This is a genomic window from Laspinema olomoucense D3b (assembly GCF_025370785.1).
In the GTDB taxonomy this organism is placed as follows: domain Bacteria; phylum Cyanobacteriota; class Cyanobacteriia; order Cyanobacteriales; family Laspinemataceae; genus Laspinema; species Laspinema olomoucense.
In genome coordinates, this window is sequence record NZ_JAMXFA010000034.1 from 27,712 (window position 1) to 81,797 (window position 54,086).

The 54,086-nt window shown below is 47.4% G+C and carries 43 protein-coding genes and 2 tRNA genes; 19 read left to right on the top strand and 26 right to left on the bottom strand.

The annotated features are described in order from the left end of the window. Positions 1 to 364, top strand: a 364-nt coding sequence (locus NG792_RS21315) for a hypothetical protein (RefSeq protein ID WP_261236719.1), incomplete at its 5' end; no start/stop codon positions are given. 351 nt (positions 365 to 715) lie between these two features. Here the strand turns inward: NG792_RS21315 and aroA are convergent. Further along, positions 716 to 2,068 carry a 3-phosphoshikimate 1-carboxyvinyltransferase gene (aroA, locus tag NG792_RS21320; RefSeq protein ID WP_261236720.1) on the bottom strand — a complete coding sequence of 451 codons (1,353 nt, stop codon included), beginning with the start codon at positions 2,066 to 2,068 and terminating at the stop codon, positions 716 to 718. A 139-nt stretch (positions 2,069 to 2,207) separates the two neighbouring features. Between aroA and NG792_RS21325 the strand changes: the two genes are divergently transcribed. Next, complete coding sequence (locus NG792_RS21325; RefSeq protein WP_261201347.1) at positions 2,208 to 2,699, top strand: hypothetical protein; 492 nt, start codon at positions 2,208 to 2,210, stop codon at positions 2,697 to 2,699. Positions 2,700 to 2,790: 91 nt separating this feature from the next. Here NG792_RS21325 and NG792_RS21330 read toward each other — a convergent pair whose 3' ends face one another. The 3 genes from NG792_RS21330 to NG792_RS21340 all read right to left on the bottom strand — a co-directional run bounded on the left by NG792_RS21330 (position 2,791) and on the right by NG792_RS21340 (position 5,969). Further along, positions 2,791 to 4,512 carry a serine/threonine protein kinase gene (locus NG792_RS21330; protein ID WP_353961711.1) on the bottom strand — a complete coding sequence of 574 codons (1,722 nt, stop codon included), beginning with the start codon at positions 4,510 to 4,512 and terminating at the stop codon, positions 2,791 to 2,793. After that, a complete protein-coding gene (locus NG792_RS21335; protein ID WP_261201349.1) occupies positions 4,454 to 4,933 on the bottom strand; it encodes a hypothetical protein in 480 nt (159 codons plus the stop codon). The genes NG792_RS21330 and NG792_RS21335 overlap by 59 nt, the downstream gene beginning before the upstream one ends. Positions 4,934 to 5,162: 229 nt before the next feature. Then, the gene (locus NG792_RS21340; protein WP_261236722.1) at positions 5,163 to 5,969 is read right to left on the bottom strand and encodes a M23 family metallopeptidase; all 807 of its coding nucleotides are present in this window, start codon (positions 5,967 to 5,969) and stop codon (positions 5,163 to 5,165) included. Positions 5,970 to 7,267: 1,298 nt separating this feature from the next. On the opposite strand from NG792_RS21340, the gene NG792_RS21345 reads away from it, so the two are divergent. Further along, positions 7,268 to 7,825, top strand: coding sequence for a hypothetical protein (locus tag NG792_RS21345; protein ID WP_261201351.1), 558 nt, complete (start codon positions 7,268 to 7,270; stop codon positions 7,823 to 7,825). Positions 7,826 to 7,971: 146 nt separating this feature from the next. Here NG792_RS21345 and ychF read toward each other — a convergent pair whose 3' ends face one another. The 3 genes from ychF to NG792_RS21360 form a co-directional block, all read right to left on the bottom strand. Beyond that, entirely contained in the window at positions 7,972 to 9,063 is a 1,092-nt protein-coding gene (ychF, locus tag NG792_RS21350; protein WP_261201352.1) for a redox-regulated ATPase YchF, read from the bottom strand. 282 nt (positions 9,064 to 9,345) lie between these two features. Then, positions 9,346 to 10,695 carry a pentapeptide repeat-containing protein gene (locus tag NG792_RS21355; RefSeq protein ID WP_261201353.1) on the bottom strand — a complete coding sequence of 450 codons (1,350 nt, stop codon included), beginning with the start codon at positions 10,693 to 10,695 and terminating at the stop codon, positions 9,346 to 9,348. A 91-nt stretch (positions 10,696 to 10,786) separates the two neighbouring features. Further along, complete coding sequence (locus tag NG792_RS21360; RefSeq protein WP_261236743.1) at positions 10,787 to 13,621, bottom strand: CBS domain-containing protein; 2,835 nt, start codon at positions 13,619 to 13,621, stop codon at positions 10,787 to 10,789. Positions 13,622 to 14,395: 774 nt separating this feature from the next. Between NG792_RS21360 and psbZ the strand changes: the two genes are divergently transcribed. From psbZ to NG792_RS21390, 5 genes are all read left to right on the top strand, one after another. Continuing rightward, positions 14,396 to 14,584: a photosystem II reaction center protein PsbZ gene (gene psbZ / locus NG792_RS21370; protein ID WP_015151721.1), complete on the top strand. Its 189-nt coding sequence runs from the start codon at positions 14,396 to 14,398 to the stop codon at positions 14,582 to 14,584. Positions 14,585 to 14,744: 160 nt separating this feature from the next. After that, positions 14,745 to 15,347, top strand: a complete 603-nt coding sequence (ribH, locus tag NG792_RS21375; protein ID WP_261201354.1) for a 6,7-dimethyl-8-ribityllumazine synthase — start codon at positions 14,745 to 14,747, stop codon at positions 15,345 to 15,347. Positions 15,348 to 15,454: 107 nt separating this feature from the next. Further along, a tRNA-Gly gene (locus NG792_RS21380) sits at positions 15,455 to 15,526 on the top strand. A gap of 346 nt (positions 15,527 to 15,872) precedes the next feature. After that, a complete protein-coding gene (locus NG792_RS21385) occupies positions 15,873 to 16,280 on the top strand; it encodes a hypothetical protein (protein WP_261201355.1) in 408 nt (135 codons plus the stop codon). A gap of 9 nt (positions 16,281 to 16,289) precedes the next feature. Then, positions 16,290 to 17,558 carry a glutamate-5-semialdehyde dehydrogenase gene (locus tag NG792_RS21390; RefSeq protein WP_261201356.1) on the top strand — a complete coding sequence of 423 codons (1,269 nt, stop codon included), beginning with the start codon at positions 16,290 to 16,292 and terminating at the stop codon, positions 17,556 to 17,558. Positions 17,559 to 17,863: 305 nt separating this feature from the next. Here NG792_RS21390 and NG792_RS21395 read toward each other — a convergent pair whose 3' ends face one another. Continuing rightward, positions 17,864 to 18,673, bottom strand: coding sequence for an acyl-CoA desaturase (locus tag NG792_RS21395; RefSeq protein ID WP_261201357.1), 810 nt, complete (start codon positions 18,671 to 18,673; stop codon positions 17,864 to 17,866). 73 nt (positions 18,674 to 18,746) lie between these two features. On the opposite strand from NG792_RS21395, the gene NG792_RS21400 reads away from it, so the two are divergent. Both NG792_RS21400 and NG792_RS21405 read left to right on the top strand, forming a co-directional pair. Then, positions 18,747 to 18,869, top strand: coding sequence for a hypothetical protein (locus NG792_RS21400; RefSeq protein ID WP_261201358.1), 123 nt, complete (start codon positions 18,747 to 18,749; stop codon positions 18,867 to 18,869). Positions 18,870 to 18,977: 108 nt separating this feature from the next. Continuing rightward, positions 18,978 to 20,207, top strand: coding sequence for a methionine gamma-lyase family protein (locus NG792_RS21405; protein WP_261236724.1), 1,230 nt, complete (start codon positions 18,978 to 18,980; stop codon positions 20,205 to 20,207). Positions 20,208 to 20,298: 91 nt separating this feature from the next. On the opposite strand, the gene NG792_RS21410 is transcribed toward NG792_RS21405, so the two are convergent. From NG792_RS21410 to NG792_RS21435, 6 genes are all read right to left on the bottom strand, one after another. After that, entirely contained in the window at positions 20,299 to 20,478 is a 180-nt protein-coding gene (locus NG792_RS21410; RefSeq protein ID WP_261236725.1) for a hypothetical protein, read from the bottom strand. Between the two features lie 262 nt (positions 20,479 to 20,740). Continuing rightward, positions 20,741 to 21,694, bottom strand: coding sequence for a succinylglutamate desuccinylase/aspartoacylase family protein (locus NG792_RS21415; RefSeq protein WP_261236726.1), 954 nt, complete (start codon positions 21,692 to 21,694; stop codon positions 20,741 to 20,743). Positions 21,695 to 21,836: 142 nt separating this feature from the next. Further along, on the bottom strand, positions 21,837 to 22,742 hold the full coding sequence (gene rimK / locus NG792_RS21420) for a 30S ribosomal protein S6--L-glutamate ligase (protein ID WP_261201361.1): 906 nt from the start codon (positions 22,740 to 22,742) through the stop codon (positions 21,837 to 21,839). Positions 22,743 to 23,574: 832 nt separating this feature from the next. After that, complete coding sequence (locus NG792_RS21425) at positions 23,575 to 24,069, bottom strand: ATP-dependent zinc protease family protein (RefSeq protein ID WP_261236727.1); 495 nt, start codon at positions 24,067 to 24,069, stop codon at positions 23,575 to 23,577. 12 nt (positions 24,070 to 24,081) lie between these two features. Further along, positions 24,082 to 24,936: a pentapeptide repeat-containing protein gene (locus NG792_RS21430; protein ID WP_261201363.1), complete on the bottom strand. Its 855-nt coding sequence runs from the start codon at positions 24,934 to 24,936 to the stop codon at positions 24,082 to 24,084. A gap of 688 nt (positions 24,937 to 25,624) precedes the next feature. Then, positions 25,625 to 26,830 (bottom strand): Coenzyme F420 hydrogenase/dehydrogenase, beta subunit C-terminal domain, encoded by a 1,206-nt coding sequence (locus NG792_RS21435; RefSeq protein ID WP_261201364.1) that lies wholly within the window; start codon positions 26,828 to 26,830, stop codon positions 25,625 to 25,627. A gap of 553 nt (positions 26,831 to 27,383) precedes the next feature. On the opposite strand from NG792_RS21435, the gene NG792_RS21440 reads away from it, so the two are divergent. From NG792_RS21440 to NG792_RS21450, 3 genes are all read left to right on the top strand, one after another. Then, complete coding sequence (locus NG792_RS21440) at positions 27,384 to 32,228, top strand: PAS domain S-box protein (RefSeq protein WP_261236728.1); 4,845 nt, start codon at positions 27,384 to 27,386, stop codon at positions 32,226 to 32,228. A gap of 149 nt (positions 32,229 to 32,377) precedes the next feature. Continuing rightward, positions 32,378 to 32,869, top strand: a complete 492-nt coding sequence (locus NG792_RS21445) for a PspA/IM30 family protein (protein WP_261236729.1) — start codon at positions 32,378 to 32,380, stop codon at positions 32,867 to 32,869. A gap of 190 nt (positions 32,870 to 33,059) precedes the next feature. After that, positions 33,060 to 34,421: a 16S rRNA (cytosine(967)-C(5))-methyltransferase gene (locus tag NG792_RS21450; RefSeq protein ID WP_261236730.1), complete on the top strand. Its 1,362-nt coding sequence runs from the start codon at positions 33,060 to 33,062 to the stop codon at positions 34,419 to 34,421. Between the two features lie 73 nt (positions 34,422 to 34,494). Here NG792_RS21450 and psb35 read toward each other — a convergent pair whose 3' ends face one another. The 7 genes from psb35 to petP form a co-directional block, all read right to left on the bottom strand. Next, positions 34,495 to 34,677: a photosystem II assembly protein Psb35 gene (psb35, locus tag NG792_RS21455; RefSeq protein WP_435387595.1), complete on the bottom strand. Its 183-nt coding sequence runs from the start codon at positions 34,675 to 34,677 to the stop codon at positions 34,495 to 34,497. A gap of 202 nt (positions 34,678 to 34,879) precedes the next feature. Further along, positions 34,880 to 35,392 (bottom strand): hypothetical protein, encoded by a 513-nt coding sequence (locus NG792_RS21460; RefSeq protein WP_261236731.1) that lies wholly within the window; start codon positions 35,390 to 35,392, stop codon positions 34,880 to 34,882. Then, positions 35,389 to 36,498 carry an AAA family ATPase gene (locus NG792_RS21465; RefSeq protein WP_261236732.1) on the bottom strand — a complete coding sequence of 370 codons (1,110 nt, stop codon included), beginning with the start codon at positions 36,496 to 36,498 and terminating at the stop codon, positions 35,389 to 35,391. The genes NG792_RS21460 and NG792_RS21465 overlap by 4 nt, the downstream gene beginning before the upstream one ends. 87 nt (positions 36,499 to 36,585) lie before the next feature. Further along, entirely contained in the window at positions 36,586 to 38,841 is a 2,256-nt protein-coding gene (locus tag NG792_RS21470) for a transglycosylase domain-containing protein (RefSeq protein WP_261236733.1), read from the bottom strand. A 155-nt stretch (positions 38,842 to 38,996) separates the two neighbouring features. Continuing rightward, complete coding sequence (gene chlG, locus NG792_RS21475) at positions 38,997 to 40,064, bottom strand: chlorophyll synthase ChlG (protein WP_261236734.1); 1,068 nt, start codon at positions 40,062 to 40,064, stop codon at positions 38,997 to 38,999. A 220-nt stretch (positions 40,065 to 40,284) separates the two neighbouring features. Next, the gene (locus NG792_RS21480; protein ID WP_261236735.1) at positions 40,285 to 41,382 is read right to left on the bottom strand and encodes a Get3/ArsA fold putative tail anchor-mediating ATPase NosAFP; all 1,098 of its coding nucleotides are present in this window, start codon (positions 41,380 to 41,382) and stop codon (positions 40,285 to 40,287) included. Positions 41,383 to 41,481: 99 nt separating this feature from the next. After that, the gene (gene petP / locus NG792_RS21485; protein WP_261201372.1) at positions 41,482 to 41,679 is read right to left on the bottom strand and encodes a cytochrome b6f subunit PetP; all 198 of its coding nucleotides are present in this window, start codon (positions 41,677 to 41,679) and stop codon (positions 41,482 to 41,484) included. A 154-nt stretch (positions 41,680 to 41,833) separates the two neighbouring features. On the opposite strand from petP, the gene hisF reads away from it, so the two are divergent. The 6 genes from hisF (at position 41,834) to NG792_RS21515 (ending at position 47,649) form a co-directional block, all read left to right on the top strand. Continuing rightward, on the top strand, positions 41,834 to 42,604 hold the full coding sequence (gene hisF, locus NG792_RS21490) for an imidazole glycerol phosphate synthase subunit HisF (protein WP_261201373.1): 771 nt from the start codon (positions 41,834 to 41,836) through the stop codon (positions 42,602 to 42,604). Positions 42,605 to 42,997: 393 nt separating this feature from the next. After that, the gene (locus NG792_RS29000; RefSeq protein ID WP_317619430.1) at positions 42,998 to 43,303 is read left to right on the top strand and encodes a hypothetical protein; all 306 of its coding nucleotides are present in this window, start codon (positions 42,998 to 43,000) and stop codon (positions 43,301 to 43,303) included. A 154-nt stretch (positions 43,304 to 43,457) separates the two neighbouring features. Then, positions 43,458 to 43,530 (top strand) — tRNA-Ala (locus NG792_RS21500). A 602-nt stretch (positions 43,531 to 44,132) separates the two neighbouring features. Further along, a complete protein-coding gene (locus NG792_RS21505) occupies positions 44,133 to 45,422 on the top strand; it encodes a Glu/Leu/Phe/Val family dehydrogenase (protein ID WP_261236736.1) in 1,290 nt (429 codons plus the stop codon). A 511-nt stretch (positions 45,423 to 45,933) separates the two neighbouring features. After that, positions 45,934 to 46,125, top strand: coding sequence for a ribbon-helix-helix domain-containing protein (locus tag NG792_RS21510; RefSeq protein ID WP_261236744.1), 192 nt, complete (start codon positions 45,934 to 45,936; stop codon positions 46,123 to 46,125). Between the two features lie 309 nt (positions 46,126 to 46,434). Further along, positions 46,435 to 47,649, top strand: a complete 1,215-nt coding sequence (locus tag NG792_RS21515; protein WP_261236737.1) for a DUF4338 domain-containing protein — start codon at positions 46,435 to 46,437, stop codon at positions 47,647 to 47,649. A gap of 85 nt (positions 47,650 to 47,734) precedes the next feature. Here the strand turns inward: NG792_RS21515 and NG792_RS21520 are convergent, their stop codons facing one another. From NG792_RS21520 to NG792_RS21540, 5 genes are all read right to left on the bottom strand, one after another. After that, positions 47,735 to 49,477: an ATP-binding protein gene (locus NG792_RS21520; protein WP_261236738.1), complete on the bottom strand. Its 1,743-nt coding sequence runs from the start codon at positions 49,475 to 49,477 to the stop codon at positions 47,735 to 47,737. A gap of 10 nt (positions 49,478 to 49,487) precedes the next feature. After that, on the bottom strand, positions 49,488 to 50,777 hold the full coding sequence (locus NG792_RS21525; protein ID WP_261236739.1) for a hypothetical protein: 1,290 nt from the start codon (positions 50,775 to 50,777) through the stop codon (positions 49,488 to 49,490). Further along, positions 50,777 to 51,457 carry a hypothetical protein gene (locus NG792_RS21530; RefSeq protein WP_261236740.1) on the bottom strand — a complete coding sequence of 227 codons (681 nt, stop codon included), beginning with the start codon at positions 51,455 to 51,457 and terminating at the stop codon, positions 50,777 to 50,779. The genes NG792_RS21525 and NG792_RS21530 overlap by 1 nt, the downstream gene beginning before the upstream one ends. Beyond that, positions 51,447 to 52,655 carry a hypothetical protein gene (locus tag NG792_RS21535; RefSeq protein WP_261236741.1) on the bottom strand — a complete coding sequence of 403 codons (1,209 nt, stop codon included), beginning with the start codon at positions 52,653 to 52,655 and terminating at the stop codon, positions 51,447 to 51,449. Before NG792_RS21535 ends, NG792_RS21530 begins: the two co-directional genes overlap by 11 nt. A 620-nt stretch (positions 52,656 to 53,275) precedes the next feature. Beyond that, entirely contained in the window at positions 53,276 to 53,704 is a 429-nt protein-coding gene (locus NG792_RS21540; protein ID WP_261236742.1) for a hypothetical protein, read from the bottom strand. Positions 53,705 to 54,086: the final 382 nt, after the last annotated feature.

Consider the following 54,086-nt stretch of genomic DNA (forward strand, 5'->3'; position numbering starts at 1 on the left):
CGTTTTCCCTTCCGTTGTAGGAGTTGCCGAGGGAGATGAAGTGGGGTTTGGGGACTTTGGAGGTTCCGTTGGGGTAGAGTCCGTTTTCCCTTCCGTTGTAGGAGTTGCCGAGGGAGATGAAGTGGGGTTTGGGGACTTTGGAGGTTCCGTTGGGGTAGTTTTCTCCGTTGTCGGACTGGAGAGAATCGGCGTCCCCGGTGAGGTAGAAGTTGCTTCTCCTGACCCTTCCCTGGTGGGTGCTTCTGTGGGGTTCAAGGCGGGGTTGGGGGAGAAAAGCGGGACTGCCAACCCACCCCAAGCTGTGGAATTGCCGAAGAAAGAGGTGGAATTCCCTTGGGGGGAGGTTGTGGGATTGCTGGACTGAGGGGAAACAGGGGGAACTTGTCCGGGATTGACTAAGGGATTCACGGGGGTTTGAGGAGTTTGACCCCTGGGGATAACCCCTTCAGAAGTGGGAGAAGTGGTTCCCGTTTCAAAAATATTTAAGCCTCTCTCCGTGCTGGGGAAGGATAAGATAAAAATTGTACCTAGGGTCGAAAATGCCACAAAAATTGCAATGATTTCATCAAACCCCAGAGGGCTTTTCGGTTTAGAACTCGGTTCCGACATGGGATTACTCCTGATTTGCTCGAATGAATTTTAGAAAAGGTTTTAAATTCCGATCGCCTAAAGTTCCTGTTCAGGAATGAAACCGACCTGAACGATCGCTTTTGAATTAGCATTCTTCGCAAACTTGTCGCAAAGTAGCCGTAAAATCCGGGTAAGAAATAGCGGCAGCTTCGGCATGATGAATCGTAGTGGTTCCCTTGGCATTTAAAGCAGCGATCGCTAAACTCATGGCAATCCGATGATCATCATAACTCTCCACATCAGTCCCCTGTAAGGGCGTCCCCCCAGTAATTTCTAAACCATCAGGCAACTCAGTGATTTTCGCCCCCATCTGATTGAGTACCGTCGCCGTCACGGCAAGGCGATCGCTCTCTTTCACCCGCAATTCTGCCGCCTCGGAAATCACCGTCTGACCCTGAGCAAAAATTGCCGCCACTGCCAGAATCGGAATCTCATCAATCAGTCTAGGAATAATATCCCCGCTAATGGTGCAACCCTTCAGTTGCGAATGACGCACCCGGATATCGGCTACGGGTTCCCCAGCAACCATCCGCTCATTTTCTAATTGAATATCTGCATCCATCATTTCCAGGGCTTCTAAAATCCCCGTCCTTGTCGGATTGATGCCGACATTTTCAATGGTCAAGTCTGAATCCGGCACGATCGCCGCTGCCACAATCCAGAATGCTGCAGAACTGATATCCCCAGGCACAATCACCGATTGACCCTGAAGTTGAGCCGGTCCTGTGATCATCACGCTTTTCGTATCGGGATCCGTGGTGATTTCGGCCCCAAATGCCTTGAGCATCCGTTCGCTGTGGTCCCGAGATACGGCGGGTTCCGTGATGGTAGTGGTTCCTTGAGCCATCAAAGCTGCAAGTAAGATACAAGACTTAACCTGAGCCGAGGCGATCGGTGAGTGATAATGAATGGGCCTCAAGGATTGACCTTGAACGGCTAGAGGGGCCAGCGAATTGCCATTGCGACCCCAGATTTGAGCACCCATTTGTTGTAAAGGCTTAACCACCCGAGACATGGGACGCGATCGCAGGGATTTATCCCCAGTTACGGTAAAAAATCGGTCGGGATGACTCGCGAGGATGCCCAGCATTAATCGCATCGTCGTCCCCGAATTTCCCGCATCTAATATATCCGCCGGTTCGATTAATTCTCCGACTCCGACACCACGCACCCGCACCCGTTGTTCATTCAGGGGGGAAATTTCTGCCCCCAATGCCTGAAAACATCGGGCGGTACTCCGAGGGTCTTCTCCCAATAGCAGCCCCTCAATCGTGGTTTCACCCTTGGCGATCGCCCCCAACATCAAAGCCCGGTGGGAAATTGACTTATCCCCCGGCACTCGAATCCGTCCTTGCACCGATAAACCCTTAGCAGGTCTATCAATGGTTAATTGTTGCTGAGATTCCGTAATTCTTACATTTACTATCGAACTGGGCATTGGGCTAAACTGTGATGGGATGGCTTAGGGCGATCCTACACCGTTCTTGACTCTGCTGCCATACTAAAATTGAGAGCAAGTCACCCCTAGTCTTGTTAATTGCTGGAAAACTCTTCACACGCTCTTCGTTACAACCCTCATGCTGACCCATCGCCGCAAACCTGTAAGCCTTTGCTTGATCTCGACTGATCTCCCCCTCTGGTCCGTGGTGGAAACCGCTGCTACCCTTTATCAAAAGGACCAAGAGCGCTTTCATTTACTCCTCACGGAACCGGCACTGTGGGATTTTCCAGAGTCCGCTGCCACGGAGGAAGTCAGTACCCTACCCACTGCGATTACTTCCCGACTCTTGTGGCTGGAAATTTCTCCCTACCGCGTGATTATGACCATGCAGGGGAATGGTCCATTTAGCTATCGTCACCAGTGGGAACGCGGAATGTATGGAACGAGCCGCTATTGGCTGCAAAATGAAACCGACGGCACCAATGGCCAGTTACGGATGCGAAATTATACTCGCAGCTTAACCCTTTCAGGCCGCCCAATTCCCGAACATTTGCGCCTAGAATACGAACTTTGGTCCCAAAATGTTCAGTTAGGTCACTATATTTTAAACCTAGAAATCCATCTTTAAATATCAATTAATCAAGCCAAAACTCGGGGAATTTTTACAAAAAAATTCTAGAAAATTGGCGGGATTTTTCTTTGGTTCTATTCTACTGCAACTATTTTTTACAGTAAGTATGAATTTGTCCGGCTACTCCATCGGCAGTTTTGGCGGCTTCTTCAGCTGCTCGACCGGCTTCTTCAGCTTTTTTGCGGGCGGCTTTCACCTGGTCTAAACCAGCTTTGGATAAGGGGGCTGCATCCACAATAGCGATCGCTTCTCCAATTTGCCGAAACGACAGACTCAATTGTTGATAACTTTTCCCCAACTGTGGGGGATAGGGTTGGACCTTAGTATCGGATATCTTCATCCCTAACAATTCTTTGGCAAGGCGATCAAGATGTTGGGCCATTTTGTTAGCGGCAGTGGCATCAGTTCCCTCAATTTGAGTCACTTGTTGTCCCCCCTCGTTGATCATTGCCAACAATCGTTGACACTGATAGGCGCTACTCGTGCGCGTGACTAAAAACCACGAACCCATTCCCCCCACTAATCCAATCAGCGCCCAGATTCCTAACACCCCAACCAGTCTCCACCCTTTGCGATCGCCTTTAAACTGGGCGACTGCATCAACGCTTTCCTCACCCCTCCCCGGGAGGAGTTGCGGAAAGCTAGGCAGTTCCAGGGCAGGCAACAGTAGACTCCCTGAAGGGGCAGCTTCTTGACCCTGGGATAGGGCGATCGCCTCCACTGACCCAGATCCCCATTCCATCTGCGCCACCTGGGGCTGCAATTCCCCTAATTGCTGTAAAATTTCTTCCGTGGTTTGGATTCTCTTACTCAGGGCCGGATCCATGAGGCGATCGATAAAATCCCCCACCCGTTCAGAAATTTGCGGTGCGCGATCGCGCCAAGAAAACCCTGAAGTCTCTGCATTGTAAAAGCTCAATGGGTCCCTAGCCGTGAGCAAATACACCATCGTTCGTCCCAAAGCAAAAAAATCCGATTGCGCTACCGCTTCATGTTTGAGTTGTTCCGGTGGGGTATATCCTCCCGAGTCAATACTCTTCAGACGAGGGGACAGTTCCACCGTGCGTAAATAACTCGCACTCACCTGTCTGGCTGTGCCAAAATCAATCAAGACTAATTGTCCAGAATCCGTCAAGATAATATTACTAGGCTTAATATTCAGGTGTAAATAAGGGGTTTGATGAATCGGCTGTAAAATTTCAGCAATTTGTTGGGTCCACTTGAGCGCTAAGTCTTGAGAAATCGGTTGATAGGCGCGATTTTTCATCCACTGCTCTAAATTTAAGCCCGCGATTTTTTCCATCAACATCCCATGCACAGCCGTGGAACTGTTCGTCGCGGCAAAGCTGAAATAACCGCCTTGTTGGAGTTGAGGAATCCCCAAATGTTGGATTTTCCCTAAGAGTAAGGCTTGTTGTTGAAACAGGGTCACGGCTACCGGGTCATCAAGCTGGAGAACCTTCAAAATTTTGGCCGTTCCAGCTTCAGTCACTTCAAAGGTTTTTTCATAGCTGTTGCTACCCAGCAGGTGAAGCGCTCGACAGCGTTCTGCTACTAATAAATCCGAGCCACACTGGGCGCAATAGCGGGTGTTTTCATTCACGGGATCGCTGGGATTGGGGCAGCTGGGATTGAGACAGTAACTCATGATGGGGGAGATGGGGGAGATGGGGGAGTTGGGGGAGTTGGGGGAGTTGGGGGAGTTGGGGGAGTTGGGGGAGTTGGGGGAGTTGGGGGAGTTGGGGGAGAGGTTAGGGTTCGGGTTGTCTGAGGCAGTATTCCTCGATTTCGGCGAGTAGCACTGTGGCATCTTCGGTAGATTGTTTGATGGAGGCGATCGCCTTGGCAACTTGGGTTTGGGCTGTGTTGCGGGTTTGCAAACCTTTCGGGGTGGGTTGGAGATTGCTCACCATTGTGGCAATGCCGCTGGTCTCTCGCAAGGTTGTGCCGATTTGTTCGTAGAGGGCGACTGCCCGGGTTTGAAAGCTGATAATGGTTTCGTCCGTTAATGAGATGGTTTTGATGGCTTTAACGGAGAGTTCCACCGCATCGGCAGCTTGACTCCCAGTCAGTGGTGTGAGTTCTAAGCGGTTGAGGGTGGTTGTGCCTTGGTCTAGGGCTTGAATTAGGCGACGGCATTCCCTCGTTTTTATCGGGGTGCAACTGGCAAGTAAGAGGACGAGGAGCGCGGACAAGGGAAGATGGAAGCGGTGGGGGGAAGAGTGGTTCATAGGAGGGGGTGCGATCGCGAGAATCGCCATTGATTTTAACTAAGCCAGTCTGATTTGTCAGCCTCAACGGTAGCGATGTTACACCTAACTAAAAAAAAGCGGATAACTTCTACAGAAGTTACCCGAATTTAAGTAGGCCACAGGAGGTTTAAGTGGGTTTCCAGAAACTGCTGGGCTAAGGCTTGGAGGGACCCAACGCGATCGCAGCCCCACTCAACCAACTCGGGCATTACCGCGCCCATGCTGTAGGCATCGATGCTCTTGCTCTAGGCAATCGCGCAGATAATCCCGATTCGGGAAGATAAGCCAGAGGATTGACCGACCCTTGTTCTGGAAGATGGACTTCAAAGTGCAAATGGGGTCCGGTACTAAAGCCGGTACTGCCCATTTCGGCGATTAATTGGCCCCCTTGGACCTGATCCCCTTTGTTGACCAGGATGCGATCGTTGTGGGCGTAGAGGGTAATACTGCCGTCAGAATGTTCAATTTCCACGAGATTGCCATAGCCTCCCGTGTGCCATTCCGCCGTAATCACCACCCCACTAGCGGCGGCTAGGATGGGAGTGCCGATGGGTCCAGCGATATCAATGCCGTGGTGCATCCGTCCCCATCGCCAGCCATAGCCGGAGGAGAGGACCCCTTGGGCGGGCCACAGATAGCCGCTCATCGTTGGGGCTAATTCGGGTAAGTAAATGCTGGCAGCCGCTAAGGGCGGTAATTCCGGGGAGACGCTTGGTGCATCGAGGGTCTGAAGCGGTAGGTTCTCGCTGCTAGGGCTAGGGGAATCAAGGTTATTCAAAAATTGGCTGATAGCAGCGATCGCCTGTTTGTTGATCTCGATGCCAGCCGCAACTCTGGCATTGTGCTGGAGTTGAGAAGGGGCCTGGGTTGAGGGTGTTTTTCTAACCGAATCCGGGTCACGTTTTGAGGACGCTTGGGTGCGCGTGTCGTAGTTGACACCCGGTTGAGCAGTTACTGAACCGGCAAAGCTCAGTGCAATCACGAGTGCTGTGGTAGACAAAATTCCTGGTTTCATTTTCCTTCACCTGAGAGGGGGTCACCCGCAAGTGAACTGCCCCAGTTAACCTGAAAGCTAGGCGCGATCGCGTGAGATTTTCCACGGCTCAACCCTTGAGCAAAAACTAAGGATTGAGCGGGTTTCAATTCACGATTGCCATCCAATTTACGTCTCTTGCTTTTCAGCTAGTGGGTCAGTTCATCCGGTTACTTCCTGCAAATTTTTTGTAATGAACGATAAATCACTGGGTAGTCTAGGATAGACCGACTTTCCCCTTTGAGTGGGGGCATCAAGTTCACTGCTGCCCGTTCTAGTCTGGCGCACCCTGAATGTTCCAGAAATGTTCAAGAATGGTTGCTGGTTTCCGCGTTGCAGTCCATTTCCTTGAATTTTACTCCGTAAAAACCGCCATATTTATTATGGTTGACCAATGGTAGTTTCTCTAGCACCCTCTAAACGGTTTAATGGAGTTTGACCTTGAATCCCCTTCATTTTATTGTCTCTGGAGATTATTATATACGCCAGGGGGAATTGTCAAGGTTGTGATCGGATTGGGTAAAGTTTCCGTAAAATTTGCTTACGGGATAAGCCTTTACGCCTAGGAAAATTTTTCCTTCAATAAACGCCCCTCTATTATTCCCAATTTATATCCGTTAATTGCTTTAAATTTAGGGCGATCGCTCGCCAATTTGGCCTCAAGGAACTGGACTCTCTCTTCCTGAGCAAGTCTACTCTCCCCCTGCTGTGCTCCTAGATCCCCTCTGAAAACCTATCCCCAGGAAAGTGATCCTAGTCCAAGGCGGCTAAATTATTACTACTTTCTATCCCTGGCCCCTTCCCCTTTCAATTTCCTAAAAATTCCCTAAAAAATTCCTGAACGGATCGTTTTATCCGTTTTATCCTGTTTTAAAAATCCCTAAAGCTTCTTACCACTCCCTAAAGCCGTCCAGTTCCCCCAGCGGTTTCCACCTTCTGGCCCAGATTACCGCCTAAAGGGATGGACTCCCTGACAGCACTCGTTCCCGGTGCGATCGCCTGTTGCGGCATTCTCCCTCATCACCCCGCCAGCTTCCTCATCTTCGGATAGGTTTATGAGAAATTTATCCCAATTATCCCTGGACAAGTAAAATTTTAATATTTTTTAATCTTCTTTATTAAAAACTTACCTCTTTTGAGTATAAACTATTACATCTGTAGGGGAAAGATTTGTCTAGAATCAGTCACAGTCTAACCGAATCTTAAAGGACACGCTTGCTACAGTCATACCCCTAAGACAATGCAGGCAAAACTCTATCTATAAACTTTACCTTATAGCAATGCGTACACTGTCCTTATTCTTCCAATGGTTTATCGGTGTGCCACTCCTCCCGGCTGCCTTGATGCTGGGGGGATGCGACAGTCGAGATCCTGGCCTCAACTCCCACAGTTCCTTTAACATTGAACAAGCCACTGCTGAGTACATGGAAAACTCCCGCTTTATCAAAGATATCGTCGGAGTAGATGCCTTGGTGAATCGTACCTTTTGCGCGTACCAGGTCTATGGAATGGAAGCAAAGAAACGAAACATTCACCAATATTTGTGGGTGGTCTGTCATGAATATGATGTGGAAAACAATCAACTCTTCCAGAAGCGAGGGGGTAGTTTTCCCGTAGCACTGATTTTCAATAAAAATTCTCAGGGATATCGAATTGTTAATCATACAATTCCTCGCCAAGGCAAAGAAGGAACCTCTGATTTACCAGCGATATTTCCTGAGTTTATTTTAGAAAATTCCAGTTTTCCTTTAAATAATAGCGCTTATAGCGAGTATCTCATTACTCGATTGGGAAATGATACGGAGCAAGCGGCTAAAGATTATTTCAAAATGGAGTAAATCCCTTGGGGTACAGCGATGCAGTACCCCTTCAGCGGAGTCAGGGGAAACTATAATATTGGGACGTGAACTAAGATAGCGATCGCCCGGGTAAGGTGGCTTCCCCTAACCCCATTCCTCTTCGAGATTTCTCCACCCCTTCCAGCTTAAACATTAAACCGGAACAGCATCACATCCCCTTCTTGAACCACATACTCTTTTCCTTCACTGCGAATCAAACCCTTTTCCTTCGCCGCATTCATCGAACCTGTAGTCACCAAATCCTGATAGGCAACGGTTTCAGCCCGAATGAAACCCCGCTCAAAATCTGTATGAATCACCCCTGCGGCTTGAGGTGCTAACATCCCTTCGCGAATGGTCCAAGCCCGGGTTTCTTTCGGTCCCGTAGTGAGAAATGTGCGTAACCCCAACAATTGATAAGTCGCGGCAATCAAAGACTTTAATCCGCCTTCTTCCACACCCAAAGAAGCGAGAAAATCGCCCCGTTCCTCTTCCGGAAGTTCCACCAGTTCTGATTCAACCTGAGCCGAAATAATCACCACCTTAGCATTTTCTATCGAGGCAATTTCTCGAACCTTTTCCACCCATTGATTGCCCGTAGCTAAGTCATCTTCCGAGACATTCGCTGCATAAATAATCGGCTTACTTGTGAGTAGCTCAAGCTGCTCAATGGATTCAGCTTCCTCCGCCGTTAAAGACACTTGACGGGCTTGTTTGCCTTCATTCAAGGCGGCGGCTAATTTTTCTAAAGCAGCCATTTCGAGTTGGCCTTCTTTACTGCTGCGCGCTAATTTGCGGGTGCGATCCATGCGCCGCTCAATTTGGGCTAAATCAGCTAATGCCAGTTCTAAATTAATGATTTCGATATCCCGGACGGGATCGACAGAACCGGCGACGTGAATAATATTTTCATCGTCAAAACAACGCACCACCTGCACGATCGCGTCTACTTGCCGAATATGAGATAAAAACTGGTTGCCCAGGCCCTCACCTTTGCTGGCCCCTTTGACTAACCCGGCAATATCCACAAATTCGATGCGGGTAGGGACGATTTGCTCGGATTTTGAGAGTTTTGCCAACATCGTTAACCGCTCATCTGGCACTGCCACGACCCCCACATTGGGTTCGATGGTGCAGAAGGGGAAGTTAGCCGCTTGCGCTTTAGCATTCGCAACTAAGGCATTAAATAAAGTAGATTTTCCCACATTGGGGAGTCCGACAATTCCGGCTCTTAGCATTTTAGAAATTAGAAGTAGAAGTTTCGGTAAGGATGCGCATTCAGGGGGAGACTAACTCCAGATGAAATACTCTAGCAAATATTGGCAAGTCACAGCTATCTAGCAACTCGGCACAGGAACCCTGAGAAACCGGGCTTCTTGACAAAATTTGTAGCAATTAGCAGCTTTCTGTCGGAGAGAAACCCGGTTGCTGGTCCTCCGGATTGCAAACGGTTTCAACCCTCTAGGCAGGCTGTAGAGGTTCAAACCCTCGCCAGTTGTTGGGATCACTGTAGCGATCGCCTAGGGATGAATTGACCCATCTGGCATTGTAGCGCCCGAAAGGTTGGTATGGCTCAGATTGCTGCCCGTGAGGTTCGCGCCATAAAGGTTAGCACCTTTGAGGTTAGCCCGATAGAAATTAGCCCCAGTCAGATTAGCATTTCGCAAGTCCGCCTGACTTAAATCAGCCTCACTCAAGGAAGTAGGTTGCCGGTTTTGCTCATCCTGCAACTCCAGTTCATCCCCGTTGAGAATTAACAGAAAAGGTCCAATACGAATTCTGGCCCCATCGGGTAAAACCATTGATTCCTCGATCTGCTGGTCATTGACAAAAACCCCATTCGTGCTGTTGTGGTCACGGATGATATATTGTCCGTTGTCTTCGATGTCGATGGAAGCATGACGACGAGAGACAAAGGGGGAATAAATCTGTAAAGAGACGCTGGGATCGCGACCTAGCATGACCGACTTTTTGTTTTTCAGGGACAAGGACCGCTCGGCGATCGGCTCTTTCTTGGGACTTGAGAGATCCGCTCCGACTAAATTCGCTTCACTGAGGTTAGCCCGACTGAGATTAGCATCGCACAATTTGACCCCGGTGAGGTTCGCTTTCCGTAAGGTTGCTTCACTGAGGTTCGCTTCGGTCAAATTGGCTTCACTCAAACTGGCTTCACTGAGGTTGGTGCGACTCAGATTGCTCCCCGACAGGTTGGTTCCATCTAGCTTGGCTTTGCTCAAATTGGCTTCGCTAAATTTGGCATTGCGTAAATCGGCTTCTACTAAATTGGCTTCGATTAATTTAGCCGCGAATAGTTCGGCATTTCTAAGGTCGGCTTTTTCTAATTTGGCCCCGGTGAGGTCACTATCAAACAGTCGCGCTTCACTTAAATTGGCCCCATTTAATTTAGCCCCATTCAACTTGGCATTATTCAGGCTGGCAAAAGAAAGATTACTATCGCTTAAATTAGCTTGACTTAAGGTGGCTTCATTCAAATTAGCCCGAGTCAGATTGGCTCCACTGAGGTCGGCGCGCGTGAGATTAGCGCGATGAAGGTCCGCATCGCTGAGCTCGGCTCGAAATAAATCGGCCCGAAACAAATCGGCCCGACTGAGGTCGGCATAGCTTAATTTAGCTCCAAAGAGCTTGCCGTTACTTAAGTCCGCACGGCTCAGGTGAGCATTTTCTAAATTAGCTCCACTGAGTTTGATGCCACTGAGTTTGGCCTCAAACAGGTCAGCACAACTGAGATCGGCATCATATAAATCCGCCAGACTCAGTTCAGCAAACATCAAGTCAGCACGGACTAAGTAGGCACCCCGAAAATCCCTTTCTCCTGCTGCATACCGCTTCAGCAGTTCATTCGCATCCATATTGGTTTAGTGGTAGAGAGTTAGCAAGGAAAGTTGTATCTAAAAATCTTCCCAAAACCGAACCCTTTTGACTGCCTGAATTGAAAATTCCCTAGGGCTGTTGAATGGAGTCGCGGGGAAAATATTGGCCTAGATAAGCCTCAGCATCAGTGCGGTTTTGGATTTCCCCGTCTAGGGTGGCCGCAAGCAGGCGGTCTAAAATGGTCTTAAACTGGGGTCCGGGTTGGTAACCGAGGGCTTTCAGGTCGTTGCCGTTGAGTAACGGTTTGACATTCATCCAGTGATGGATATATTGCCAAATTCTCCGCCTGAGTGCTTTGGGACTCATGACGGCGATCGCCATCAACAACGTCCGGTCATAAGGGCTTAACAATCGGACTACCTCGCTGGGTCGGGAAGTCTCCCTCACCGGCATGATTGCGATCGCTGCCGTTGCCAACTGTTTTAAGCGCTCAATGCTATCGCTACTCATTTGCAAATTTTGGGCCACCTCCCCCCTCCATTGCGGCTCTAAATGAGCAATCAGCAGTTCTAAGCGAATCTGCCAGGATTCGGGAAGGGTCTTGAGCGGTGATTCAGCTCCCTTCACCGTACCCTGAATTTGACGAATCCAGCGATCGACCGATCGCAATTGCTGCCATAAATCCCGGTCTAATTTTAAGCTGGGATGGATGCAGCGTAAAGCATCAAAGGAATCTAATAATTGCAAAGCTCGTTGCCAGTAGGGGGCTTGTAAAATATATTTCAGTTCATTTTTCAGTCGGGTTTCCAATGCGGGTACGCGACGAGTTAACTCAGGCGATCGCAAATAAACCCCACTCTCCATCGCCAGCCGAATATACCCTTGAGTCTGCGCTTCAATCTCAAATCCTAACCGCACGGCAAACCGCACCGCCCGATAAATCCGCGTCGGGTCTTCAATAAAACTATTGGCGTGTAACACCCGAATCTGTCCCGCCTGCAAATCTAACCATCCCCCAAAAAAATCCAAAATTTCTCCCCGACGATTGGGCCCGGTGAGCCTCACAGCTAGGGCATTCAAGGTAAAATCTCTGCGGTAGAGGTCTTGCCGAATGGAAGACGCTTCCACTTCGGGATTCGCTGCTGGATAGGGATAAAATTCCGTCCGCGCTGTGGCAATATCAACCCACAAAGAATCTAACTCCGGGTCTTTATGCCACAGCAAGGCAGCGGTTTGGAATTGACCGTGAATATCTAAACGAGCCGTGGGATAGAGTTTTTGGAGTTGTTCCGCCAGTTCGACCCCGGCAGCATCATCGGCACGGGAATCAAATCCATCCACCACTAAATCAATATCCGTCAGTAGCAGGGGTGCGCGATCGCCTTCTTTCAAACCCTCCTGTTCCCCTGGGGATCTAAACCCCGAACTCCCCTCTTGGTGATAAATTGCCCAAAGGATGTCCCGCACGGCTCCACCAACGAGATAGAGATGCCAACCCCGTTCTTCCGCCAGGTGGGCCGCCCGATTGAGGAGGGTCACCAGTTGCAGCGCGAGGCGACTACTCAGGAGGGAGGCGACTTCCCGAGGTAAGGGACAATAGGGCGGACTTCCACTGGTTAAATTGCTCTTAGAGCCGATCTCACTATCCTGGTGCAGTTGTCGCAACACATCGGTGCGGGTAACAATGCCTTGTAAGGAGTCCTGAAACAACACCGGCAATCGCCCGATATCAAAGGTAACCATCAGGTCCTCAATCTCAGGTAAGGGCGTATCAGGGGCGATCGTTCTAACATTGCTACTCATGTAGCCTTTGACTGGCGCATGACCCAATCCATGATGGAGGGCAATATCCAGGTCCCGGCGACAAATCACCCCCACCAGGGTTCCCGCTTCATTGACCACGGATAACCCCGAATGTCCGTACCGCAATAGAATCCGTTGAGCTTCATGAATGGTAGTCTCGGGTCGAATGGTCCGGACGGGAGAGGACATCAATTCTCTGGCGACAGGTTGATGAGGAATCTGTTTTTTAAATTCTTCGAGGATTTCCTGAAAGGTAACCCTGGGGTCCGTGAGGCGCAAACTAACGGAACTGGCACGGGGATGTCCCCCACCCCCCCAAGGGTTCAATAAGGTTTGGAGATTGGTTCCAGAAATGCGCGATCGCCCAATCACAACCAGCCGATGTTCATTTGAGCCTTTAATGGGATAGCGATTTCCCAACAGCAGTGCCTCGGTGTCGGTAATCTCCATGATTTGCGCCGCCACACTGGATAATCCCGCAATGTATTCGGGGGTCTCTAACAGCACTGTAGAAACGGGATGACCCTGGATTTTTTCGGTGTGCAGGGTGTCTAATGCGGTGGTGAGCAGGTCCTGGAGGCGGGGAGATAATCCCGGTTCGATATATTCAGCAATCACCGATAAGGAAGCGCCTTGTTCCATTAACCAAGCTAAGGCGATCGCATCTCGTGGAGTCGTATGGTCAAAGGTTAAGGACCCCGTATCCACATGAATGCCCAGGGCCATAACTGTTGCTTCCGCCACATTCAAGACTGGCCCGTTTGGATGAGGGTCTAACCCCAGGCGAAGCTGTTCTACGATCACAGTCGTCGTGGCTCCTAGGGCTTCAATATGGGTCTCTGTAGCCCGGATATCACACTGAGTATGAGGGTGATGATCCCACACCGAAATCGGGACCGGCAAGTCTAACCATTCTGCTGCTTTACCCAGGCGATCGCGCTGTTGGGTATCCACCACTGTCACCGAACGAATGCGATCGGGATTCACTGATCGCCGTTCAATCAAGGGATACTCATCGCGATGTAAGGCCAAAAATTGCCGCACTCCCGGATGAGAGCCTCCAGTCAGTACAATTCGACTTCCTGGGGATAACCGCGTCAGTCCCACCGCAGCCCCCAAGGTATCAAAATCTGCTGTGGTATGACACAAAATAATGTCCATTTTTCTTGTCATTTGTCATTTGTCCTTGGTCTTATGTCCTTGGTTGATGGGGTCCATGTTTGTAGTAACGACTTGCTGTCGTTGCTCTCGTGTTATGGCGGATGCCATAACACGAGCAATCCGAGGGTCTAGCGGCTGCTGCGGAACTGGAGGACGAGCTATCGCTGAGGGCGTTACTTGGCCTTACGCTTTCGTAACGCGGTAACGACTTCAGTCGTTACTACAAACATGGACCCTATCCTCCATATCTCCCCCATCAACCCATGACCAATGACCAACGACCAACGACCAATCCCCCCATCCTCCCTAACAATAAAGCTTCTATCCCCTCTATGAGAGTAAGGATTTAATCCTATATGTGCTGGGCCTCTGCGGATAATCGGGTATAATACCCGACAAGAGTTGAAAATGGATCCGCCACTCGCGCCCTCATCATGATTTTTCCGCCCTACCTTTGAGACTTCTTCGCTTGGTTGCCGAGGTTGGTGTGGATTCTTGAGCCTAAGAGGGGACGAGTCGAATCATCCTCATCGACCTTAAACCATCAAGCGATGCATGGAATCTTTCTAAAAGCTTTGCGGGATAACGCCTCTGTTACCTTCAATGGTGATAGTGCCATCGCTGCATTGTTCAGCAATAGCAGGACTTTTGTCGCGTAAATGTATCAGTGGGTCATTTTTTGGTAGGTTAAGAATCAGAGCAATTAATTAACCGATGTTTGCTCTAGTTCAAACCCTGATTACTAGACCACTGCTGTCAAAGGAAGAAAAAAAAATGACAATTATTTTTCAACTGGCTCTTGCCGCTCTGGTTTTCTTGTCTTTTGTGATGGTCGTGGGCGTCCCTGTCGCTTATGCCTCTCCCCAAAACTGGGATCAATCTAAACCCCTGCTGTTCATTGGTTCGGGTGTTTGGTTTGCTCTGGTGATTCTGGTGGGAGTTTTAAACTTTTTGGTGGTATAAGCACCCTGCTATTGGGAGTAGAGATCGAAAGGTTCAATGGGCGATCGGTGAGATTCCGATGGTCTTTTGTCCTTTCGATTCCCGATCGCCTATTGCAAAGGGGGAGCCTAAACGCTTACCCCCACAACTTTATCGATAATCAATTAGACCTAAAACTAATATGGCCGTTTTTGAGGGAACGTTTACCCAGACTGAAGGCTTGCGGTTTGCGATCGTGATCAGTCGCTTCAATGATTTGATTGTAGGCAAACTGTTACAGGGCTGTGAAGATGCTCTCAAGCGTCACGGTGTGGATGTAGACCCCCAGGGGACTCAGGTGGATTATGTGTGGATTCCCGGGAGTTTTGAGGTGCCGATTGTGGCGCGTCAACTGGCGCTGTCGGGACGTTATGATGCTGTGATTTGCTTAGGTGCAGTCATCCGAGGTCAAACGCCTCATTTTGATTATGTGGCAGCCGAGGTCTCGAAAGGGATTGCAGCGGCTGGATATCAGACGGGAGTGCCGGTGATTTTTGGCATTATTACGGCAGATACGATGCAGCAAGCCCTAGAACGGGCCGGGGTGAAGAGTAATAAGGGCTGGGACTATGGGATGAATGCCCTAGAAATGGCCAGTTTAATGCGGCGCTTAAATCAGGTAGGTCCCGGGGAAGGGACGGCCTCTCATGCGGTGGCCCTAGGCGGTGGCGATCGCTCTTTACCAGCTTCTGCATTAACACAACCTCGGTCGGCCCAGGTTTCTGCGGATGCAGAACAGGTCTAAGGCTTGCGGGCCAGTCATTTCAGGGATTTGAGCGACGCTCAAAAAATTTTGAGCGATCGCCTTGACAAACCCTGGTGACTCTGCCATACTAATAAAGTCAAAGATTTGCGGGTATAGCTCAGTGGTAGAGCGTCACCTTGCCAAGGTGAATGTCGCGCGTTCGAATCGCGTTACCCGCTTTTAAAAGCCTAAATCAATTATCGCAGCCAAAACAGGTTTTGGGAGCCGCAGTCTGTTTGAAAATCCGGATTGCAGTTGTTATGCTCTAGTTTAAAGCTTGAGTTAGGGTGGTTAGCTGGGCACCGGCTCAAGTCAAAAAACGATGTTAAGATCCGGGCATACTACGGTCAACCCGATTAAAACTCCCGAATGCTACAATCATTCCTGGAATATAAGCCACAAAAATGGAGCATTAAGCTCTTATCATAAGCTGTCCAAATTTCCAGGCGATCGCCGAGGATAATCGATCGCAGAGATTGGCAAGTCTATGTTGTAAAGTCGTGGAATTTTTATGGATTAGCGCCTGTGCCATCTCAAAAATCCCAAAAGATCGACCTCAATGCAGAGTACCCCTGTCCCTGTAGGCGGCGGGGACGGTTGGTCCCGATCACCCTCACGGAAGCGTTGGGGTGCGATCGGTGTCAAAATATTTTTGTGGTCACCGAAGATGGACAGGGGATCGAGCAACTCCCCACCAATTCCCCCTATAAACGGTGTTGGAACTGGAACGGCAATCAATGGTGTGTAACCAATACCCGTCTACGGGAGAGCTACTTACCCATGTCCCTCGTGATTGTCATCGGCCTAGTGGTATTCTGGTTACCCTACGCTTTGGGTTTACCCCTAGGCCCAAGCGTGATTCCTTGGGTCATTTTAGCGGTGTTGCTGGCAACCTTGCCAGCCTTAATGGTTTGGTTGGCTTACAGGCGATAGATGAGCTCGATGACAACAGATTCTACTTTTCCCCCTGATCCTGATGCGATGGCAGTCGTGGAGAGCGTCTATCAAGCTTCTTTGATAATGGCGCAGACTTCAAGCCAACAACGAACCCGTGCTTTGGAGGGGATGGCAAAATCTCTTAAGGAAGCCTCGGATGAGATTTTAGAAGCCAATACCCTTGATTTGGAAGCCTCCCGGGAAATGGCCGTGCCTGATTTGATACTGGAATGGCTGAAGTTGACGCCAGAACGGATCCAGACGACGGTCCAAATTCTGCAACGCTTGGCGGAGTTGGCCGATCCGATGCGCCGGGTGATGAATGCCTCCTACCAAGTGGAGGGGTCACAATCCTACTGCCAGTTGATGCCTTTAGGGGTGATCAGTTTAGTCTATGAAGCGTTACCCGATTTAGGGGCGATCGCCGCCGGTTTGTGCATCAAAACTGGGAATTGTCTGATTCTCAAGGGGGGAATGTATGCAGCTCACTCCAATGCTGCGATCGCTGATGCCTTGCAACGATCTCTCTTCAAAGCGGATATGCCTGAAGGCTGTCTGGAAATGATTCCGGCAGAAATGGGGGTTTCCACCCGCGATTTAGTCCGCCAAGATAAATACATCAATTTAGTCATCCCCTATGGTCGGCCTAGTCTCGTCCAGCAAGTGATTCGCCAAGCCACAGTCCCCGTACTCAAATCCGGCATGGGAAACTGTTACCTCTATTGGTCCCCCAGCGGCAGTATGGATTTGGCGCGATGGATGATTCAAGACTCCCACCAAAGTGAACCGGATCCGGTCAATGCTATTGAAAAAGTGCTGATTCATCGCAATCAAAAACCCTCTTCCCTGGCAATGTTGTTTAACAGTTTGCAGGATAAAGGGTTTGAAGTTCGGGTGGATGAGATTCTCAGCGAAGAATTTCCCGAGTTAAAAAAAGTAGAAGAATCGGAATGGTCTTCTGCCTATTTAACCAAAACCGTTGCCTTTAAAATGGTCGATAATCTGGCAGCGGCGATCGCCTGGATCAATCAATACAGTAGCGGTCATGCCGATTGTATCGTCACCGAATCCTATCTGGAAAGCTCTCAATTTGGGGGAGGAGTCAACAGCGCCTCAACCTACATCAACGCTTCCCCTCGCTTTTACCGCTATCCCAAACAAGGAGATGCAATTTTTCTGGGAATGTCCAACCAAAAAGGCCATCGCCGAGGCTTAATTGGCATGGAAAGCTTAACCACCGTCAAACATATTATTCAAGGCAAAGGTCAGGTCTAAACCTTCCAATCCCGGATTCATTAGACCTCTTGCCAAATAACCGATGGACACCCCTTTCCCTCCAGGAGATCCCCCTCCCGTCCCCCTTAACATGGGGGAGGCCAGAGTAATCAATGTTATGTTTGTCTCACCAGGGAAGCCATAGCAATAAATCTTTAAGCCCCCCTTGTTAAGGGGGGTTTGGGGGGATCACTCCGCTATTCTGCAAAAAGTCTATTAAAAATGGGGAGGATGGCTTAAATCCATCCTCCCCACTTTTTATTTTCTCAAACCAATCCGAGTTTTGCCGGTTTAAACTTCAGCGGTTATTTCCCAACTAACTTGACGTTCTTAGCAAGGCCAAGGGCTTGTAAAAATTGAATCGTCATCCAAGTAAAATCAATTTCCCACCACTGCATTCCATGTCGGGCAGAATATTGATAGGCATGGTGATTATTGTGCCAACCTTCGCCATAAGTGACTAACGCAACCCACCAGCAGTTCGTGGAGCGATCTTCACTCTCGTAGGTGCGATAGCCAAACTTATGAGTAGCGCTGTTCACAAACCAGGTGCAGTGAAACACCACCACCAGGCGGACAAAAATTCCCCAAACCACGAAGGACCAACCGAGTCCCGGGGAAATGGCTTCTCCTAAAAAGTAGAAACTAATTCCTAAAGCAATTTGAATCGGAAGTAAAAACTTGTCGCAAAACTGATAAAACGGATCGTCGGCAATATCTTTTGTTAAGCGAGGGATTTCAGCTTCGGCGGGAGAATGATAGAATAGCCAACCCATGTGGCTCCACCAGAACCCCTGATTGGAGTCATGGGGATCAGCGGTATTATCCGAGTGGAGATGATGTGCACGATGCAGTCCAACCCAATCGATCGGACTCCCTTGACAGCTTAGGGTGCCGCAAAAGATTAGAAAATACTCTAACCACTTGGGTGCGGTAAAGCTCCGATGAGTCACTAATCGATGAAATCCCAGGGTGACTCCCAGACCCCCGGTTACCCAGTGGAAGAAGACCGCTAACCCCACTGCCGCCCAACTAAAGGTGCTCGGCAGGAATGCGAACAGGGCAAAAGCATGAATTGCAATCATGAAGATGATAACCGGCCAGTCAGGCCGCATCTGGGATAGATCTTGCCCTATTGTTTCTTGTGTTTCTTGTGTTGAACTGACAATCGTCATCTGTGACCTTATTGTGACCTTATTACAAATTTTTCTGCCAAAATCTGCTGTGGGATGTTGCAATGGCACCATCGCCTCCGCAAGCGTGAGGTCTAGTCTTTTTGCCCTACAGCGCGATCGCCTCGACTCCGGGTAAGAGTCCGTCAGAACGCCCAAGGCAGGCAAAACCCTCGATTGGCTGAGATTATTTTACATCAGGGCAATTTTTCCCTTAACTAACTGTAACATTTCATACGAGGTTTTGATGGATCGCTCTCAATGGCTACAAGAAGCAGAAACTGCTCTCTACCCTCTGTTTTGTCAAATTGATGCTCAGGTCAAGAAAAACCTAGAGCGGGTCCTCGGGGCTTATCGCCGTCACCGCGTAGGGGTTCACCATTTTGCCGGGGTGACGGGATATGGTCATGATGATTTAGGGCGTCAGACCCTGGATCAAATTTTTGCTGAGGTGATGGGTGCTGAAGCTGCGACTGTACGGGTGCAGTTTGTTTCGGGGACTCATGCGATCGCTTGCGCCCTCTTTGGGGTACTGCGTCCCGGAGATGAAATGTTAGCAGTGGCGGGCGCTCCCTACGATACCTTAGAGGAAGTGATTGGGTTACGAGGGACGGGTCAAGGTTCCCTGATGGAATTTGGGGTGAGGTATCGCCAATTGGAATTAACCCCCAGGGGGGAAATAGATTGGGTAGCACTCCAAAGTGCAGTCACTAAAAAGACTCGTTTGGTGTCGATCCAGCGCTCTTGTGGCTACTCCTGGCGTCCCAGTCTTTCCATTGCGGATATTGAAAAAATTATTCATTTCGTCAAGGAGCAAAATCCCGAGACGATTTGTTTTGTGGATAACTGCTACGGCGAATTTATCGAAGATCGCGAACCCCCGGCAGTGGGGGCGGATTTAATTGCCGGTTCCTTGATTAAAAATCCCGGGGGGACGATTGTTGAGGGTGGGGGTTATGTGGCAGGGCGTGCGGATTTAGTCGAAGCAGCCACCTGTCGCCTCACTGCACCAGGAATTGGCAGTAGTGGGGGGGCGACGTTCGATCGCAATCGGCTACTCTTTCAGGGGTTGTTTCTCGCACCGCAAATGGTGGGAGAGGCGATGAAAGGAAATCATTTAACCGCTTATGTCTTCGATCTCCTGGGATATCCGGTAAACCCCGCCCCCACTGCACCGAGGCGAGATGTGATTCAGGGTATTCAGTTGGGTTCACCAGAAAAACTGATTGCGTTTTGCCGTGCCATTCAGAAATATTCCCCCATCGGGTCCTATTTGGATCCGGTGCCTGCACCGATGCCTGGGTATGAGAGTCAGTTGGTGATGGCAGGGGGGAGTTTTATTGATGGCAGTACCTCGGAGTTGTCTGCCGATGGTCCGTTGCGGGAGCCTTATATTGTGTTTTGCCAGGGAGGAACCCATTGGACTCATGTGGCGATCGCCCTAGAAGCGGCAGTCGCAGCGGTGGGTCCGGCTTAACCGGCTTTCCTACTTATTAATGCTTCCGGCTGCTATTCTACTAGCTCTACTTCTGGTCACCGGAACTAAAGAGGGCAAAGGCCCTCTTGGTTCACGCAACCACAAGTTGCGTTTCAACGAAGCCAAACGAGGATTCCAAGTAACTTTGACGGCAGGTAAACACCGTATAGCCCTGAAGTGGCATCAAAGAGATAAACTCGCCACAACAATCAATGACCCGATAGTAGCGGCCATCCCTGGAAATTAAACAATCTCCCGTTTGGATTTTCATAGGTAGTATCCAAAAAGGCGTACTCAATATTCTATCCGGTTGTTAATTTAAGTGGATTTTCACAAACTTTACTTAATCTTACCGGATATTTTTTGAGGACTGGCAATTATTTTTATAAAAAAGATAAAGTTTTGTAAATAAATCGTTACAATTAGCCTCAAGGGTATGAAACCGTTAGGGGAGCAAATGCTTTCATCCTTTAAACTGGATAGGGGAGTTTGGAAATAATCCGTGATTACTACACCCAGAAAACGACTAGGGTTTAGGGTTCAATGGCAGCGAGGTTTAAAATCGCATCTCCTTGGTTAACTAAGGGGTTTTGGGTATGACCAATGATCACCCCATCAAAGGGGGCATAAACTTTCATCGTCTGGTCACCGAAGGCATCACAGATAATTCCTAAGCGTTGTTTTTTAGAGATAGATTGGCCGAGTCCTACTTCTAAGTGCAGAATTCCACTAGAGGGCGATCGCACCCATTGGGTTTTTTTTACTTCTAAAGAAGGAGGGAATGGGGAGGGTGCAAAATCCGAAATCATCCCCAGCATTGCCATTACTTGCATAATTCCCCGAGTTCCCACCGCGATCGCCTCCGCATCAAATCGCAGCGCTTCTCCACTTTCATAGAGCAAAACGGGAATCCCCAACTGAGTTGCAGCTTGTCGCAAGGAACCATCCCGAGTCGTGGCATGAATCATCAGGGGTGCGCCAAATGCCTGAGCACAGCGATAGGTTTCGCGATCGCCCAGATTGGCCCGAATTTGAGGCAAATTAATTCGATGATGGGAAGCCGTATGTAAATCAATCCCATGAGTACATCGCATCACCACTTCTTTCATGAACAGATGCGCCAATCGAGAGGCTAATGAACCTCGCGCTGAACCGGGAAAAGAGCGGTTTAAGTCTCGGCGATCGGGCAAGTAGCGCGACTGTTCAATAAACCCAAACACATTAACAATCGGGACCGCGATGATGCTTCCACAGAGTTGACGAGGGGAAATTTGATGCAGCACTTGCCGAATAATTTCCACCCCATTAATTTCATCTCCGTGAATTGCCGCGCTCAACCAGAGTCGAGGCCCCGATCGCGTGCCATTGATGACCGTGACGGGCAATCCTAGCATCGTTTGCGTCGGCAGTCGCGCAACCGGCAATTCTAAGCGCCTTTTTTCTCCCGGTGGGATGGTGGCATTGCCGATTTGAATGACTCCGGACATAGAGTTTAACTTTCGCGGTACAGGTCGCTGACCATTGACGGGAATCTGTGAATGTCTTCTAATTTACAATGCTTTGGCCCTGAGTCCAACCCAGATGGGTCAGGGAGTGGGTAGAAATGGCTTGGAGTCGGCTCAGTTGTGATTAGTATGGAATGCGATCGCGCGTTTTTTTCGGGGCTGAATTTTTCTCAATAAACTCGATAATCTTGCTCGCTACATCCACATTAGATGCCGCCTCAATCCCCTCCAAACCCGGTGAGGAATTCACCTCAATCACCACCGGACCATGATTTGAGCGCAAGATATCCACTCCCGCCACCTTTAACCCCATCGTCTTCGCTGCTCTTACCGCCGTTGAGCGTTCCTCTGGAGTCAGCTTGATTTTTTTCGCCGTGCCTCCCCGGTGCAGATTAGAGCGAAATTCCCCCGGTTCACCCTGACGTTTCATCGAGGCGACTACCTTATCTCCCACCACAAAACAGCGGATATCAGCACCCTCAGCTTCTTTAATAAATTCTTGAACCAAAATATTTGCATCCAAACCCCGAAACGCTTCAATCACTGACTTAGCGGCTTGGGTGGTTTCCGCCAGGACCACCCCAATCCCTTGCGTCCCTTCGAGCAGTTTAATCACTAGAGGTGCACCCCCGACAATTTCAATTAACCCTTCAATGTCTTTGGTGGAATTGGCAAAACCTGTGACTGGCAGTCCGATCCCTTCGCGAGCAAGCAATTGCAAGCAGCGCAGTTTATCGCGCGATCGCGAAATCGCCTGGGACTCATTAGCCGTAAACACTCCCATCATCTCAAACTGGCGCACCACCGCCGTTCCATAGAAAGTTTTTGAGGCCCCGATCCGGGGAATGATGGCATCAAAGTCTTCTAACTGTTTCTGCTGATACACCACCGTTGGCCGATGAGAGGCGATATTCATATAACAGCGCAGGTAATCAATCACCTTCATGTGATGGCCTCGTTGTTCACCCGCTTCTTTGAGTCGTCGGGTAGAGTAAAGCGAAGCCTTTTGCGACAAAATCGCGATTTTCATAGTCCTCTATTTTGATGCTCTGATCTTAAGCTGCCTCAATCTACCCTAGGGGGAAGAAGTCCAAGTGGAAAGTCTCCCCGAATTCAAATAAAGATGGGCGATACTTCTGTAAACCTTGGGAACACACCCAAAATCTAGCCCAAGACTTGGGCTTTAGCCACAATCCACCCTTGGGTAGTTGATTTTCATTTGACTGATCGACTTATATTAGTTACCCCTTAAAGGAGTTTTAAGGAGAAGAGTCTGCTCAAATTTTTATTAATTTTACCTGATTTTAAGCCCTTGTCAATCCTCGCCTCCTTTTATAAATATCTTAAAATTTTGTTAAAAAATCCCCCCTTAAACTCTTTTAGGCCAGTTCATCAAACGCGCATTTCTCACCTGTCTGAAAGGGTTTGATTATGACCTTATCAGGCCCGCCTGGTTTCGCTCCGAATTAGACCAAGGAATTAATCCTAAAAGTTTGGCTCCTTATTATTCTACAATCTCTACCCAATCTTGGAGGAATTGTCCCACTCCATCTCAGCAAGGGGAAGATCTTTCTCCCTACTCCTCATCCCCAGCCAGACAGTCCAGGGTATTAATTTTATAATTAGAAGAATTTAGAGGGAGTTCTCTAAAAAACTGAATATTAAAAGCTAGGCTAGGGAATAAAAACCTAGGCACTTAATAGTAAATTGGGCTGATAACAGCCCAATTTGAATTAGCTCTTGCTCAGGGCATTGGGTTCCCGGAGATTCTATCCGGACTGGGGGAAGGAATTTTTCTTTGATTTATGACTTAGGGAACTCCAAAAAATCAAATTTTCTATCAGCGCTCCCCCCAACCCCCCTTAAAAAGGGGGGGTTTTACAATTCTGCCAAACCTCTAATGGAAAACTTTTTTTATGAAAATCCCTGAGTAAAAAAGACTTTCCTGGATCGACTAAAAAGCGACGCCGCAATGCCTGACGCCCCAGCAACATCCGAAATCCCATAACATCCCGATTGGTTAGGGTGAGTTCGATTGGCCATTGGTAACCTAAAATTTCGAGCGGGGTGAGAATGACCAATCTTACCTCAGCATGACCGCCAGAATTGCGAACCTGTCTTGCATCGACTAAAGGGGAAACGGTAGAAACGGTTTGAATGCTATCCCGTTGATAAGGATGCACTTTGAACCGAACTAGATGTTTTCCTTCCTGGTTGAACGTTTCAATATCAAAGGCATGGATGGCACAAGAACGCGCACCTGTATCAATTTTGGCTTTAATTTTCTCGATTCCCAGTTCTGGCAGGGAAACCCACTCCCGCCAACCAATGATCGGGAGTTGTGGTTTTTGTTTCATCCAGTTTTATTCCTATTCAACATGATTATGTTTGGCTATGAGCGCATCTTTTAGATCACTTTGATAGCGGTGGCCATCGATTAGATTTGTTTGCCTCAGGTTCGCCAGATGCCAACAAGCCACCGCACAATCGGTATTTTTGAGAGTGGTGTTGGTTAGAACCACCCATTTGACCTCCCCATCCTGAAGGTTCGCTGGGCTAAGATCAACGCCATCTAAAACGGATCCATTCATTTTGGCACCCTCTAACTGGGCAGAGGTTAAAATCGCCCCGGTCAAATTGGCTCCGTAAAGTATAGCTTCCGTGAGTTGTGTATGGGTTAAATTTGCATAGCTAAGATTAGCACCACTGAGGTCCGTATGCCTCAGATCTAATCCCCTTAAATTGGCTCTAGACAGATTGGCATTATGGAAGACAACCTCAGCGATATTTGCCCCTTCTAAGTTCGCGCCAGTCAGGTTAATCCCGCTCAGGTTCAGTCCCTGGAGATTCGCTTGGCTCAAGTTAGCTTGGGCGAGGATAACTCGACTAAATATCACCGGACTAAGATTAGCCTGTTCTAGATTGGCGCTGCGTAAGTTAGTTTCAATCAAATCAGCCCGACTTAAGTCGGCTCCCCTTAAGTTAGCGTGGCTCAAGTCGGTTCGGCGCAGATCAGCGGCTCTGAGTTTGATTTGCTCTAAGTTGGCTTCAATGAGTGTCGAACCCTGAAGACTAGCGGAGCAGAATTGACTATGACTCAAGTCTGCACCTGTCAGATTAGTGTAGCTCATGTTCACCCACGCGGCTTTCTCTTGAGATAAATCGCAATGGGAAAAATCTCTGGTTCCTGCCCGGTAAAGGGCTTCAAATTTTTCGATATTCATAACAAGTCTTTTTTATCATCATTAGATAAAGCGTAGTCAAGTTTTTAGGGTAGTGTCCTCACTCTTTAGACCGATCCCCACTCATTTTTTAAATAGGTTTTTGGGATGATTGCTTTTACGAAAGGAGAAAATCTGATGGGAGATTAACTCTTTTTTAACTGGGGTTTTCAATTTCTGATGTTGATGCAAGTCCCCGGGGGTCTGTTGAATTGGCCTTAAATAAGCCTCTTAAAAGATGTGTCTAATACTTAGGCTAGAGAGAGACACAGCGGCCTGGTGAGGCACAGGAGCGTGACATTCAGGACTAATCCCCGGTATTTAGCTCTACTGGTTTCCCTCCGGGGAACCCGTTGAATTGAGGGAGATTGTGGATCTAAATTGGGTCTTAATATACCTACAGTCTTTGATAGAGCTGTTGTCAAAATCCGTAGGAATCCCCGTAAGCAATTGGCGTTTTTAAGGGGGGCTTTTGAGAAGAAGGGTGCTAACCGCTCAGAACAATTTGGATTGCACGGAAACGGAGCAATCTAGTGGGGATATTTGAATTTGTGGATTTCCATGAACAAATATTAAATGTTCGGCTCTAGGAAAGTTTTTTGAAACAGGCGGGTTCACAGGGGAGGGGAGGGAGGAGGCATCGGTGGTGCAGTTAGGGGAAAGCTGCCGATCGCCTCCGCAACCGGGAATCTCAAGATTCTGGCAATTGATATTGACTCACAATCTGCTTGGCAAATTCGGGAACATGAGCTTCTAATTTTTCTGGATAATTCCGTTTGACATACAGATAGTTGCGGGTGAAGTGGGAATCAATGGAGAAGCGAGCATATTCTAATCCTTTGGGACCAATTCTTTCGATCGCCACCCCCATCAGTTTCGCGGCCCACATGGGCAGGGTCACGGCTTTGTCATAGGCAGGAATGCTTTGCTGGACAGCGGCGCGGCGATCGCCTCGGGACATCACCGGCTGAGTTTCCAACTGTTCCGTGACCAAATCGAGCATTTCTTGTCCCGTTTGATTGCGAACGACAATCCACTGCCAACCATAGGGTGCACCCATATATCCCACCACTAAATCAGCCAAAGAGTTGACATAATCAAAGCAACTCAAACAAGAGGGTGCAAAGATATCTTTGAGTTCTTTCGTATTCAACCCAAAAAATGGGACTTTTTCTATAGAACCGTCTTCATGTTTAAAATGAATCCGAAAATCCTGCATGAATTCGTAATGCACTACGGTTTCTGGGGATTTGCTGGTGGTTTCTAAAAATTTCTGTAGTCCTTCCCGGGACACGTTATCAACGCAGGGTGTCCCTAAAATGTACAGTTTTTCTAACCCCAGTTCCTTTTGGACCGCACGCAGCGCCTGGATCTGACAACCGACTCCAATCACCAGTAAGCGTTTCATCCCGGACTGTTCCACTTGTTCGAGGACGGACAGATTGGGGGAGAGGGTGGGTTTATTGACTTTGGCGGCGAGGATTTCTTCTTTGGTGCGTGCCAAGATTGGCATGGGTCCAAATCGGTCTTCGGGGGTATTTTGAACGCAAACGACCCCTTCAACGAGGCCGCGATCGAGCATTTCACAGGCGATCGTGCTTACAATTCCTGTCCATTGTGCACCGGGGATGGGTTCCTGCTTCCGTGCTGCCATCATTTGTTGATGAACGCCAAAATACACTTCATCGGGGTTATCTAAGTTGCGGCTGAGTCCGTGGGCGCTTTCTTCAAGGGTGGCGATTTGTTGGTTAAGAAAGGCGCAGGCTTCTTTAACGTAATGAATGTAATAAGTATCGCAAAGGCCACACTCGCTGCACAATTCTTTCGCGGGAGGACGGCTACCGGGTTTGAGGGCTTTGGATTTCTGGTGCTTGGGGGTTGGCTGTACTGCGGTCATGGAAGGCTCTATCTATCAGAGAGAGGACTTTTAAACACAATACCCTAAAGCTTGGAGGAATGGTAGGTGGAAGTGGGGCGAGTCCGATTAATTTTTGGCGTTGGGATCGGGGGATGTTTTGGAGGATTTTGGGACTGTTCATGATTCCTTGAGTTTTCTGCCATCTTTTAATCGGGGGTTTTGGGATATGAGAATGGGTGAATTCAAGAGGTAGTTTTTCAAAGGAAGAATTGGGGGTTTAGTCTTTGGGATGCGATCGCACCCAATCCGGCCATTTCAGGTTGGTAAACCGCAACTCTTAGGATTTTGAGTTAATTTTTGTAGCCTTTCTTACCGTATTTCTTCGGATTAATGGGTTTACCCCTTATAATCCTGCGGTGACAGCGCTCTTAAGGGTGGGTCTAGGGATATTCTGCGTGTTTTTCAACTTTTAACGGGAGGAATTTGCAAGAATATAAAAGAATCATTAAATTTACAGGAGTTCAGGCAAAACTATTAGATTATAAGATTTAATGTTGAAGAATCAGTTAACGGATGGGGATAAGAATCGGTTATGGAGTTTTTAAAGCAAATTCTTGCCTTAGAACCGGACATTTTCTACGGGTATGCATACCTAGGGAATTTAAACGGAATCAAACTCCATGTTATAGATGAGGCTTTGGGAAGCCCAGCTATGCTACCGGCCCTGGCCTTTGCGGAATGCTTAATTCTGTTAATTTTCCTCTATTATTTAACGCGCCGCGATCGCCCTCTTGCGGACCCGAGGTTACCGCCACATGAAACCCCTCGGTGTTATCCCTTGCGAAGGCTGGATTTTTCAATTCGACCCCTGTTCGGCAAAGGGGGGAGGGTCACCCAACTGATTGCGGAAGGTCGAGATATAACGGGGCGAAAAGGATATGAGTCAGAACTGCTGAGGATTCGCAAAGCCGTAGATAGTGCCGGGGATGCGATCGCCATCTCTGATTTGACGGGACATGGGATTTATCAAAATTCCGCCAGCACTCAGCTATTTGGCTATACCCGGGAAGAAATGAATGCTGCCGGAGGTCCCGGGATGCTGTATCAAGACCCTGCGGTGAGTCGCCAAGTCTTGGAGACGGTTTCCTCGGGGGCTTCCTGGCAAGGGGAAGTGGAAATGAAGTCGAAAGGGGGTGACTGTTTACAGATTGCCGTCCGCGCCGATGCGATCGAGGACGAATCCAATCAAATTGTTGGATTTATTAGTATCTATACGGATATCACAGCCCGACGACAGTTAGAAGCGGAACTTCATCACCAAGAAACGGATTACCGTCAGTTAATGGAACAAGCCTCGGAAGGCATTTTCATTATCGATGAAGAAGGAAATTACCTAAATGTAAATCCCCGGGCCTGCGAGATGTTAGGCTATTCCCGCGAAGAACTTTTACAACTGAATTTTAAGGCAATTGCCTGTCAACCTGAAATTGAGGTATTTTCCAGTCCATTGGAGGGGCTAAGGTTGGGAAAACCCCGCCGAAGTGAACATTGGTTGCGCAGGAAAAATAATACCTTACTGCCGGTGGAATTGAGTGCCAAGATGCTGCCTGATGGCCGAATGCAAGCGATCGTCCTTGACATTACCGAGCGCAAACGGTCTGAAGCGGCTTTGCGAAAATACCAAGAACAGCTTGAGAATTTAGTCGCTCAGCGCACTGCTGAGCTTACCCGCGCTAACCGACAACTGCAAAGTGAAATTGCGGCGCGGCAAAAGGCGCAAGCGGAATTGGAACAATTTTTTAAAGTGTCTGCTGATTTGATGGCGATCGCCTCTTTTGATGGTTACTTTAAACGGGTTAATCCAGCCATTACTGATATTTTGGGGTACAACCCAGATGAGTTTTCTCGTCAGTTTTCTCTGGATTGGGTTCATCCCGATGATCGGGAACTTTCCGAAGAAAAAACTAAGCAAATGCTGGCTTCAAAAGAGGCGATCACTTTTGAAAATCGCTACCGCGCCAAGGATGAGTCTTATAAATGGATTTCTTGGTCTGCTGTTCCCGTTCCCGAAGAACAATCGATATATTGTGTGGGACGGGATATTAGCGATCGCAAGTCGGTGGAAGATGCACTCCACCAAGAAACCCGCCGAGTTACTGAACTTCAAAATCGCTTTCAGAGGTTAGCCGATAATTTACCGGGGGTAATTTATCAATATCTGATTACCGCTGATGGCAGGATTTCTTTTCCTTATGTCAGTTCCGGTTGCCGGGATATTTTAGAATTAGAGCCCGAAGAAATTGAACAAAATGCCCAGTTAATGTGTTCTTTGATTCATCCCGAGGACTCGCCAAATTTTAACGAGTCCATTGCGCGATCGGCCCAAACTTTACAACCCTGGAAGCGCAAATTTAGGGTGATTACCCCGGGGGGGAAAGTTAAATGGCTGCAAGGGGAATCCCGTCCCGAACCCCAGGCTAATGGAGATATTCTTTGGGATGGCGTTGCTATTGATATTACGGATCTCAAACAGCTTGAGCAAGAATTGTTACACAGTGAAGAACGGTTCAGAACCTCCGTTGAGAATATGCTGGACTGTTTTGGGATTTATTCTGCCTGCCGAAACGAAAGGGGTGAAATTGTTGATTTTCGTCGCGAATATGTTAATGCTTCAGCGCGGCAACAGTGTCATTGTAGGCGAGAGGAGATAGAGCACGACTGTTCATTTTGCCAAGTCATGCCGGATTTACGCCCCAGTGTTTTGTTTAGTAAATATGCACAAGTTGTCCAAACGGGAGAACCGTTAAATGAGGAATTAATTTTGTATGAAACTGAGGGGAATTTGGACCTCAATGGGATGCAAAATCGTCCACCTGTCCGGGAAGCTTTTGATATCCGGGCTACCAGACTTGGAGATGGATTTGCAGTGGTGTGGCGTGACATTAGCGATCGCAAGCAGATGGAAACGGCGATCGAACGAGAACGGCAGCAGTTACAACAGATTGTTAATTGTGCACCCGTGGCGATCGCCATGTTTGACACCCAAATGTGCTATCTCGCTCATTCCAGCCAATGGTTAACCCATCATGGTTTAGACTTGTGGGGGCGATCGCAACCCTCGGGCAGTGACACCGCCATCAAACCCTCGTTAATCGGTCGGAATTACTATCAAGTTTTATCGGATATTCCCGAATGTTGGCGACAAGCTCACCAACGGGCTTTACAAGGAGAAATTGTTTCGGTTACGGAAGACTTATGGCAAAAATTAGATGGGTCTTCCACCTACATCCGCTGGACCGTTTCTCCCTGGTATCTAGCGGAAGGTGAAATAGGGGGAATTGCCATTGCGATCGATTGCATTGATGAGTTGGTAAAAGCCCGGGAAGCGGCCTTAGAATCCGCCCGGTTTAAATCACAATTTCTGGCAAATATGAGCCATGAAATTCGCACGCCCATGAATGGCGTCCTGGGGATGGCTGGCTTGCTGTTAGAAACCCCTCTGAGTACCCAACAATATGATTATGCTAAAACCATTCGAGCCAGCGCCCAACATTTACTCAGCATTATTAATGATATCCTCGACTTCTCTAAGCTAGAAGCCGGAGAAATGCACTTAGAACAGTTCGACTTTAATCTCTATGAAAGCGTCGAACAAGTTTTGGATTTATTAGGCGCACAAGCTGAAGCCAAAGGGTTAGATTTAAGTTGCTTGTTTGACCCCAATTTAGCCCGAAATTTGCAGGGTGATCCCGTCCGATTGGGCCAAATTTTACTGAATTTAGTCGGGAATGCCATTAAATTTACGGAAGTGGGGGAAATTATTATTCAAGCCTCGGCGATCGCAGAAACGGAAGAAACCGCTTCCATTCGCCTCAGTGTCAAAGATACCGGCATTGGCATCTCTCCAGAAGGGCAGAATAAACTCTTTCAATCCTTCTCCCAAGTCGATGCTTCGACAAAGCGGGAGTATGGAGGAACAGGCTTAGGCTTGGCAATTTGCAAGCAGCTTGTCGAAATGATGGGAGGACAAATTGGAGTTGAGAGTAAAATCGGTGAAGGTTCAACATTTTGGTTTACCGTTGAGTTTAAAAAGCAACTCTATTTCACTCCGTTAGAGGTTAACCATCACGGTAAACTCCCCAGTTTACGGGTATTAGTCGTTGATGATAATCCGCGAATTCGTCAGTCTGTCCGGGAGTTAACCCAAGCTTGGGGAATGCACACCGATGATGCTGCCAATGCGACAGAAGCTTGGAATGCTTTGCAACACAGCCTCAAGCTCAATCAACCCTATGATGTGCTGTTACTGGATTTACAACTGCCTTCAAAAGAGGGATTACAGCTATTAGAAAGCCTGCACTTCAATCGCGATCAATTTGACTCTCGTCTGTTTCCAGAAACTCACGTCATTTTAATGACCAATCAAAGTGAACGAGATATTGCAGAATCCCTGCTATCTAAAGGGGTATCCAGTTATTTCTTTAAACCCGTCCGGGCTTCGCGATTGTTTGATACCCTGATTAATGTAGTGAATGGTCCATCCTCCACCGCCTCTCCTCTCGGACCCCTGCACGCGCAAATTACCCCCGCTTATGCCATTAATATTTTAGTAGCGGAAGATAACCTGATTAATCAAGCGGTGATTTTAAGTCAGTTAGAAATGTTAGGATATCAACCGGATTGTGTCACCAATGGCATAGAAGCATTGGAGTCTCTCACTAAAAAAACATACGATTTGGTTTTGATGGATTGTCAAATGCCGGTGATGGATGGGTATGCGGCTACAAAAGAATTGCGCCGTAGGGAGGAGGTACAAAGACATACCATCGTGATTGCACTCACCGCCAATGCCATGCGGGGCGATCGCCAAAAATGTCTTGATGCCGGAATGGATGATTACCTGAGTAAACCCATCGAACGAGAAGATTTAGCCGCCGCTATCCGCCGGTGGATACATAAAAAACCGGGACCGGATAACTGTCTACAAGTGCCTTCCCCAGTCAAAATTCCTCGCATTGAACCCACAGCAATTCCCTCTACCCTCCTGACCCTGAATACCTCATTCCCCTTGACCCTTTCTGTTTCTGAATGCCCGGTCAATATGGACCGTTTGCTGAAAGTAACCCGAGGAGATTTATCTTTACAGCAGCGACTTTTACGGGTATTCATTGATAAAATTACTGAGGATATTGAGGCAATTACTCAGGCATTATCTACCCAAGATTTAGCCCGGGTTGAACATTGCGCTCATCGGATTAAAAGTGCTGCCAGTAATGTCGGTGTTTCCTCAATGTCGGCGATCGCTACTCAACTAGAAAGTTTAGCGCGTCAACAAATATTGGAAGGTACAGCGGAACTCGCTACTCAGTTGCCCCCTATTTTAGAACAAGTCAGAGGATTTTTTGACGAACACTTTTGTCAGAAAAAATCGGTTTAGAATCATCCCCTACCCCATCCGGTAGGAGCTTAGAAACCAAAGCCCCCGTAGGCGGGCTAATTTATGCTTTTTGCAGATAACAACATGACTGGGTAAAAGCTACAATAAAGAAAACCTTTCCCCGTCAACCCACCGCAGGAGATGAGACTATGGCATTAGGCGATCGCATTAATCGGCTGATCCGCTCAAATATCACCGATTGGAAACATCAACGGAAAGACTACCAACGTGAACTCGAACAAACCCTGAATGAATTCAAGCAAAGCGTGCAAAATGCCCTATCGAGTCAAGAAGTCCTCTTGCGGGACTATCAGAATGTACAGCAGCAAGTTCAGGAATTAGTCGAATCCGCTAAACTCGCCTTACAGCAGCAAAATGAACCCCTCGCCCGGGAATTATTAACCCGCAAACAAAGCTACAGCAAACAGGCAGACGAACTCAAACATCGGCTGGATGAATTAATCCCAACCGTGACTCTTCTCCAACAACAACTCGCTGCCTTAGAATCAGAACGAGATCTGTTTAAAGCTAATCTCGCTTCGGCTAACTTAGAACAAGATTTAGGAGCCCTCCCGGACCTAGATTTTGCAGAAATTGATGCTGAATTAGAACTGTTGCGATCGCGCCTGCATCGACTGTAGTAGAGTGTTCTGCACTGCTCTCCCTTAAAAATCATAAATTCTTGCCAAAATTTATCCGTCGCTGGGTTAAGAATCGTTTATAATTTTAGGTCCGACTCATTCTAAGTAAAAAATAAATTAAAACCGCCAAGTTCCATCCCGGTTTCTATAGAATGTGGCTGCCTTCTGCAATTTCAACCCTCAACCGTTAATGTCTAATCCGCGCCAAATTGCCTTTTTAGCCCTCCGCGATGTCCATCGTCGGGGTGTATTTGCCGATATTGCCCTGGATAAATGGCTGCAAAAAGCCAAACAGCAGGAAGAGTCTGCTCTTATCCCCAGCGATCGCCGATTAGCCACGGAATTAGTCTATGGTTGTGTGCGAAGAATGCGAACCCTTGATGCCATCATTGACCAACTGGCTAAAAAGAAATCTGCCCATCAACCCGATGACCTTCGCATTATTCTCCATTTGGGATTATATCAACTGCGGTATCTTTCTACCATTCCTGCCTCTGCCGCTGTCAATACCACAGTGGAATTAACCAAAGAAAATAAATTTAAAGGACTGGCAGGGTTTGTTAATGGATTATTGCGCCAATATATTCGATTAGCTGAAGCGGAAAATACTGACCCTTTAGTGCTTCCCGAAAATCCAATATCCCGCTTAGGGCTATTGCATAGTTTCCCCGATTGGATTATTGCCAATTGGTGCGATCGCATAGGATTGGCAGAAACTGAAAAACTCTGTACCTGGTTCAACCAATCCCCTACCCTTGATTTACGCATTAATCCCTTAAAAACCACCCGAGAAGAAGTCGAAACCGCCTTCCAATCCGCCGGGGTTCAACTTGCCAGATTGCCCTATTTACCCCAAGGATTGCGCTTATGTAGTGGTGGGGGTGCGATTGAAAACTTGCCGGGATATCAGGCAGGATGGTGGACAATTCAGGACAGTAGCGCGCAATTAGTCGGGTCCTTACTGGAAGTGAAACCGGGACAAGTGGCGATCGATGCCTGTGCCGCGCCGGGAGGAAAAACCACCCATCTTGCAGAGATGATGGGAGATACAGGGACAATTTGGGCTTGTGATAAAGCCCCTTCCCGACTCAAAAAAGTCAAAGAAAATGCCGATCGCCTCCAACTTCACTCCATTCAAACCCTAAGTGGAGATAGTCGCCACTTCACCCAATTTCATCAAACCGCTGATTGGGTACTTTTAGACGCCCCTTGTTCTGGACTCGGAACCCTTCATCGTCGCGCCGATGCCCGTTGGCGTCAAACCCCAGAAAATATCCAGGAACTGTCCCAACTCCAGGGGGAATTGCTCACAGAAACTGCAAACTGGGTAAAACCCGGGGGTCACCTCGTCTATGCCACCTGTACTATCCATCCCAAAGAAAATGAAGACGTCATTCAAGGATTCCTCACCAGTCATCCCGCCTGGGAAATCGACCCTCCCACCACCGATTCTCCTGCCGCACACTTCGCCAAACCCGAAGGCTGGATCACCGTCTGGCCCCACCACCATGACATGGATGGATTTTTCATGGTGAGACTGCGGAAACAGTAGACAGCATAATGTCAGGGCGATCTCGTTAGATCGCCCTGACTCTAATTTTATTATGGGGGTATTGAGTTAAGTTTTACTTATCAACCTTGGGGACTACATCGGGACGCTCTTTATCTTCCCAACCGGGGGGACGTTTGGAGTTATACCAGGCGATCGAACCGAGGGTGACTGCCGCAATAAAGCCTACGACATACACCAAGGTAAAACTTAAAGGGAAATTGTTAGCACTCGCCCCCGCAGCCGCAGAGACTTCCATCAATATATTATTCATAAGCGTTTTTCACGAACTACACTCTCAGCTTACGGCAAGAGGGAACCTCCTGTCTCTCTCTAAAGAGGAATATTGGGGGAGATTTAATGATTAGAAAAACTTATGGTTTGAGGGTGGGCGGTGAGGGGAGGTTTTAGGGTAATGGAGAGGCGATCGGGCTTCCTCGCTCATCTACCCAGATTGGATATTACTCAAATAAAAAGGGTTTAACCGATGATCTCAGGCGTTCTAACTCAGGGTGGTTGTGTCTGAGCAGTTCATGGTTCCAAAATGTTTGCTGATTGTCAGCACAATCTTGTGCTAATGCTTCTCCGATTTCTTCAAACGTCTTTGTCTTTTTGATAAACGTCTTTGTCTTTTTGATCCCCCGTTTTAAACTTTCGGGGTCACGGAGGACCCCCAAAACAAATATCCGACTTTGTAAGGTTTCTGGAATTTGTGTCCTAACAAAAGTCAATCGGTCTGTATCCTGATCAAAATCAATCAACAAAACCAGCATTCGGTGAGGAATGTTGTGCATTTTGGGACCGTGTACGGTCTTTACATCATGCAGAACATCTAACCATCCACCCGATGGGGGTAGAATTTGAATCGCTCGATTATTCAAATTAGGATTCAGAATAAATCCATTAGCAATTTGGCGGTCTGCATCATCTTCTGGCAAGACTAAAACATGGGGTCTATATTTATTCAAAGTCATAAATCTAAATCCCCCTGAATTAAAGCAGCCATTAAATCACCTTGAATTGTAATTTCTTCAAGGGGTCTGACTAAAGTGGGTTCTAAATGGCTTTTTCGATGAATCAACCAGGTATTTTCATTAGAAAATTTGAGAATGCCTTCGGGATTATGGGAGGTTACAAGTAGCTGACCTCCGTTCTTAAAAGAACGCCGGAGTGAGGTTACGAAATGTCCAACTTCAGACAAAGACAAATAGTTATCTGGCTCATCCCAAAAGCAAAACAGGGGCCCATAAAATTGATTTGCAGCAACCAAAACAGCGCCCAAAAAGAAACACTTTTCTCCATCAGATAAGTCGCTAAAATAAACGCTTAAATTGGCATTCTTTTCTTCAAAGCGAACTATCATACTTTTGAAGTCTTTACCCATTAATTCATTACGAACATCTTTAAAGTCCGGAATTACGTTTCGCAGATATTTGTCTACCTGGGTATAGGCAGCCGGATAGCGACTCAGCAACCCAGAAAACCACTCCCCAAAATTTGAACCATCCCGTTTAGGCTCCAAGGTTTCACCGCGCGAATCGCCGTTCATGAAACTGGGGATTGGCGCTAAAATAATCATCCGGTTCAGCCCGGTTTTGAAAATATGTAGGGGGTCAGTCTGCGATTGCTCTTGAATGACCGGAAGGGCAACCAAATGCCAATCCACTAGAAACTCAGCTGTGCGGTTTTGTGAGGTTTTTAAAAGCGTGATTTGAGCTTCTTTGCGAGTGTAAATTGCCGTTCCGTTCACGATTAGTTCTTCTTCATAAACTCTCATTTCTTTAAAATTTTCCGGGAAGTCAAAAGCTATGCTATATTTGTAGAGTTTTTCTTGCAAAAATACTTCGATTTCAAAGCGAATGGGAATATTAGATCGTCCCTGAGAGAAGTCCTGTGGTTGCACCAATTGGTTAACTTTATTGATTCCTCTACCGATGCTTTGAAAAACTTCTAATGCCCTAGCAATCGTGGATTTACCAGAGCCATTCTTCCCAATTAAAAGACCCGATGAAATTCCTTTGGTAGTGAATTCAAAGTTTTCTAGGCATCTAAAATTATTAACATAGAGTCGATGCAGCATTAAAAACTCCTTGTTATCCTCAAAATAAACACCCCAAAGATTATTCTAGCATATCCTTGGGGTGTTTATCCGTTTTCATCGGCCTACTTAGTAATATCCCTCAGAATAGTCCCCGGCATTGGCAGAACCCGTTTGAGCATTATCTGGAGTGGTATCTCCATAGAAAATACTATTGGGAGTAACCGGCTTGGTTTTGATAAACTCTTTGCGTCCATCTAAGCGCTCTGGGATTTCAGGAAATTCCTCAACGGGCATTCCTTCCACTGCTTTTTCCATGAATTGACGCCAGGTAAAAGCAGCGGTACTGCTGCTTCCCCAGGTGGGATAACTATCATCATTACCCAACCAAACCCCGGTGACTAATTGAGGAATATAGCCAATAAACCAGAGATCTCGGGCTTCGTCAGAGGTGCCGGTTTTTCCCGCAACTGGACGGTTATCTAACTGCGCCGCTGCTCCTGTGCCCTGTTGGACGACGGGTTCTAACATCCAAGTAACGATCGCAGAGGTTTCTTTATCCAAGGCTTGTTTGGGTTGAGATTTCCCTTGGTAAATGGTGTCGCCTCGGCGATCGATAATGCGGGTAATGCCGTGGGGTTCGTGATATTTTCCTTCAGCGGCGATCGTGCCGTAGGCGCTGGTGAGTTCGAGTAAATTGACTTCAGATCCACCCAGGGCTAAAGAATAAATCGGGTCAAGTTTCGACTTGATGCCCATGTTTTTAGCGAGTTCGATGGTGGGTTCAAAGCCAATATCAATTAAGACTTTAACCGCAACGACATTAATAGAATTAGTTAAGGCATCCGAGATAGAAACCCAGCCTCGATATTTTCCCCCAAAATTACGGGGTTTGTAGCCATCAACTTTAAAGTTTGCATCTTCGTAGCCATCGTAAGGAGACCAACCGGCGGCGATCGCCGCCGCATAGACAAACCCTTTAAAAGTCGAACCCGGTTGCCGTTGTGCTTGAGTGACGCGATTGAATTCGCTTTCCTCAAACGATCGCCCTCCCACCATCACTTTAATTTCCCCCGTATCCGGGGCGATCGCCACCAATGCTGCTTGCTCAAATCCCTGGGCAGGTCCATCCAATTCTGCCGCCTCTTTCACCACCTGTTCAGCCATTTTCTGCCATTTCAGGTCAATGGTAGTTTCCACGGTCAATCCACCCATTTCTAGGGCTTCTTTTGACACCAACTTGGGCAATTCTTTCTGAATGTAAGACGTAAAATAAGGCGCTTCAACTTTGAGTCGTTTTGGCGCACTTGCTTGCACTTGTAGGGGCTGTTCTCTCGCTTCAGCCGCTGCTTCAGCCGTAATGTATCCCAGTTCAGTCATCCGCTGTAAAACAATATTGCGGCGTACTCGGGCATTTTCTAAATTAACTAAAGGCGAGTAAGCTGAAGGTGCCGGTGGTAATCCAGCAATCATTGCCATTTCGCTGAGGGTTAGTTCATTGACGGACTTACTAAAATAAACCCAAGCTGCATCCGCTATGCCATAAGCACCTGAACCGAGATAAACATAATTGAGGTAGCGTTCGAGGATTTGCTGCTTCCTCATATTTTTCTCAATTTTTCGGGCTAAAAATGCTTCCCGAATTTTCCGTCCCGCTGTTTGTTCCTGAGTTAAAAAGACCATCCGGGCGAGTTGTTGGGTAATGGTACTTCCCCCTTCAACCACCTCTCTAGCCAGGATATTAGCCACAGTTGCCCGCAGTACCCCTTGATAGTCCAAACCCCGATGTTGATAAAATCGGCTGTCTTCTGAAGCGATAAAGGCTTCAACAAGGGGTGGGGGGATGTCCTGCATTTTCAGCTTGTCTCGGGTTGCAGGTCCGATTTGCTGCAAAATGGTGCCGTCTTTAGTGGTAATAGTTAACGTCCCATCCCGGACAAAGGTAAACACTTCTGAGACATCGGGCAAACTGCGATCGATTCGCCACCACACCCAGGTGAGAGTTCCAGCGGTACTACTGACGACGACAACGCCCAAACCCACCCAAAAGATGCGACGACGATAGAGGGGTTTTCCGCCCGGATTAAACCAGAGGCGTTTGAGGCTGGATAGAATATTTTTACCAGGTTTACCGGCTTTGGAGGGCTTACCGGGATCCGAGGGATTTTCCTGTGGGGCGATCGCCTGGGGTTCTCGTGGTTGACCCGGCTCTCCTGGGGCTAAACTGAGGGGAGTCCCTGGAAGAACAGTTGGGTGTGCAGGGTCAACCTCCGGGCGATCGCCTTGATTTTGCTGGCGCAAATCCCCCGGTTTTCTCGAATTACTGCCGGTTGCACCCCCGAATTTCCTGGAGATATTTTTGAGCTTGGAAATAAATTTAGCCACGTCAACTCCTCTGACCGCCACTTACCGAGCCTTATTGGGTTTTATTTTAGAGCTTGGGATCAGTATTTGCACTAAAATACACCGAGGTTAATTTCTTGGCCGGAACTTGTAAGTTCCGGCAGATTGCCAGGGTTAGGATTTAATGACACCCACCCCTAAATAATATTGGCATGACCGATCGCCAGGGCCGTCACCAACATTCCCAACACCAAAAACGGCTGGGCTGATGCCTGATATTTGACATCATTTTCCAAAGGATTCCGCAGAAAATACATATCCTGGAAGGTAATTTGCGGAATAACCAGCAAAATTAGGATTGCCGCATACAGGTTTTGGTGAATCGCAATCAGATATCCCGCGATTCCCAATTGGAAGATATCAATCATCAGGACACAGATCCAAGCGGCAGTCCCGACCCCAAACATCACAGGTAAGGATTGCAAACCCAGTTGTTTATCCCCTTCCACGCTTTTAAAGTCATTGACGATCGCAATTCCCAATCCCGCCATACTGTAAATCAGGGTAATCACCATGATTTTGGGTCCAATTTCCCCAAATAGCGCTTGTCCCGCCCACCAAGGTAGGGCAATATAACTGGCACCGAGGGCATAGTTTCCTAACCAGCCATTTTTCTTCAGTTTCAACGGGGGGGCCGAATAAATATAGGAGACGAAGGAACCCCCAACAGCCAAAGCAGTAATCGTGGGAAAATCATGACCCGCCCAGATATCCAGGGCGTAGGCGACGCCAATCCCAGCGAGTAACAACACCCAAATTTGGCTAATCACTTGCGGGACAGCGATCGCCCCGGAGGGAATGGGGCGATAGGGTTCATTAATCGCATCTAAATCGCGATCGTAAAAATCATTAATGGTTTGAGTGTAGCCTGCCAGCAAAGGACCAGACATCAACATACAAGCGGCTGCAATTAAAATATGCTCTAACTTCCATTCGTAGTTACCGGAAGCAGCAGCCCCACAGACAACGCCCCAAATCAAGGGAATCCAGGTGATCGGCTTCATCAATTGCAGCCGAATTTTCCAAATGGATGTTTCCTTAACTTCCGCCCCTTTCATCCCCAACATCTGCCGAGTTCTAGCATTGCGGTTGGATGACTCAGGGGAAGCACTTGGGATGGGTGTTGCTGAAGTAGCAGCCTCTGGAGGTGGCACGCGATCGGGAGAGTTGGACAAATTAGACTCAGATGTAGGGGGGTTAGACATATCAGACTTGGGAGTGTTTCGGTTGGTTAAGTAATCAGTCTAATTGATTATGGGATAACGACTCCTTAGCAGCAAGGCGATCGCCCGAACCCCTGTGCCTTTTTCAAATTCTCAATCCCGACAATCTCAACTCCATAAAGCGATCGCCCGTCGGATGCCTCCAGTCCAACTGGAACCTATCCCACGGGCGATCGCACCGTTTAAAACAAATTAAAACCCGTTAAAACGAAATAATTAAGAATTGCTGCTGAAACTTCGCCCCTTTAACCGCTTTCCCTTTTAACTCCGGAGGCAAGGAAATATTGCGCCGTTGGTCCCCAGCTTCAATAGTCACTTCTGGACCATATTGCGTTAGCTTGACTTGTTTTTTGTCAAACCCGGGCAAAAATAGCTTCACTTGACTATTCACCCGGTCCACTTCAATCGGTTGGGGGACGCCTGCTGGTTTCTTGAAGTCTGGCAACGCATCCATCAGGGGTTGCCAATCGTTCCCCTCCATCTGAGGAATCGAGGTTACCGGCAGAGGTGCAAATTGTTCCACCACTTCATCGGTGACTGGGGTTAAATTACAAATCAATCCACCGATGGTGATACCCGCTTGTTGAGCACTCCCCCACAGATAGCGACTGGTTTCTACCGCAGAGCGATCGCCCGTCGTCACCAAATAAGCGATCACCCGATTGGGGTCACCCACAGATTGTTTCCCCTTTTCCAATAAATCCGTCGCTTGTTCTGCCGGTTTACCCCCGACATTATCCAGGGACCAGCCGGTATTAAACACCGTACTGGTAACAGGTTGCACAAAGGGCGACAGCGCTTTCCCCAGTTCCGATTCAGCCAACACCCCTCGGAAGCGGCGAATATACCAGCTTAAAATCTCGGGGATTCCCAGCATCCGCAGGGTATCCTTATCCCCTCTGCCGTCGTAAACGATCACATCATATTGATTGCTGGCATCATACTCGCGTAGGGCATTCAGGGCGAGGGCGCTATCCATCCCCGGCAATACCCCCAATTCTTCGCCATACACCTCTTTAAAAAACGGAGTCCGAAGATATTCCGCTTCCAAATCTTTCACTTGCTGCCAACTCCGTTGCAGCAGTACCGCTGATTCCAACTGTACTGCTTTGAGGTTAGCGCCGATTTCTATGGGATCGCAGGTGACGGTCGCACCGACGAGTAAACTAAAAGCGGGACTACTATCCTGGCCGACGAGCAACACGCGCTTACCTTGAGATGCAAATCTCTTGGCAGCGGCGATCGCGACGGTCGTTCTTCCAGTCCCACCCTTTCCTAAAAAGGTCAAAATTAAGGCCATTTGTTTCTGTTTTGAGCCACTTAAACCTTTTTTATGTTAATCGTCGATCGCGGGAGTGACAGGTTGGTTTCCCCACTGTTTCCACCGCGATCGCCCCCCTTACAGGGCTTGGACTTCATCCTCAAAGAACCAAGTGGTGATTCCGCTATCCAACTGAACTACCACTCCAACACCGCTGCCATCCGTCATTCTGAAATCTTTGATTGTGCCGACGGGATTGCTTTTAATTTTGGCGACTGTATCAGCGGACAATCTTTCTCTGATGCGGGTAATTTTGACCTTTTGACCGATTTTCATTTGAAATCCTGTGGGTTTCCTCTGATTGAACCATTCCACAGTTTATCAGTGCTTGCCACTGATTATGAAGCCTTTGGACAAAGGTTGAGGGCGGAATTTTCTACCTTGTTCCGTTGCTCCTTCGGTCTTCTGTCGTCCCCTAACGGAACTCATCATGCTTGCCAAACGAATCTTACCCTGTTTAGATGTCAAAGCCGGTCGTGTAGTCAAGGGAATCAACTTTGTCAACCTCAAGGATGCCGGAGACCCTGTAGAACTGGCTCAGGTTTACAATGAAGCCGGTGCCGATGAGTTGGTGTTTCTGGATATCACCGCCACTCATGAGGACCGGGATATTATTTTTGATGTGGTTTACCGCACTGCCGAACAAGTTTTTATCCCCCTGACTGTCGGGGGTGGGATCCAATCCTTAGAAACAATTAAAAAATTGTTAAGAGCCGGGGCCGATAAAGTCAGCATCAACTCCGCAGCGGTGCGAAACCCCGATTTTATTAATGAAGCCAGCGATCGCTTTGGGAATCAATGTATTGTCGTGGCGATCGATGCCCGTCGCCGCACGGATCCAGAAAATCCCGGGTGGGATGTCTATGTGCGCGGGGGTCGTGAAAATACCGGCATTGACGCGATCGCCTGGGCGAAAGAAGTCGAACAACGCGGATGTGGAGAATTACTCGTCACCAGTATGGATGCCGACGGCACTCAAGCAGGTTATGACTTAGAACTAACTCGCACCATCGCCCAACAAGTCCAAATTCCCGTGATTGCTTCCGGAGGGGCCGGAAACTGCCAACATATTTATGAAGCCCTCACCACCGGCCAATCGGAAGCGGCCCTGCTTGCATCTTTATTACATTACGGTCAACTCAGCGTTGCTGAGATTAAAACCTACCTCGCCGAACGGCAAGTCCCCATCCGTCAATTGTAAAGGGGAGTTTAAACGACTCTAAACTCGCGTGGGCTGCCCCCACCTAAAGCCCTCTCGAATGAGCCTTAGCCTGCCTTTGCAGGCTTCGTCCCGGGAGCCAGAACAGGCATGGGTGCGCGTTTTTATAGACTTCATCCCTAACGCGATCGGCATCCTGTCCTTAATTCCCCCTTAAATCTTTGCCGTCTGTCTAAAGTATGAATATTGTCTTAAGGTTTACGGTGTAAGCGTCGCTGTCGATCCCTGGGAATTGCCTTTAAATCCTTACTCAGTAAAGATTTTTGTTCCCCCTCCTCTCAAAGGGATAGGAGGGGGATTTTTTCTGTAGCTCTACCCACTTAATCTGAGAGGATGTTAAAATATGTAAAGTAATCGGGGAATATATGTAAAGTTATGATTCTGATCCTCATAATCGTCATAGCTTTGGTGGCCTGGTCCCTGCACCTGATGCAGCAAGCCGTCGATAAAAATGAATTTTCGCTGATGCTGGCCGGGACCTTAGTCGCAATGGCTGCGGCAGCAATGATGGCCGTCTATTTCCTGATGGGCGACTATATGCTGTATGTCCGAGAAATGGCGAATCGAGGAGTGCTAGAGTCTTATTACACTTCCACCAGCGCGGTGAGTGTGAATCCTTGGAGAGAAACGGGGACGATAGATTATTATGACACGAGCGATCGCGCGCCACTGCTCCCATAGTCCTAACATTTCAGGGGGCGCTCTATAGGGGTTATCCCGGATGAAATCGCCTCACCGCAACGATCAACAGACTGCCGCAGAAAACTTGGAAAAATTTTGACTAACCTAGTTGACAAATTAATCGGGTTCGTGCCAATATAATAAAGCGCTGAACGGGGCTATAGCTCAGTTGGTAGAGCACCTCAATGGCATTGAGGGGGCCAGCGGTTCGAGTCCGCTTAGCTCCATATAAATCAGAAAGAGGGACACAGTATTACTGTGTCCCTCTTTTTTTGTTGCATGGGGGACAGGCAACCTCTCGCTTTTCTCAATTTGCGCTGTTGGAGAATCAAAAATTCCCCTCAATTTAGCAAGAGTCAGAGGCACTACCGTCTTGATTTTTACTCCCTCTAAACCCGCCCTAGCCGCGATCGCACCCATAGCTACCCAGCAGAAACCTCAGTAAAACAGAACGCGATTCATCACTAATCAACATTTGGGGAGACCCTCGATTCTCCCGATCCCTATCACCCTCTGTTTATCCCAATCGCGATCCCCAATCCGCACAGGCGGTCATTGTACTGAATTAAATCAGGCGATCGCCGCTTACTCCCTGAGTTTTCTCAGTCTTAATACTTATGTTTTTAGGCATATCAAATTTTCACAATAAAACTGTTACAATTTATACTAAATTTACACTTTATAGAGATTTTTCGGTTAGGCTACAAATAACAAGGAAATTAATCACAGCGTGCTGACATCCCGCGCCACTCCAGCCGCGATCGCCTAACTTCACTCCGGCACGGGATCACCGATTGCTCCGCCCTTCATTCCGGAAACTTATAAATTTATGGTTTTATCAACGCCCATAACACAACTTGCTCCCTCTCCTGCCTACATTTGTCCCCATGACCGCGCCTGCACCTACCTGGGACAAGCGGCCCTCGCCTTAGAAATGGATCCGAACATTCTGCGGATTCTCGAACAACCCCGCAAAGTCGTTACCGTCTCCATTCCCGTACTTTTAGATAATGGTGAAGTCCAAGTGCTCGCTGGACATCGGGTTCAACATTGTGATGTTCTGGGACCCTATAAAGGTGGCACTCGGTATCATCCCGCCGTCACCTTACAGGAATTATCCGCCTTAGCCATGCTGATGACCTGGAAATGTGCCTTAGTTGGAATTCCCTACGGGGGGGCCAAAGGTGGCATTGCGATCGCCCCCCATCGTTACTCCGTTCGCGAACTAGAACGGATTACTCGACGCTATACCAGCGAACTGATTAAGGATATTGGACCGGCGATCGATATTCCGGCCCCAGATATTGGCACCTCTTCCCAAGAAATGGCTTGGATGATGGATACCTATTCCATGAACGTTGGTCATGCCGTCCCAGGAGTCGTCACCGGAAAACCGATATCCATTGGCGGTTCCAAAGGTCGGGCAATGGCAACGGGACGGGGTGTAATGATTACGGTCCGGGAAGCCTTAGCGCAACGCAGACAAACCTTTTCTCAGACTCGGATTGCGATTCAAGGGTTTGGTAAAGTTGGCGCGGCAGCAGCATCCTTACTCCATCAAGCAGGTGCGAAAATTATTGCCGTATCCGATGTTTCCGGTGCGTTTTTTGCCGAAAATGGTTTAGACATTCCGGCATTGGAAGGATATGCTCGCGAAAACAAGGGCAGTTTGGCCGGATTTCCCGGTGCAGAGTTGATTACCAATGCCGAATTATTGGCCCTACCCTGTGATGTGCTGATTCCAGCAGCCCTAGAAGACCAAATTACTGAGGACAATGCTGATCAGGTTCAAGCGCAAATTGTGGCCGAAGCGGCTAATGCGCCAGTCACCTTAATGGGCGATCGCCTCCTCGAAGCCCGAGGGGTCACCGTCCTCCCAGATATTTTGGCCAATGCCGGAGGGGTGGTGGTCAGTTATCTAGAATGGGTGCAAGGTCAATCCTACGTCTTTTGGGATGAGGAACGGGTCAACCGCGAGATGGAAGGGTTGATGGTGCAAGCCTATCAGCGAGTCAGCGAACTGGCCCAAAACCGCCAGATTCCCCTGCGACAAGCTGCCTATATGTTGGGAGTCGGGCGCGTGGCTGAGGCTTTAGGCGATCGAGGTCTATATCCATAACCCTTGGCAAGGGGGCGATCGCATATCCTCTGACATCAGCAACGAGAAGATCGCTCCTGTATCCACAACAAACATCTATCATTACGCTTGTTTTCAGGCTGAGTGGGAGAATGCCTACGGATAACTTAGATCTTCTTCTACCCGCTGTCCCACCAGTGTTTATCTCTGGTGGGAGCTTTTTTGTGTTTCTCTAAAGATTCCGATTACCCGTAATACTGGTTCTCTAGCATCTGAAGTTGACACACTTCCGTAGAAAGCTGACACTCTAAAATCATCTTCACAACTAGGTGTACTGGTGATTGGACGGTGGGTAGATTACTCGAATAAACCTCCTACTCTTCCCGATATGGCTTACCCGTAACACACTGGGTCTCCGAATGATTTGGTTAACTTTCTTTAAGAATTACTCAAATCTGAGTAACTATGACTCATAATAGGTTCGTATCTGTGTAATTAACGAGATAAGGGCAACAGAGACTGTATGATGTTAAATCAGTCTATCCACCCAGACATGAGCAAACGGATCCAAGTCATCCTGTCAGATAGGGCATCAGCAGACCTAGAAGAATGGGCGCATTCTGAAGGTCGCTCTGTCTCCAATCTTTCTGCTTACCTGCTAGAGAGGGCAATAGAGGAAGCTAGGCAGCAGGGGCGGCTCAAAAACCACCCCAAAAATCCTCCGCAGTCATCATCAGAGCAGTAAGTCGAGGCACATTTACTACAAATGTCCGACTATATTCTGAAATTAGATTGAGGGCAGATGTTCTTATTCAGCTAGTAAATTCTATTAACTATTCGTTTTTACAGAAGTTAATATTTTGACTTAATTTTCGTCAAAATGTTAGAAGATAAATTAAGTCCATATTATCTTGCTTTTAATATATTAAATTTAAAAGCAGGTGAATAATACCCACATTTCATCATAATTACGATTAAAAATCCCCGAATTTGCGATAGGTTAAGATGGGTAGACTTAATCACATTACCATGAAGTTTTATAACGGATAAATGTATGCATAGTTCTTTGGCTGAATCGGGAATTCAGCAGTCTGAATCGTTAGAAGAAGTACCTAATTTCTCTCCCCTAGTTCATGAAAAAAAGCTAGAAAATGAAGCCCAAGAAATGTTGGAGGCGATTAACCAAGAATTACGAAATTTAATGAGAATTGTCAACCCGGATGAAAAATCTCATTACCGAAGCTATACCAATCATTCCCGTCTAATAGCATTAGAAAAACATCAAAAATGGTTGGCAAATAACTGGCCAAAATACAGCCATGTGTTTGCCGAACCACAAGAAGTCGATCCTAGTGCGATTAAACCCCGCTTAGAATTGATAGAACAGCGATCACAGCGGGATATTTTTCGAGTAGCTCGTTTATACTGGAACCTGCCATACAGTCGGGGCTACGGTAGAAGATTAGAATATTTATTGTGGGATGATTCTAATAAAAAGCTAATAGGGCTTCTCGGTTTACAATCAGCACCCATTGCTTTGTCAGCCAGGGATCGAACGTTTAACATTCCTCGTGACAAAGAACGGAAAATCGAAATTGTGAACCAGACGATGGATGCCTACACATTAGGTGCTTTGCCACCCTACAGTGATTTACTGGCAGGAAAACTGGTTGTTTTAGCAGCAGCATCACAAGAAGTAAGAAAAGATTATGAACGTCGTTACGAAGGAAGAAAAACGGTGATGCGGGAGAGAGTGCTCCCTGCCGTTTTGATAGGGATAACTACCCTCAGTGCCTTTGGAAGAAGCTCTTTGTACAATAGGGTTAGCAAAGGAAGTAATGGTAAGCAAAACCAATGGGCGACTATTTCTCTTGGAGCCTGTGAAGGCTGGGGTACTCTACATTTTAGCGATGCTCTATACGCTCAAATGAAAACTTTTCACAAGCAGCTTTTTCCTGACAAACCTCTACGAGGTTTTGGCACAGGTCCCAAAATAAGGCTCCAAGTCACTAAGCGAGTCCTAAAAAACCTTGGCTTACCAGAAGGCAAACTGACTCGGCATAATCTTAAACGTGAAGTTTTTATGATCCCTCACGTGGAAAATCTAGATGAGGTCTTGAGTGGAACTGGAGAAGTACCAATTTACAATGACGACCCTTTTGATGAATTGGCAACCTTTTGGAAAGAACGTTATTGTTTGCCTCGTTCTTCCCTGCGATGCTCTATAGAAGGAAAACATACTATTGCCCTAGCTATCGGGGTTTTATGAAAAAAGTACCCTACATTACTGATGAATCTAGGGTACTGGCTTCCCTTATGGGTGAGAAATAAAAAATTTTGATAGACCAAGTGGCCTATAGATAATTTTCAATTTGAACGGAAACGATCTTTTTAGGTGAGCCGTAAGCAATAACACCACCTCCAATAGGAGCAGAGGCTAAATCATTGCGATAGCCTGATAAGGCTGGACAAGCATCTGCGAGATGTCGAAAATCGTTAGCGTGTTCTAAGGGAAGGACGAGGAAACCATCAAATTGACCTAGAAGTTCTTTTTGAATTGCCTGTGGACGTTGGGTAATGGCAAGTAGGCCAATCTGATAACTGCGGCCAGTAAAGGCAATCTTGGCAAAAATGGAGTCAGGGTCGGCTACTTTGTCCTGAGAAAGAAGGTACTGAGCTTCTTCTATCGCCGCCACAACTGGAATCATGCGATCGCGTTGCTCTTTACTCCCACTCGCCATTCCTTGATTGTGTCGGAAAATATGGTACAAGAGAACAACCGTGAGCATTTCACGCTCGTGATCTTCTAGTTGGTTTTTGTCTACTATAATCGTGCAGCCTTCCCGCAGGTATTGAAGGAGCTTACCCGTGCAGTCACCATAACTGGCATTCCTAGTCATAAATGGCATTTTCAAAAGTCGCTGCACTGCACGACGGATGTAAGATAAGCGATCGCGCAAACCTTTATCAATATCCTCTTCCTCGCTAATCTCCTCTCCTTTTTTAACCTTTTTTTTGCCAGCAGCACTATAAAACATTGGGCCATATTTCCGACCCCAGATTACGGTGTTGGGCATACCATACTCATCTACTGCCAACAGATCGCTAAAAAACTCTGATGTTTTTTTTCCCGTATCTTCTATCAACCGCACTACATTCGTTTGAGCTTCAGTCAGGTTAGCCAAGTCACACAATACTGACAGAGAGAGAGTTTCTAGCGGTAATTGCAGTTGAACGATATCCCTGATTCGATGGGTATGCTCTCTATACTCATCCGGATTGCAACTCAGAATAACAAGCTTGTCTTTAGATACCGCCCCCAACTTAGAGATCAATCCCGGTACAGTTTCCCCGGCTTGATTATAAGTATCGAAGGGATACTCCATCTTAAAATCATCGACTAGAAACCCCACTTGCCGGTTCTCCTGTTTTGAAGACATGGCGCGTAGATGACCGTCAAGGAGTTGACGCATAGCGGTAGACTTGCCTTTCCCAGTTTGACCCACTATTAAAAACCTTTTACCGACTAACTCCACTGTAGAAAAACGCACAGGTACATTGGGTCGGTTTTCTCTGCCAACACGAAGCGAACCAATATTTACACCGATTTGCCACTCACTCGCCATCAACTTTTCCGTATGGCTACTGGCTTCAACTGCAGTGGTCGTGTACTTACTTGGACGATATCCTCGTTCTGTAATTTCTCGTTCTTGAATTTCCCCCAGCAGGGTACAAATCGCTAGATTTTTGCAAAGAGCGCGGAAAGTCGGATCGTCAACTTCTTTATCCGGTCGCCGTCGCAGCAAATCTAGCATTTGAGCGTGTTCTGTCTTATGAGGAAAAGCATAGTCTATATCTACTACCATTAATAAATAATGGCGATCCGTTCGATTGTCTTTTGCTTCCAGTAAATCACCAACCCGGCAATCAAAATTTACGTCTAGTTCAACTTGATAACGCTTTTGATCGCCGTCCGATTGAGTGCCTACAACGAAATTAATTTCTTTTGGTTGTGGAACTTCTCGTGGTGGAAAGAACTCCCTCAATGTATTGCTCGACGCTCCCGAGTTGGTCATAATGTTTTTAGCTTCTGTCATTTACTTATTTTTAGGTTATATTGTGCAGTTTATGAGACGTGGCATCAAGGGGATTTTCGACTAATTCGCTCAAGATTATATTAGAAGTAGCAAATGCTTCTAGATATTTCTGACGAAGCAGACTTGCTTTTTCAGACGTGAGGACTACCTCGTGGTGCGCTAGTCCCAGCAAGTTGGGATAGCCAAAGCGTGCTACTTCTTGCTCGCACAGCCAAAGAAGTTCCCTGAGAGTCGGTTCGACTAGGTTTTCAATGTCGTGATTGTCAATGAGTAAGTCTGTTACATATAAATGAGGAATATTTTTTTTTTCGGTCAAATGAACTTCTCCATTCAATATGTTCTGCTGCCAATCCAGTAGGGTTTTTGGTTCCCTGACAAGCGCTTTGTAGTGATGAAGATCGTAAACGTTGAATTCGAGTACAACAAAAGTCATATAATTTTTCGGATCGGGACAGAAGGCAGTCCACAACGCCCCAATCCCTGCTAGATCTCTGTGATCTTTACCTCCAAGCATGAGGGTTTTACGATTGGTATAGACATCATTAGCGTAACTCTCGTTAATGGTTGCTTCTGGGACAATGAAGTAAAAGGCTCTATCCGTCTTTTTGGCTACTTCCCTCACCAGTGGGCATAACATACTATAGACCTCACCTGACTTGACAACTGCCACGCAGCGGACATCATTTCGGACAGCAGTTCGTCCCAACTCATCAACCCAGGAAGCTGCTTGCTCCATTTGGCAGTTAAACCGTCCATCCTTGAGTACCAAACTCCCTGGAGCTAGTTGGTGAGTAACTGCTGCCCTTAATGAGAGCCACTCCCCTGTTGCCCGTTCTACGGCTGCGATGGGTCGCACCCCCTTCTTATTGTTGAATTTTGGGTTTAATAAAGGAGGTTCAGTTGGTCTAGCAGAAGAGAGGGTTTGCCTAATTGCATAAAAATCATTTCGGAAGCAACGATTTTCTTCTGGATTGAGTAAATCCATTGTTAGATGGTAATAAAACAAATCCTCTCTTACCAAGAAATTACTGGCAGGCCCATCACGATAAATTCCTGCTTCCGGATCCCTTGGATCCAATTCAACATAGAGAACCCCCCAAGCCGCAATTCCTTGTTCCCGGCTATAAGGAACATAAAATATCTGCTGATCTGTGCCATCAAGTGCAGCAATGTAGGAAGTAGTTGGGTAGATGCAAGGCTCTACAGTACGGTATTCAGGCATAACAGAAGGGAGTGGTCTTGCCATGCCAGCCTCAACATTTTCGCGGATTGCGTTCAAATGGCGATCATAAATGTCCATTACGGTTTCCTCTTATAAGTTTCGAGTGGTGTTTTGCGTGTGATAGCGGGAGCCGTTTGGTAAATGTATGTCCAGCCTCGTTCTGCATCCTCACGCTCTAATGCCGTGACTTTTTCTCGACCAACCAGACCAGAACTAAATAACTTTTGGAGGTAAACACTCAAATTACCTACAGCTTTTTTAGAAGTCACACCTTCTTGAATTGCTGCGATTTGACTAGCACTAGCAGGGCCTTTTTCTTCTAAAAAACTCAATAACTCCTGAAACTTATTTGGAACCTGACCGATTAAGTGGGCTTCTCCTTTCTCATCGATAGTCCATATTGCTTTGGGGGGGGTAAAGCGGCGAGCTTCGCTTTCAAGGCTGTCTCTTGCCATTTCGCGTACATGGCTGAACAGAACTGGTATTTTGTACTCTGCGGCTAAATCGGGGGCAGACTCAACCAAAATTTTAGCTGCTGAAGGGGTAAGTACATCTATCCCTTCCAAATTAATGATATAAAGGATATCATCTTGGGTGGGCTGCCAATATTCTTTGAGTAAACCGATCATTTCCGGGGTTCGGAAATGTTTACCACCTAATTCCATAAGCATGATAATATTTCGTCCCGAACCATGTATTACGCCATCAGGATGACGATTTTTAACTTCTCTCAATAAATCCAACTGGTTAACAGACATTATTACTACTCCGATTTCTCGTTTCTTTGCAAAACAATTGCAGGTTAAATAGGATGCTTCTAGGCAAAAAAGCATCACTTCTGGGTTTGGGTCCAATAATTTCAAAACTTCTGGAGGAGTGAAATATCAAATGGTGAGTTTTCCAGTTTATAATGAGTAACCCCTTATATCGAGGCAGTAAGTCTTCATAGATATAAGGCATTCCACCTCCGTTACTACTGAGAAGGCTGTTTGCCAGACTATCTGCGGTATCTTCTGGCGGCCACCAGTCAAGGTGATCGATGGGGTTTGACCAGATAATTTCTATTTGTCCACTGGGCCAAATAGATAGACCGAATATTCCCTTTTCCCCGTGACCTACTAGGTTTTTAACAACCTCACTAATCAGTGTTAGTAGTTGATAGTAAGTAGGATTTCCAATTCTATCTACGATATAAGCTAACCAGCGTTCCATATTTTTAATTATATCATTGCGATTCTTGTCGTTGACCCTTAGCAAAGGTGTAATGATTCGGGATTGGAATTCTGTCACATCTGATGTCCATACATTCCGCCAAGGCTTTTTTGTTAATCCGTCCATTCCCAAGACATCCCAAAGTTTGCCTACAGGAGTATTCAGATTTGGGCGGATAAAATGAAAGTCTTTTATAGGCTTTATACCAGTTTCCTGGAACATATTCTGCGACCACTTGCCTAATGTTCCGTAGCAGCGTAATAGATTAATGAATACGGCTAAATTAACTAGCCCCCCCTTGCCCAGGAGATATTGTTCTTTAGTGGAAAAAAACTCACCTGAGTTGGGCTGACAAGCATACTCCTGAGCCAGTTCAAGATGTCTACAATCAAAAACAATTTCTGAGGGGACTTGATTGCTTTTCCATCCCTGCTTGGCCTCCCGGATCCCCTGGCAAGGGTCAAATGTAGTAGGAACATAGACAGGAATCTGCGGAAGCAGACTTAGAACGGGGGAATTGCCTCCATGTACTCTAATATCTCTGTTCTGGGGTCTTTCGGAGGTGGCTTTGTTAGTCTCAAGACGATCAACTTTGTATTTATTGACCGCTTCTTTTGCTGTTGATCGCCTACTCTGGTATGGAGTCGCTTCTGCTGGCAGACTAGGGGCTTCTGGGAAGAAGCCCGGTAAGTCCTCCAGTGATAGTTGTCCTGGGGCAGATTTAATTTTCCGTTTCCTGCTCATGGTTAACCTTCTCACGGTGAGTCTAGTGGAGATAGACCACAATAAATAAAAGCATTATAAATTATTCCCAATTCTTTTTCCAAAAGGAGTCGCATAGTGCTTCCCCGTCAGGAGAGTAGGGATCTACACGGCATTCTAGTTCCGTGATGATTTCAGCCTGCCTGCGGACAAGGGTTCTTAAGTAATCATTCTCAGTTTCAAGTTCTACTAGCCTACTGTCGTTCCCAATCAAGGGGCGGTGTTGGCTGATCTCTGTGTGTTTCGGCATCTGTAACCTCCGACTGTGTATTGCGTTATTGGGATTTTCAGCAAAACAAAAGGCTTACTTAATAAATATATTCCTTTTTTTTGGATCTGGCAACACCTGAGGCTAGATTTTTAGAATCGGAGATTTGAATACCCAAACCCCTGTGTTGCCTTGGGCGTTTCTAGGGTTTGATGCTGTGGTCCCTATCGATTTCAAGAGGAGAGTCGCAACGATAACAACAGGGGGGCCTTCTCGACGATGAGATGAAAACACAACGGCTGTTTTCCCGGTGGAGATATGTTTGTAGATTTCTGTCATAACGCCAGGACACAATAGCTAAAAGTCATGAGGACGCAAGGAGTGTTTGTTGCAATCAGCGATCGGTTTTCAAAGCGGGGACAACATCCCATCTGGGTAAGCGCTGAATGATCGAGACTGCAAGCTCTTTATTGAAGTGGAGTATGTCTAGTTCCGTCAGTAGCAGATGTAAGGGATCTCGGCCCCCATTGTCTGATCTGCTGTTCCTTGTTGGTTCCTTCATTATATAGAAGACTCGACTAGCGACTGGCGACCCTGCCCTTAGCCCTGGATCCTCTATAATGCATTCCGCCCGGGCTGAGGGAGCTTCCTCTATCTCTATATAGATAGCGCTGGTGGTGCGATCGCCTCGACCAATATCCTCTAATAACCATCCCTGGAATAAAGGGTCCAACACAATCCAAGGGGGCAACGCAGCTTGAGAATTGACTGCGATCGCCCCCTTGGACTTTCCCGTCTCAGGAAATACCAAATTTTTTGTCACTTGAAACTCCTTTCCTGTATGGCTTCCAGACTTTTTCCAAAAAAAAGTCAAAAATTTTCCTCAAAAACGCTTGACAAACCCTAGTGGGTTAGTTAAAGTAGTAAAGCGCGGTGAGGAAAGGCAACGAACCAAATCGCGCCTGAACCAAGACAATTAAAGAGTTTGAAAGCCAATAGAAACCTGGTCTCGTCAAGAAATCAGAAGTCTGTTAAGGGTTATACCTAGAGACTATAAACTAAAAGTCAAAAAAACGCAAGTTTTTAGACAAAAAGCCAATCACTCAAAGTGAAAAGCCTAAAGCTCAAGGAAATCATTCAGTGAAATGACCCTAACTTTAGAATTAAAACGGAGAGTTTGATCCTGGCTCAGGATGAACGCTGGC

Coding starts and splice junctions, on each gene's coding strand:
- NG792_RS21340 (WP_261236722.1), bottom strand. CDS start 5,969: ATGAAACCAGGAATTTTGTCTACCACAGCACTCGTGATTGCACTGAGC.
- NG792_RS21525 (WP_261236739.1), bottom strand. CDS start 50,777: ATGGACATTTATGATCGCCATTTGAACGCAATCCGCGAAAATGTTGAG.
- NG792_RS21465 (WP_261236732.1), bottom strand. CDS start 36,498: ATGCTGCATCGACTCTATGTTAATAATTTTAGATGCCTAGAAAACTTT.
- NG792_RS21390 (WP_261201356.1), top strand. CDS start 16,290: ATGACAACAGATTCTACTTTTCCCCCTGATCCTGATGCGATGGCAGTC.
- aroA (WP_261236720.1), bottom strand. CDS start 2,068: ATGCCCAGTTCGATAGTAAATGTAAGAATTACGGAATCTCAGCAACAA.
- NG792_RS21510 (WP_261236744.1), top strand. CDS start 45,934: ATGAGCAAACGGATCCAAGTCATCCTGTCAGATAGGGCATCAGCAGAC.
- chlG (WP_261236734.1), bottom strand. CDS start 40,064: ATGTCTAACCCCCCTACATCTGAGTCTAATTTGTCCAACTCTCCCGAT.
- NG792_RS21505 (WP_261236736.1), top strand. CDS start 44,133: ATGGTTTTATCAACGCCCATAACACAACTTGCTCCCTCTCCTGCCTAC.
- psb35 (WP_435387595.1), bottom strand. CDS start 34,677: ATGGAAGTCTCTGCGGCTGCGGGGGCGAGTGCTAACAATTTCCCTTTA.
- NG792_RS21345 (WP_261201351.1), top strand. CDS start 7,268: ATGCGTACACTGTCCTTATTCTTCCAATGGTTTATCGGTGTGCCACTC.
- ribH (WP_261201354.1), top strand. CDS start 14,745: ATGGCCGTTTTTGAGGGAACGTTTACCCAGACTGAAGGCTTGCGGTTT.
- NG792_RS21535 (WP_261236741.1), bottom strand. CDS start 52,655: ATGAGCAGGAAACGGAAAATTAAATCTGCCCCAGGACAACTATCACTG.
- NG792_RS21425 (WP_261236727.1), bottom strand. CDS start 24,069: ATGAAACAAAAACCACAACTCCCGATCATTGGTTGGCGGGAGTGGGTT.
- NG792_RS21410 (WP_261236725.1), bottom strand. CDS start 20,478: ATGAAAATCCAAACGGGAGATTGTTTAATTTCCAGGGATGGCCGCTAC.
- NG792_RS21325 (WP_261201347.1), top strand. CDS start 2,208: ATGCTGACCCATCGCCGCAAACCTGTAAGCCTTTGCTTGATCTCGACT.
- NG792_RS21445 (WP_261236729.1), top strand. CDS start 32,378: ATGGCATTAGGCGATCGCATTAATCGGCTGATCCGCTCAAATATCACC.
- NG792_RS21360 (WP_261236743.1), bottom strand. CDS start 13,621: ATGGACATTATTTTGTGTCATACCACAGCAGATTTTGATACCTTGGGG.
- NG792_RS21430 (WP_261201363.1), bottom strand. CDS start 24,936: ATGAATATCGAAAAATTTGAAGCCCTTTACCGGGCAGGAACCAGAGAT.
- NG792_RS21450 (WP_261236730.1), top strand. CDS start 33,060: ATGTCTAATCCGCGCCAAATTGCCTTTTTAGCCCTCCGCGATGTCCAT.
- NG792_RS21480 (WP_261236735.1), bottom strand. CDS start 41,382: ATGGCCTTAATTTTGACCTTTTTAGGAAAGGGTGGGACTGGAAGAACG.
- NG792_RS21520 (WP_261236738.1), bottom strand. CDS start 49,477: ATGACAGAAGCTAAAAACATTATGACCAACTCGGGAGCGTCGAGCAAT.
- NG792_RS21460 (WP_261236731.1), bottom strand. CDS start 35,392: ATGACTTTGAATAAATATAGACCCCATGTTTTAGTCTTGCCAGAAGAT.
- hisF (WP_261201373.1), top strand. CDS start 41,834: ATGCTTGCCAAACGAATCTTACCCTGTTTAGATGTCAAAGCCGGTCGT.
- NG792_RS21435 (WP_261201364.1), bottom strand. CDS start 26,830: ATGACCGCAGTACAGCCAACCCCCAAGCACCAGAAATCCAAAGCCCTC.
- psbZ (WP_015151721.1), top strand. CDS start 14,396: ATGACAATTATTTTTCAACTGGCTCTTGCCGCTCTGGTTTTCTTGTCT.
- NG792_RS21515 (WP_261236737.1), top strand. CDS start 46,435: ATGCATAGTTCTTTGGCTGAATCGGGAATTCAGCAGTCTGAATCGTTA.
- ychF (WP_261201352.1), bottom strand. CDS start 9,063: ATGCTAAGAGCCGGAATTGTCGGACTCCCCAATGTGGGAAAATCTACT.
- NG792_RS21395 (WP_261201357.1), bottom strand. CDS start 18,673: ATGCGGCCTGACTGGCCGGTTATCATCTTCATGATTGCAATTCATGCT.
- petP (WP_261201372.1), bottom strand. CDS start 41,679: ATGAAAATCGGTCAAAAGGTCAAAATTACCCGCATCAGAGAAAGATTG.
- NG792_RS21335 (WP_261201349.1), bottom strand. CDS start 4,933: ATGAACCACTCTTCCCCCCACCGCTTCCATCTTCCCTTGTCCGCGCTC.
- NG792_RS21440 (WP_261236728.1), top strand. CDS start 27,384: ATGGAGTTTTTAAAGCAAATTCTTGCCTTAGAACCGGACATTTTCTAC.
- rimK (WP_261201361.1), bottom strand. CDS start 22,742: ATGAAAATCGCGATTTTGTCGCAAAAGGCTTCGCTTTACTCTACCCGA.
- NG792_RS29000 (WP_317619430.1), top strand. CDS start 42,998: ATGATTCTGATCCTCATAATCGTCATAGCTTTGGTGGCCTGGTCCCTG.
- NG792_RS21355 (WP_261201353.1), bottom strand. CDS start 10,695: ATGGATGCGAATGAACTGCTGAAGCGGTATGCAGCAGGAGAAAGGGAT.
- NG792_RS21415 (WP_261236726.1), bottom strand. CDS start 21,694: ATGTCCGGAGTCATTCAAATCGGCAATGCCACCATCCCACCGGGAGAA.
- NG792_RS21330 (WP_353961711.1), bottom strand. CDS start 4,512: ATGCCACAGTGCTACTCGCCGAAATCGAGGAATACTGCCTCAGACAAC.
- NG792_RS21530 (WP_261236740.1), bottom strand. CDS start 51,457: ATGTCTGTTAACCAGTTGGATTTATTGAGAGAAGTTAAAAATCGTCAT.
- NG792_RS21405 (WP_261236724.1), top strand. CDS start 18,978: ATGGATCGCTCTCAATGGCTACAAGAAGCAGAAACTGCTCTCTACCCT.